Source organism: Streptomyces sp. SID8374, from assembly GCF_009865135.1.
Taxonomy (GTDB): Bacteria; Actinomycetota; Actinomycetes; order Streptomycetales; family Streptomycetaceae; genus Streptomyces.
In genome coordinates this window covers 5,240,504-5,285,582 of sequence record NZ_WWGH01000001.1, presented here as the reverse complement: position 1 = coordinate 5,285,582, position 45,079 = coordinate 5,240,504, and the positions used below count along the sequence as shown (strand labels likewise).

Genomic DNA, 45,079 nt, shown 5'->3' with positions numbered 1-45,079 from the left:
GGGCAGCCGTCCGGCGAGGACGAGGGCGGGGGCGGCGGCCTCCATGGCACAGGCGGCGGCGAGCGCGACGGTGCCCGGCTCGGGCAGTCCGTGCGCGGCGAGCAGCCGGGCCAGGAAGAACAGCACCCCGAGGGCGGCGGCCGCGATGGGCAGCCCCGTGGAACCGAGCCCCAGGCCCGCCAGGAACAGCAGGGGCAGCAGGGCGCAGACGAAGAGGGCGACGGCGAGCAGGAGCAGGGGGCGCACTCCCGCGCCGAACTCCTCCAGTGCGCGGCTGCCGGTGAGTTTGCGGTGGGCCCGCACGGTGAAGAGGTGCGCGCACCAGGCGGCCGGGGCGACGGCGGCGGTGAGCCCGAGCAGCGGGGCCGGGTCGGCCTCCCACGGCCCGTCCGGGCCACCGCTGACGACCTGGGCGATCAGCCCCTCGCCGTACACCGCGAAGCTCAGGAGCCAGCAGGCGTACATCCCGGCGCGGCCCGCTCCTTCGGGGGCGCGCAGGGGCCCCCGGCGCAGACAGAGCCGGAGCGCCAGGCACGCCAGGAGTGCGCCGGCGACGGTCACGGCGAACCGCGCTCCCCCGCCGAGCGCCCCTTCGGTGAGCCGGAGCAGCCCGGCGGTGGCGAGGCAGGCGGCCCCGGGGAGCAGCGCGAGCAGCGTCCACCCGGCACGGGCCTCGGTGTCGGGACCGGGCGGCCGGGGCGCGGACTCGGCGGGCGCGGCGGGCCGGGCCGGGGTGCGGGCGTACAGCTCCTCGGCGAGCGCGAACACGTCCCGGTGGCGGTAGCGGGCGGCGGTGCGGTCGGTGAGGCCGTGGGCTTCGAGCCCGGCGGCGATCTCCAGCGGGCTCACGGCCCGTTCGCACAGGTCACGGTGGTGGTGCATCAGGGACTTCACGGGGTCGGCGGGGCCCCGGCGCGCGGGGGCGTGGGGCCTGCGGTGCGCGGTGCGCGGCGGGATCTCGGCGGGGCGGTCGGGGGCGGTGGCTCGGGGGGTGGCGGCTCCGGGAGCGGCAGGCACGGTGGCTCCCGGAGCGGCGGCTCCAGGCTCGGCGGACACGGCAGATCCGGACCCGGCGGGCCCGGCCACCACGGCCCCGGCGACAAGCTCGCCGGGCGGCACCGCAGGGGCATCGGCAGGCTCGGGAGCTTCCGGGCGAGCGGTCACCGGCTCGGCGGTCTCGGCGGGCACAGCTGCCGCTTGCGGGCGGGGCATCGGGCGCTCGTCCCCGCGATCGGGCCGGATCGGCTGATCACGCATCGCCGTCCCCCCGTCCGCCGGTGGCCGCGCAGACGCAGGCGGGCTCGGGCGCCGGCCCGGGCTGCCGGGCGGCCGCCTCCTCCGGTCGCGCGGGGTGCTCCGGACCGGGCCGGGGCGAGCGGCCCGGCACCCCGGCCGCCACCGGCTCCCCGGCGCGCGCCTCCTCCGGCTGCGCCCCGTCGGCCCGGCCCGGCACCCGGGCTCCGGTCGCCGGGGGCTGCGGCTGGGTCCAGTGGCCGAGGAGCCGGGCCTCCGCCGGGGTGGCGAAGAGCAGCGGCTCGCCGTCGGCGTCCATGGCGTCGGCCTCCCGGCGCACCGGGGCGTGCGAGATCAGCTCCAGGTAAATGCCGCGAAATGCCGCGAGGTTCTGTTCGACGGTGAAGAGTTCGAGCGCGCGGGCGCGGGCCGCCGCTCCCAGTCGCGCCCGGCGCTCGGGGTCGCGCAGCAGCGCGATACAGGCGTCCGCGAGCGCCCGGGGGTTGCGCGGGGGCACCACCAGGCCGGTGCCGCCGATGACTTCGACGACCGCTCCGACATCCGTGGAGACGGTGGCCCGGCCGCAGAACATCGACTCGACGAGGCTGATCGGGAAGCCCTCGACCACGCTGGAGAGCACGACCACACCGCCCGCCGCGTACGCCTCGGCGAGGTCGGGGACCTCGGGGCCGCCGATCTCCTCGAAGGTGACCGGGCTGACGCCCTCGGCGTGGGCGCCGGTGGCCTCGTCCGGGAAGAGCTGGGCGGCCAGCGCCCGGCAGTGCGCGAGGTACGCGGTGGCCTCGTCGCCCTCGGCCGGGGCGCCGAAGATCCGCAGCCGGGCGTCCGGTTCGGCGCGGCGGACCTCGGCGAAGGCGTGGAGCAGGGCGATCAGGTCTTTGGCGGGCTCGATCCGGCCGACCCAGACCAGGGTGTCCGGGCCGCCCGCGTCGTCGTCCTCGCCGACCGGGGAGAAGCGTTCGGCCGCCATGCCCGGGTAGACCGTGCGCTGCTTGGCCGGGTCGGCGCCGCACCGCTGCTGCCAGCGGCGGACGTGGGTGTTGCCGGGGGTGATGAGGGCGGCCTGCCGGTAGACCTCGGCGGCCAGCAGGGCGTGGAAGTTGGCGAGGACGGCGCGCACGGGAGCGCCGAAGGGGGCGTCCGGCGCGGCGAGGTAGTGCGCGCGGAGCTGCACGCCGTGCTCGGTGACGAGGAGCGGCACCCCGAAGAAGCGTTTGGCCAGCAGCCCCGGAATGGCGGCCGCGCCGCCCGAGGCCGCGTGGCAGAGGTCGACCGCGCCGAGGCTCTCGGGGTCGTACCAGTCGAGGGAGAGCGGGCGCAGGACGCGCTCCAGCTCGGCGGCGGTGGCGAGGTGGTCCAGGACGGTGGCGCTCTGCACGGTCCGGCCGGTGCCACGGGCCCGGGAGGCGGCCTCCAGGATCCGTACGGTGGTCTCGGAGCGCAGGGCGAGGTGGAGTCCGCCGCGCTCGCGGGCCAGCTCGGCGAGCCCGTAGAAGCCCTCGGTGAAGAGCCCGCCGTCGGTGGCCGGTTCGGTGCCGGAGTCCTCGGTGGCGCAGATCGCGGTGGCCAGCGCGGTGAGGTGGGCGGCGAAGCGCTTGCGGTCGCGGCGGCCGTAGGAGACGCCGCCGCCGGTCACCAGCCGGGCCAGCAGGCCGCGTTCGCCGCTGCCGCGCAGGGTGCCGTCCTCGGGGGTCCAGAGCGGTGCGGTGCGCACCCGGCTGACGTGGTGCGGCAGCCTGACCCAGCCCTGGTCCTCCTGGTGGGCGGAGCGGCTCAGTGCGAAGAGGTCGAACTCGTGCTGCGGCAGTCCGCGCACCAGTCGGTCGCACCAGAGTCTGGACTCACCGGTCGCATACGGATAACCACCGTCGGTGAGCAGTCCGATCCGCACGAGTACACCCCCGATCTCCCTTGTGGGCGGCCGCCGTTGGAACGGCGACTCGCAGCGGGACGACCGTAAGCGGATACGCCGGTGGTGCGACGGACGGTTGTCCGTCGCACCACCGAAAGGGGTGAACCGTCGTAACTTTCCCGCCCCGATCGCGTTCCGTCGCGATACAGCGGTCGGTTGTCACGCACGGTCAGGCTGCGGCCAGCTCCTTGCGGGCCGCCCGGCGGGTGGCCGCGAGCCCCGGGTCGAGGGCCGGCACAGCCGCCAGGAGCTGCTTCGTGTACGGGTTCCGCGGGTCGCCGTACACCTCGTCGGCGCTGCCCTGTTCGACGATCAGGCCGCCGCGCATCACCGCGACCCGGTCGCTGACCTGCCGGACCACGGCGAGGTCGTGGGCGATGAAGACCAGGCCGATACCCAGCTCGCGCTGGAGTTCGGCGAGCAGCGCGACGACCTGGGCCTGGGTGGTGACGTCCAGCGCGGAGACCGGTTCGTCGCAGACGATGACCTTCGGGTCGGCGGCCAGGGCGCGGGCGATCCCGATGCGCTGGCGCTGTCCGCCGCTGAACTCGTGCGGGTAGCGCTCGAAGTGCGCCGGGTCGAGTCCGACGCGCTCCAGGAGTGCGCCCACCCGGTCCCGTACGCGCCCCTCGTCGCGCTCCCCGGCGGCCCGCAGCGGGTCGGCCACGGACTCCCCCACCGAGCGGCGGGGGTTGAGCGAGGCGACGGGGTCCTGGAACACCATCTGGAGCTCGCGCCGGAAGGGCCGCAGCTCCTTCTCGGAGAGCGAGCCGATCTCCGTACCCCCGTAACGGAGGCGGCCCGCCGTCGGGTCCAGCAGGCGCACCAGCATCCGGCCCAGCGTGGTCTTGCCGCTGCCGCTCTCGCCGACGATGCCGAGCGTCTGCCCGGCGTGCACGGTGAGCGAGACCCCGCCCACGGCGGCGACCTTCCCGCTCCCCCGGCCGAACTCGCGCCGCAGGTCGACGGCTTCGAGCAGTGGGGTCGCGTCCTCCGCGACACACTGCGCAGGCACCGGCACCACCCTCCGCGTCTCCACCCTCGGCACCGCCGCCAGCAGCTCCTTCGTGTACGCCTCGCGCGGCGACCCCAGCACCCGGGCCACCGGACCGCGTTCCACCTCGCGGCCCTCGCGCATCACGAGCACGTCGTCCACGCTCTCGGCGGCCACGCCCACATCGTGGGTGACCAGCAGCAGCCCCATGCCCGTCTCCTGGCGCAGGGTGTGCAGCAGGTCCAGGATCTGGGCCTGCACGGTGACGTCGAGTGCGGTGGTCGGCTCGTCCGCCACGATCAGCTGCGGCTCGCAGGCCAGGGCCATCGCGATGAGCGCCCGCTGCCGCATCCCGCCGGAGAACTCGTGCGGCCGCAGCCGGGAGCGGCGGGCCGCGTCCGGGATGCCCACCCGGTCAAGCACCTCGACGGCCCGAGCGCGGGCGGCCTTGCGGGAGGCGCGGTGGTGGACCCGGTAGACCTCGGCGATCTGGTCGCCCACCGGGTAGTACGGGTCGAGTGAGGAGAGCGGGTCCTGGAAGACCATGGCCGCCTTCGCGCCCCGCAGCGCCCTCAGACCCGCGTCGTCGGCCGCGTTCACGTCCGTACCGGCGACCTTGACCGTGCCGCCGACCCGGGCGCCCGTCCCCCGGTGCAGGCCGAGCAGGGCGTAGGCCGAGGCGCTCTTGCCGGAGCCGGACTCCCCCACCACGCCGAGGGCGCCGCCCGCCTCCAGGGTGAAGGAGAGCCCGTCGACGGCCCGGACGGAACCGAAGTCGACGGTGAGACCGGAAACGTCGACCAATAGGTCACGCGTCTTCTTCAGTGGCTCACGCGTTGTCATGAAAGGACCACCCGTCGGTCGGCCAGCGCGTACAGCAGGTCCGCGACGGCATTGGCGAGGACGACGAAGAACCCGGTCACCAGCACCATGCCGACCACCACGGGCAGGTCGACGACCTTGACCGCGTGGACCAGCTCGCGCCCGATGCCCGGGATGCCGAAGAGGGACTCGGTGAGCACCGCGCCGCCGAACATGGAGCCGAAGTCCAGCGCGCTGAGGGCGATGACGGGCGCCACCGCGCCCCGGAGCGCGTGCCGGCCGATGATGGCCCGCTCCCCGACCCCGTACGCCCGGAAGGTGCGCACATGGTCCTCGGCGAGCGTCTCCAGCATGGCGCTGCGGGTGAGCCGGGCGTATTTGGCGGATTCGATGAGCGCCAGCGACACCCAGGGCAGCAGCAGCCCCCACGCCCACTGTTCGGGGTCCTCCGCGAAGGGGACGTAACTCGGGGCGGGCAGCCACTGGAGGGTGGAGCAGAACACGATGATGAGCAGCAGCCCGATGACGAAGACCGGAGTGGCCGAGCCCGCGAGGGTCAGCCAGGTCAGGACGCGTTCGGTGAGCCGGCCGCGCCGCCAGGCGGAGAGCACGCCGGTGCCCACGCCGAGCAGCAGCCACCCCGCGAAGGCGCCGACGACCAGCGAGCCGGTGACCGGGAGCTTGGCCAGGATGAGCTGGGTGACCTGCTGGTCGGACTGGTAGGAGACGCCGAGGCAGGGCGCGGAGCAGTGCTCCACGCCGGTGCCGGTGGAGAAGTCGCGCCCGGCGACGATGCCCTGGAGGAAGTGCCCGTACTGCACGTACAGCGGGTCGTTCAGCCGCAGTTGCTCGGTGACCTGGGCGACCTGGGCGGGCGAGCAGCGCGGGCCGCAGGCGATCTGGGCGACATCGCCGGGGGCGACGTAGAAGATGCCGTACAGGATGGCGGTCAGGGCGAACAGGACGAGGACGGCCCCGCCCAGCCGCCGGATCAGGAAGCCGGTCACGCCGCGTCCTCCTCGGTCTGCTTCGTGCCCACGCGCAGCCGGGAGGCGGCGCGCGGGTCGAGTGCGGTGCGCACGCCCTCGCCGAGGACGGTGAGCGCGAGGACGGTGACGAAGAGCAGCCCGGCGGGGAGCAGCAGATACGTGGGGGCCGCCTGGTACCAGGTGTCGGCCTCGGTGAGCATCTGGCCCCAGGACGGGGTGGGCGGTTTGATGCCGACGCCGAGGAAGGAGAGGGCCGCCTCCACGATGATGTTGGTGGGGAAGGCCAGGGCGGCGTACGTGATCACGGGGGCGGCGAGCGAGGGCAGCAGCTCGCGGCGGGCGATGGACCACTTTCCGCGTCCGCTGAGCCGGGCCGCCGAGACGAAGTCGAGGGACTTCAGGGTGAGCGCCTGGGCCCGCACGATCTTCGACGTACCGGCCCAGTTGATGCCTCCGATGACCAGGGCGATCAGGACGGGCCGGGGGAAGGTGTCGGGGACGATCGCCAGCAGCGCCAGGGCGATGACCATGATCGGCAGGGCCACGTTGATGTCGGTGATCCGGCTGAGGAACTGGTCGACCCAGCGGCTGCCGAGCGCGGCGGCCAGGCCGATGACCAGGCCGAGGGTGATCTGGAGGACGGTGGCGACGAGGGCGACGCCGAGCGAGACCCGGGCGCCGTAGACGATCCGGGCGAACAGGTCGCGCCCGGTCTGCGGTTCGACGCCGAGCCAGTGGTCGGCGCTGATGCCGCCGAAGGGGCCGATGGGGACGCCGCCGGCCGCCGAGTCGACGAGGTCGGGGTGGTAGGTGTTGGGGTCCTGGCCCGCCAGTGCGGTGAGCAGCGGCGCGGCGAGCGCGACCAGGACGAGCAGGAGGACGACGAGGGCCGCGGCGGAGGCCGCGCGCTGGGCGCGCAGCCTCCGCCGGAACAGCCGGGCCCCGGAGGCGGGGGCGACGACCGGCGCCGCTCCCGCCTCCTTGACCAGCAGGGCTTCGGACATGGTTACGTGACCGCGGCCGGTTACTTGACCGCGACCGGGGAGACGTCCAGGACGCCCGTCCAGTCGCTGATGACGATGTTCTTGGCGTCCTGGCCGTAGAGCCGCTTGTAGACGGGGTGGAACAGCGGCACGGTCAGCGCCTTCTCGCCGATCTTCTTGTCGAGGGCGCCCCAGCGGGCGGCGGCGGCCTTCAGGTCGGTGAGCTTGTTGATCTCGTCGATCTCCTTGTTGACCTCGGGGTCGTTCAGGAAACCGGTGTTGAAGTTGGCGCCGTCCTTGACGATCTGGCGGCCGTCGAAGATCGGGGCGAGGAAGGGGCCGCCGGAGGGCCAGTCGGCACCCCAGTGGGCGAGGAAGAAGCCGGGCTCCTTCTTGGCGTCGTGGATGGTGTCGGAGTAGTCGTTGTCCTCCAGGCCCTGGAGCTTGACGGTGATGCCGGCCTTCTTGAGCGCGGCCTGGAGCGCGGTGGCGATCTCCGGGCTGGTCTCGAAGTCCTTGGCGTTGGAGTGGGTGAGGGTGACGGTCAGGCCCTTGTCGTACCCGGCCTCCTTCAGCAGCTCCTTCGCCTTCGCCGCGTCCCCGGTCTTCCCGGCCGGGAAGTGGTCGTAGGGGGTGTGGCCGAAGGAGTCGCGCTCGGGGAGGAAGGTGGTGGCGGGCTCGGCGAGCGAGGAGCCGCCCGCGGCGTTGATGACCGAGGTGCGGTCGACGGCGTACGAGATCGCCTGGCGCACCTTCGGGTCGTCGAAGGGCTTCACCTTCGGGTTGAAGGCGATGTAGTTGGTGTAGCCGAAGTGGCCGGTGCCGACGCGGGCGGCGAGCTTCTTGTCGCTGCTGACCTTGGCGAGTTCGGCCGGGCCGAGGTTGGTGTCGGTGGTGACGGCGGCGGCGTCGGGGCCCTGGGAGGCGGAGAGGCGCTGGTTGATGACGGCGGCGTCGAGGCCGGAGCGGACGTCGATCCGGTCGGGGTAGGCCTTGCGCTCCTCGTCGGTCCTGGCCGACCAGTGCGGGTTGCGCTCCAGGACGAGCCGCTCGCCGTCGTTCTCGTTGGTGACGACCTTGTACGGGCCCGAGGAGACGGGGTGCTCCTCGTACTTGGTGCCGGTGTCCTTGGCCTTGGGCACCGGGGTGGTCTGGGTCTGCGTCGCCAGGTAGGGGAACTCGCCCTCGGGCTTGTTCAGCCGGAACACGATCGTCCGGTCGTCGGGCACCTCGATGGAGTCGAGGCCCTTCTTGTCCTTGTACGGGCCCTGGTAGTCGGCGCCGCCGATCAGCCAGTCCCGCAGGTAGGGGGCGCCGCCGGAGAGTTCGGGGGCGAAGGAGCGCTCGATGCCGTACTTGATGTCGGCCGAGGTGATCGCGGTGCCGTCCTCGTACTTCAGCCCCTCCTTGAGGGTGTACGTCCACACCGTGGCGTCCTCGTTGGGCTTGCCCAGGTCGGTGGCGAGGTCGGGGACGACCTGCGCGCCCTCGGCGCCGTCCTCGCGGTTGCGGGTGGTGAGGGTGCGGAAGACGAGGGAGGGGATGTTGCCGCCGCCGGAGGTGTAGAGCCGGGCGGGGTCGAAGTCCTGCTGGGCGTTGCGGTTCAGGACGGTGAGGGTGCCGCCCTTCTGCGGCTTGCCCTCGGCTCCGGAGCCGCTGTCGCCGCCCTTGCTGTCCTCGGGACCGCAGGCCGCGGCACCCGCGGCGAGGACGAGGGTGACGGTGGCCGCGGCCACACGGCGCGATATGACGGACGGTTGACGCATCGGAAGAAGACCTCTCGGATGTACTGCGTAATCAACGCGGAAGGGGAACGGGAGATCCGCGCAGGCGACAGCACAAGAAAGGTCCTGGCCGGGAAACCGGGCCGAAGAGAAAAGAAATGCCGCGCCTGCGGACGGAGTGAAGTCCAGGCGCGGCGGTCGCGGGGGCCACCGGAGCCGTCACGGGCTCACGGATGGGTCACGCGAAAGGGAAAATGCCGGCTGCGCGCTCGGACAGGCGTCAGCGACAGAGAATGTCGGCTACGCAGTGCCCGGTCACGCCGAGAAGCGCCAGCTCAAGGGCGGCGATCTCGGAAGGTGCGGGGCTGCGTGACATGCCGAGAAATATGAACGACCGCCTCGACCGCTGTCAAAGCGGAACAAGACGGCCGTCTCGGTATGCGGACACACTTCGTCAACTACCGGGGTGCACCCAAGGGTTGGGTTTGCACTTGATCCCGTCGATGTCCAGGGATTTGGTCTGCTGCTGCATCACCGGAGCCAGCGCGCCGGGCGTGCGGCAGCTCACATGGTTGTAACCGAGCCGGTGGCCGACCTCGTGATTGATGAGCATCTGGCGGTAGGGCAGCAGCAGCTTCGGGCCGAATGTGGCGGAACCCTGCGCCCAGCGATAGGCATTGATCATCACGCGGTCGGTCGCGGCGGAATCGCACGAGACATTGTCGATCGTCGTGTCCAGACCGGATTTCGCACACCATTCACCGGTCGTCCCGGGACTGGCGAGCGTGATCACGAAGTCCGGGCTCCCGGAGGAGATCCGCTCGAAGGTCATGGCACCGTTGTGCGCCCAACTCCGGTCGTCGTTCAGCGTCTTCTGGACGGCTTCGGCGAAAAGGCCCGCGTCGAGGGAGAGGCCCTTCTCGACATCGATCCGGTAGCGGTACTTCTGCCCCTTGCCGGGCGCCTTCGCCAGTCCGGGAACGGCCTCGAATGTCCCGGCCGCCTTCAGGTCGGCGGCGAGCGGATAGGGCTGCGCCATCTTCTCGCCATACGACAGGGGCTTGACCTCGGGGGCCCGCGTCGCCGCGTGCTCGGGGGTCGGGCGGGCGTCCGAGCGGGAGGCGCCCTCGCCGCCGTCCCGGTCCACACCGGCCGCCCGCGCCGCCGCCGCGCCCCGGTCGGCGGAGTCCTCGGCGACCTGCCCGGCCACCACCACCGCGAGCACGGTCGTCACGGCGGCCGCGGCGATCCCGGTGAAAGTGCGCCCCTTGCCGCCCTTGGGTTCACGGCGTTCGGCGGGCTCCCCGTCCGGGGCCTCCTCCGGCTCCACGGGCGTCCCGGCGGCCCCGGCACCCGAGCGGGCGTCAGAAGTGTCGGCCGGGGCGGGCACATCGGCGTCGAAGGCGTCGACGAACTCCCGGCGCGGGCCGGGCATCGCCGCGGGGTCCGCGGCCGGCTGACGGGCCGTCCGCCCGTCGGCGGCGCGCTGGGCGGCCCGCTGGGCGGCCCGCTGGGCGGACACCTGGCGGGCCACGGCCTGCTCACGGGCGGCGTCCTGGTCCGGGCGGGCCGGTGCGCCGTAGGGCTGTGCGTGGGGCGGGGTGCCGGGGGCCGATCCGTGGTACGGCTGCCCGGCGGCGTACGGCTGCTGCCGCCCGCCCGGGGCCTCGTGGCGCGGCTGGGGTCCGGTGCCCCAGCCGCCGCCCGGCTCGCGCTGCTCGGGGTGGCCGCCGCGCACCTGGGGGGCGTCCTCGAAGGGTGTGTGCCCGTCGGGCACGGGGCCCTGGCGCCTGCGCCGGCCGCCGGAGGGCCGGGGTAGGGCGGGCCGGCCGGCCGGATCCGCCGCTGCGGCGTCCGGGCGGATGGCCTCGGCGCCCTTTCGGCTGTGTCGTCCCACGCCCCGGATCAGCTCCCGCCGCAATCGTCCAGCAGCTCCCGGAACGCCTGGGCGACCGTCTCCGGGTACTCCATCATCGCCACGTGCCCCGCGTCGGGCAGGGTCAGCAGCCGGGCGTCGCGGAAGGCCGCGGACGCCCTGCGTGCCATCCGGTACGAGACGAGCTGGTCCCGTCCGCCGTACACGAGCTGGGTCGGTGCGAGCACCCGCTCGGCCTGGCGCCACAGTCCGTGCTGGCCGCCCAGGGTGTACGCGTCCACGATGCCCCGGGCCGAACGCGTCATCGCGTCCCAGAAGTACGGCAGTTCCAGCCGGCGCTCCATCTCGGCCACCGCGTTGCGGAAGGCTTCGTCGGAGACCCGTTCCGGATCGCCGTAACAGAGTGCCATGACTCCGCGCGTCCGCTGCTCCGCCGTCCAGTCCTTCGTGAGCCGGGCGAACAGTGGAGCGACTCCCGGAACCGCCAGGAGGCCGGTCGGTACGGCCGGGCGCTGTACCCGCCACTCGGGGAGTGCGGGCGAGATCAGGGTGAGGGTGCGCACGAGGTCGGGGCGGACGGCGGCCACCCGAACGGCGACCGCGCCGCCCAGGGAGTTGCCGAACAGATGAACAGGACCGCGTCCACCCGCGTCCAGCAGCCGGATCACCGCCCGCGCGTGCCCGGTGATCGAGTAGTTGCCGTCGTCCGGCGGCGGCGAGTCACCGAATCCGGGCAGGTCCACGGCGTCGGGGTCGACCACGTCCGCGAGCAGCGGCATCAGGGCCGACCAGTTCTGCGAGGACCCGCCGAGCCCGTGCACGAAGAGCGCGGGCGGCAGTCCCGTCCGGTCGGCGGGCCGCGAACGGACGGTCAGCGTGAGCCCCGGAAGGGCCACGGAGCGCAACCGCTCACCCTCGGCGACCCGGACGGCGCTGACCGTGGGAGCCACCGCGGCGGCGACGGCTTGGGTACCCGGCAGCTCGGTCGAAGACATGCGGCAATGTTACGAGACGATCACGCACCAGTTCATGTGTTCGCGGTCACAGGCCGCATCGCGGGGTAGGTGTGTTGCTCCTACGCTTCAGAGGAAGCGGCTACAGGGGAAGAAAGGGAGTCACCATGACGGTCGACCCGAGCGACCCGGACACCTTCGAGAGCACCGAGCCGGACGCACCCGGCCCGGAGGCCCCGGAGGCGGACGCCGCCGAGCAGCGGACGGACATCCGGCCGGAGGAGGACGAACCGGTGGAGAGCGTCGACCCGGCCACCGCCAACGAGGCCGATGTGGCGGAACAGCGCAGGGTGATCCCGCTGGACGAGGACGATTACCGGTAGAACGCCCCGCTTTGCCCCCGACCTCGCAGAACTGTGGCTTCCGCAGCCGTCCGGTCCGTGAAATTCTGCGTCCGCGCCGCGCGCACAGGGGTTACCCAAAAGTACGATGGCTGTACGGCGCAGCGTGTACGGATCGGCTGTGCTGGAACACACATTTGGGAGGCGGCGTGAGCGCCATCGAGCAGACAGAGGCAGCGCGCCCGCGGGGCACGCGCCTTCCCCGCCGCGCCCGACGCAATCAGCTGCTGGGCGCCGCGCAGGAGGTCTTTGTCGCACAGGGCTACCACTCCGCCGCGATGGACGACATCGCCGAGCGGGCCGGTGTGAGCAAGCCGGTGCTCTATCAGCACTTCCCCGGCAAGCTGGAGCTCTACCTGGCCCTCCTGGACCAGCACTGCGAGTCGCTGCTCCAGGCCGTGGTGACGGCGCTGGCGTCGACGACGGACAACAAGCTGCGCGTCGAGGCGACGATGGACGCCTACTTCGCGTACGTCGAGGACGAGGGCGGGGCCTTCCGGCTGGTCTTCGAGTCCGACCTGACCAACGAGCCGGCCGTGCGTGAGCGGGTCGACCGGGTCTCCCTCCAGTGCGCCGAGGCGATCTCCGACGTGATCGCCGGGGACACGGGCCTGTCCAAGGACGAGTCCATGCTCCTCGCGGTCGGCCTCGGCGGCGTGTCGCAGGTGGTGGCGCGCTACTGGCTCTCCAGCGGCTCCAGCATCCCGCGCGACACGGCGGTGCAGCTGCTCACCTCGCTGGCCTGGCGGGGCATCGCGGGCTTCCCGCTGCACGGCGCCGAGCAGCACTGACGCCCTGTTCCGGCCGGGATGCCGAGCAGCACTGACCCCTGTTCCGGCCGGGGCGGAGCGGCCCCTGACACGCCGTTCCGCCCGGGCGCCGGGCGGTGTGGACGCCCTGTCGTGGCCGGGTGCCGCACCGTGTTCGCTGCGGGCGTTGCCGGTCGGGCCGTGAGGCGTGGTCCCACCGGGCTAATGTGGCTGCGTACGGCGCGGTTCGCCGCGCAGGGACTGACCGTCGGAGGGACATAGCCGTGGAGGTCAAGATCGGGGTGCAGCACACGCCCCGCGAGATCGTTCTGGAGAGCGGGCTTTCCGCCGAGGACGTCGAGAGCGCGGTCGCCGCTGCACTGGGCGGCAAGGCGGAGCTGCTGAGCCTCACGGACGACAAGGGCCGCAAGGTCCTGGTGCCGGCCGACCGGATCGCGTACGTGGAGATCGGTGAGCCGACCGCACGGCGTGTGGGGTTCGGCGCGCTGTAGTCCTCGGGACGCGGTGAGCACAGGAGCGGCCCGGCGGGATCTTCCCGCCGGGCCGCTCCTGTATGCCAGGGGAGGCGGAGCCGTACCCGTAAGGGTTTCCCCAGCTCGGCGGAGGGTTGTGGGGCATGGGCCGGGGGTAGTACCGCCTACGACCGATTTGCCCGCCCCGCACACCCCCGCGAGGTGACTTAGTGATCTGGGAATCCTTCGGCGCCGCCGTGCTCGGACTCGCCCTGTCCTGGGCGGCGGTCCGCTCACTGGCCGACCGGCTCCCCTCCGCCCGTGCTGTTTATCTCACCGGTGCGCTGGGGGCTCTGTTCGGAGCGTTCCTCACCCATTCCGCGCTGGGCCCCGGCCACGGTGTGGCCACCCTGATCGGCGCCGTCTCCGTCGGGGCGGTGACGCTGTCCCTGCTGATCCGCCCGCGCGGCCGCCGCCTCACGAGGTCGGCGGCGGCCCAGTAGCCCGGAGCCGGCGGTTACGCGGCCAGCCCCAGCGCGGCCATGCGCTTGGTGTGGGCCTCGGTGATCCGGGAGAACATCCGGCCCACCTCCGCCAGGTCGAAGCCGTCCGCGACACCGCCCACCAGCATCGTCGAGAGCGCGTCGCGGTCGGCGACCACCCGCTGGGCCTGCGACAGCGCCTCGCCCATCAGCCGGCGGGCCCAGAGCGCGAGCCGCCCGCCGAGCCGGGGGTCGGCCTCGATCGCGGCGCGCACCTTCTCCACGGCGAAGTTCCCGTGGCCCGTGTCGTCGAGGACGGCGAGGACCAGGGAGCGGGTGTCGGTGTCCAGGCGGGCCGCGACCTCCCGGTAGAAGTCACTGGCGATCGAGTCGCCGACGTACGCCTTGACCAGGCCTTCCAGCCAGTCGGACGGTGCCGTCTGGCGGTGGAAGTCGTCCAGCGCCTTGGCGAACGGCTCCATCGCGGCGGTCGGGTCCTCGTCGATGGCGGCGAGCCGGTGGGACAGCTGCTCGAAGTGGTGGAACTCGGCGGCGGCCATCTTCGCCAGCGCCGCCTTGTCCCCGAGTGTCGGCGCGAGTTTCGCGTCCTCGGCGAGGCGCTCGAAGGCCGCCAGCTCGCCGTAGGCGAGGGCGCCCAGCAGGTCCACGACCGCGGCGCGGTACTGCGGCTCGGCGGAGGCGGTGGCCCAGTCCTGGGCGGCGATTCCGGTCGCTGCGGGCGCTTCTTCGGGGTGATCAGTGGCGTTGTCAGGCGTCTCCATGAACCGCACAATAGCCCGCCCGACGAGGGGCGGAAGGGCCCGGTGAGGAGCGGACATCACACCGTTCCGATGAATTCGTCCAACACACATGCGCGAATCCGGGGTACAGTGGTATTGCGCTTACTGAGCATTTTCCTGTGCCAGGGGCGCGTCCTTTGAATGAGGATGCCCGGTCGGTGGCCCGATCGGCTCCGACCCGACAGCCCTCCACGCGGTGCGTACGACACGTACGACTGCAGATGAGGGGCCCCCTCAGCGGCACGAGCGCTCGAGCGACGGCAGTGGTCCCGCGCCACCCGGCCCATCCACGGCCGGATGACCAACCCCGGCACGGTACGACCCCCAGCGTTCGCCTCGGGCCGCGTCTCACAGAAGAGGCAGCACCCTGACTACGTTCCGTGACCTCGGCATTCTTTCCGAGACGGCCGAAGCCCTTGAGGCAGTCGGCATCATGTCCCCCTTCCCCATCCAGGAGCTGACGCTCCCCGTAGCGCTCTCCGGCTCCGACGTCATCGGCCAGGCCAAGACCGGCACGGGCAAGACGCTCGGCTTCGGACTCCCCCTCCTGGAGCGCGTGACCGTCCCCGCCGATGTCGAGGCGGGGCGTGCCACGCCCGAGCAGCTGACCGACGCGCCGCAGGCGCTCGTCGTCGTCCCCACCCGTGAGCTGTGCCAGCAGGTCACCAACGACCTGCTGACCGCCGGCAAGGTCCGTAACGTCCGCGTTCTCGCGATCTACGGCGGCCGGGCCTACGAGCCCCAGGTCGAGGCCCTCAAGAAGGGCGTCGATGTGATCGTCGGCACCCCGGGCCGTCTGCTGGACCTGGCGGGCCAGCGCAAGCTGGACCTCTCCCACATCCGCGGGCTCGTCCTCGACGAGGCCGACGAGATGCTGGACCTGGGCTTCCTGCCCGACGTGGAGCGCATCATCACGATGCTGCCGCCCAAGCGCCAGACGATGCTGTTCTCGGCCACCATGCCCGGTGCCGTCATCAGCCTCGCCCGCCGCTACATGTCGCAGCCGACCCACATCAACGCCACCTCGCCCGACGACGAGGGCACGACCGTGAAGAACACGGTCCAGCACGTCTACCGCGCGCACAACATGGACAAGCCGGAGATGCTCTCCCGCATCCTCCAGGCCGAGGGCCGCGGGCTCGCGATGATCTTCTGCCGTACGAAGCGGACGGCCGCCGACATCGCCGAGCAGCTGGAGAAGCGCGGCTTCGCCTCCGGCGCGGTCCACGGCGACCTCGGCCAGGGCGCCCGCGAGCAGGCGCTGCGCGCCTTCCGCAACGGCAAGGTCGACGTCCTCGTCTGCACCGATGTCGCCGCGCGCGGCATCGACGTCGAGGGTGTGACCCACGTCATCAACTACCAGTCGCCCGAGGACGAGAAGACCTACCTCCACCGCATCGGCCGCACCGGCCGCGCGGGGGCGAAGGGCATCGCGATCACGCTGGTCGACTGGGACGACATCCCGCGCTGGCAGCTGATCAACAAGGCGCTGGACCTGAAGTTCCCGGACCCCCCGGAGACGTACTCCACCTCGCCGCACCTCTTCGAGGAGCTCGGCATCCCGGCGGGCACCAAGGGTGTGCTGCCGCGTGGCGAGCGGACCCGTGCGGGTCTGCGCGCGGAGGAGGTCGAGGACCTCGGCGAGACCGGTGGCCGCGGCCGCAAGTCCGCCGCCCCGGCTCCGGCCCGTGAGGAGCGCGAGCCCCGGACGCGTACGCCGCGTCAGCGCCGCCGCACCCGTGGCGGGTCCGCGGCGGAGGAGGGCGCCGCGACGGTGCCCGCCCCCGCCAAGGAGGCCACGCCGGGCGCCCCGGCCGGTGACGAGGCCCCCGAGGCTCCCCGTACGCCGCGCCGCCGTCGCCGTACGCGGGTCAGCGCGGCCGACACCGTGACCGAGGCGGCCGTGGCGGTCGCCGAGGCCCCGGCTCCGGTGGCTCCCGCTCCGGTGGCTCCCGCGCAGGTGGCTCACGCCGCCGAGACCGTGGCCGCCGTCGAGGCCGAGCCGGTCGTTGAGACCGTCGCGGAGACCAAGCCGCGCCGCCGCCGCAGCCGCGCCGCCGCCAAGCCGGTGGCCGAGGCCGTGGCGCAGGTTCCCGCCGCCGCTGCCCCGGTGGAGGCCGGGTTCCAGACCGTGGCCGTCGCCGCGGGCGTCGCGGAGCCGGTCGCCGAGCCGGCCCCGACCAAGCCGCGCCGCCGCACCCGGATCGTGAAGCCCGCCGACGAGGTGGACTTCCAGATCGCCCCGGCCTCCGAGCCGGAGCCCGAGTCGAAGACCCGCCGCCGCCCGGCCCGCACCACGAGCCGGCCGAAGACGGAGTCGGCCCCCAAGGCGTCCAAGGCCTCCAGGACGGCCAAGCCGCTCACGGCCGACGCCGGTACGGAGACCGAGTCGAAGCCGAAGCGGGCATCGCGGGCGAAGGCCGCGGCCCCCGCCGAAGCCGCCGCCCCGGAGGCTCCGGCCGCCGTCGAGGCCGAGGCCAAGCCGCGCCGCCGCCGGGCGACCCGCAGCGTCACCTCGACCGCGACCCAGGAGGCCGCCGTGGTCTCCGAGGCCGAGGCCGTGGTGAGCGAGGCCGCCGCCGAGGCGAAGCCCCGCCGCCGCCGCGCCACCCGCGCCGCGGGCAAGGCCACGGCGACGACCGAGAGCTGACGGTCCGGCGAGACCGCTTGAGGCCCCGGCCTCCGCAGATGCGGGGGCCGGGGCCTTTTCGCGCTGCCGGGGGCGCCGGGCAGGGGCGCCTGTGTGCCCTGCACGAGGCCCCCGGTCCGCCCCGCTACGCGCTCGGCGCTCCCCGTGCGCCCCGCACAAGGCCCGGCACGGCCAGGCGCCCGGCAACACGGCCCCGCCTGGCCCCGGGGTGCCGGGTCCCCGGCAACGCGGCCCCGCCCCGGCCCCGGGCTGCCGGGCCCCCGCCCGCCCCGCCCGGTGATGCCCCCACCCCGCCCCGGCGATAGCCTCGCCCCATGAGCCGCCCGTCCACTTTCACTCCGCCCGCCTGCGCCACCCCCCGTGTCCTGCGTACCGAGCGCGGCGACTTCGCCGTCCTGGACGCCGTACCGGCGGACGCACCCGTACGCGCCACCGCCCTCCTGCTGCCCGGGTACACCGGCAGCAAGGAGGACTTCATCGCGCTCCTCGAACCGCTGTGCGCGGCCGGGTACCGGGTCGTCGCCGTCGACGGCCGCGGGCAGTACGAGTCGGAGGGGACGGACCAGCAGGAGTCGTACGCGCAAGGGGAGTTGGCCCGCGATGTGCTCGCCCAGGCGGCGGCCCTGACCGGGGGCGAGGGGACGCTGCACCTGCTCGGGCACTCGCTCGGCGGTCAGATCTCCCGTGCCGCCGTCCTGCTGGACCCCACCCCGTTCCGCTCGCTGACGCTGATGTCCTCCGGCCCCGCCGAGGTCGTCGCCGCCCAGCAGGAGAAGGTGAAGATGCTGAGCGACGCGCTCTCCGTGCTCACCATGGACGAGGTGTGGGAGGCGATGCGGGCCATGGACCCGCCGCAGGAGGCGGACACCGGGGACGGCGAGGACCTGCGGCGGCGCTGGCTGCGCCACAACCCGGCGCAGCTGATCGCCACCGGCGCCCAGCTCTCCGCCGAACCGGACCGGGTGGACGAGCTGGCCGCCCTCGGGCTGCCCGTCCACGTCCTGTCCGGCGAGCGCGACGACGTATGGCCGGTGGAGCAGTTCGACGCGATGGCCCGGCGGCTCGGCGCCCACCGCACCACGATCGCCGGGGCCGAGCACTCCCCCAACACCGCCCGTCCGCACGAGACGGCCGAGGCGCTGGCCGCGTTCTGGGACACCGTCACCCCATAGGGATCAGTACTGCGACTGAAGGTGCTGCCAGAACCCGTCCCGCAGCGCCCGGCGCAGGTGCGCGTGGCCCCGCAGCGAGTGCTGGAGCAGGCGTTCGGCCTCCACCAGCAGGTCCTGGTCGACCGAGCCCGGCAGGTAGGGGTGGCCGGGCAGCAGGTCGGCGAGGGATTCGCGGCCGCGGGCGGCGAGCCAGGCGGCGGCGATCTGGGCGCCGACGAAGCGGACGTCATCCCGTGAGGGGGCCGGGGTGTCGTCCTCGTACGTCGTGACCGGGCGCCGGGTGACGTAGGGGCGGCAGAAGTCGAGGTCGAAGGTGCGCTGGCTGTCGACCTCCCAGAGCAGCGGTTCGGCCTGGTTGCGGCCCTCGCCGGCCTCGATGCCCCAGAGGTGGACGCGGGCGCCGTAGCCCTGGGCCGCCTCGACCGCCGAGACCAGGTCCTCGTCGCCGCCGATGAGGGCCGCGTCGCTGATGGCGCGGTGCCGGGCGAGCGATTCGAGGTCGGTGCGGATGAGGGAGTCGACGCCCTTCTGCTGGTTGTTGGCGTTGAGGTTGCCCAGCCGCACCTTGACGTCGGGGAGTTCGGCGATGGCCTGCTGCTCGGTGGTGTGGATGCGGCGCCTGGCCCCGTCGTACCAGTACACGCGCAGCAGCCGGCTGTCCGCGAAGATCGTGCGCGCCTTGTCGATGAAGGCCTCGATCAGCCCTTCGGCGTCGAGGTCGAAGGAGCGGCGGTCCTCGGTGCCGGTGACGAGCAGCCCGGCCGCCGCGTACACATAGCCCGCGTCCACGAAGATCGCGTGCGTCGAGGGGGTCTTGGAGACCTCGACGAGCATGCGCTGGAGCAGCTCGTTGGTGCGGTCCAGGCGCTCGGTGATGTCGGACGGGCGGGGAGGCTGCGGGTCCGCCGTACTCATGCGGACCTCATGGTCCGGGTAGGGGTCCGTGGGCAGGTTTGTGGAGAGGTCTGCGGACAGGTCCGTGGGCAGGTCCGTGTGCGGGCGATTACCGGCGGGTACTTAGACATCCAAAAAATTTCCTTAGCGTAGGGAATGTTTGTGCCGGGCAAGCCGTTGTAACACTCATGGAACGCGAGGGAAGCCTCGCGTTCCTATCCTCGCGGGTAGGCGACATCGCCCGCGCCAGTAGTTCTCCAGCAGGAGGATCAGACGAAGGGAAGCCATATGCGCTTCGAGATCATGCGACTCGACGACGTCGACGGTACCGCCGTGGACTCCACCGTCGTGGACGCCGCCTCCGTCAACCGGATCGTGCAGCAGGCCGCAGCCATAGGCCAGCGCATCTACATCCGGCCGGCCGACAGCTCGGCTTCGTAACGCTTCATGGGTCATGGGCTTCTGATATCTGACGCCTGATCACGCATTGCGCCGCTAAAGACGAAGCGCCCCCGCACGGAAGGACCGTGCGGGGGCGCTGTGGCGTCCAGGAGAGGTCTCAGGAGTCGAGAGGTCTCAGGAGTTCTGGATGACCTGGGTGACGCCGTTGATGATCTGCTGTACGGCGATGGCGGAAAGCATCATTCCGGCGAGCCGGGTCACCAGGACCACGCCGCCGTCCTTGATGATCCGGATGATCACCAGCGAGTAGCGCATCGTCAGCCAGAGCACCACGTGCATGGCCGCGATCGCCGACCAGACGGAGAGCTGGCCGCCGATCCCGTCGGCGTGCTGCACGGCCAGGATGACCGAGACGATCGCACCGGGACCCGCCAGCAGCGGCATGCCCAGCGGTACGAGCGCCACGTTGACGTCCTTGGTCTGGGTCGGCTCGTCCGTCTTTCCGGTGAGCAGGTCCAGCGCGATGAGCAGCAGCAGAAGCCCGCCCGCGATCATCAGGGCGGGCACGGAGACATGCAGATAGTCGAGGATCTGCTGGCCGAGCAGACCGAAGACGGCGATCACGCTGAAGGCGACCGCGACGGCCTGGAGCGCCATCCTGCGCTGCACCTTGGCAGGGCGGCCCGCGGTGAGGGCCAGGAAGATCGGGGTGATTCCGGGCGGATCCATAATCACAAAAAGGGTGAGAAAAAGGGATCCGAAGACAGCGACGTCGAACACAGTGAGCCTTGCGAGAGATGAGCGGGCGGTACGGGGGCGCGCGGGCCCGGTCGGCGGCCGTCGGCGTACGACGGCAGGGGTGAGGGGCGCACGAGGAGTGGGACGGTGAGGCGGTGGGAGGCGAGGGGCCCTACAGGCGGCCGGTTCCGCCCGCGCCCGGCACCGGGAAGGCTCCCGTGGCGCGCCGGGTGATCTCGCCGTAGATCTCGGGGTCGGTGGTGTACTCGCCGAGCGCGACGGTTTTTCGGCTGCCGTGGTAGTCGCTGGAGCCGGTGGGCAGGAGCCCCAGCTCCCGGGCGAGGCCGCGCAGCCGGGCCCGGGTGGGCTCGTCGTGGTCCATGTGGTCGACCTCGATGCCGTCCAGGCCGGCGGCGGCGAGTGCGGCGATCGTGGTCTCGGGGACCGTCGCACCGCGCTTCGAGGCGCCCGGGTGGGCGAAGACGGTGACACCGCCCGCCGCCTTGACGAGCCGGACCGCCTCGAAGGGGTCGAACTCGTGCTTCTCGGCGTAGGCGCGGCCCCCGTTGCCCAGCCAGTCGGGCGTGAAGGCGTCGGAGACGGTGTCCACGACGCCCAGTTCGACCAGGGCGGCGGCGACGTGCGGGCGGCCGACCGAGCCGTCCCCGGCGATGCGGGCGACCTGCTCCCAGGTGATGGGCACGTCGAGAGCCCGGAGCTTGCGGACCATCTCCTGGGCGCGGGGCACCCGGTCGTCGCGGACCAGCTCCCGGGCGCGCTCGAACGCGGCGTCGGCGGGGTCGAAGAGGTACGCCAGCATGTGCATGCTCACGCCGTCGACCCGGCAGGAGAGCTCGGCGCCGGTGACGAGGGTGAGCCCCTCGGGCAGCGCGTCGATGGCCTGCTTGTGGCCGCCGACGGTGTCGTGGTCGGTGAGCGCGACGACGTCCAGCCCTGCGGCGGCGGCGTTGGCGACCAGCTCGGCGGGGGTGTCCGTACCGTCCGAAGCGGTGGAGTGGGTGTGCAGGTCGATGCGCACGACGTGTGACTCCAGGGCTCGCGGGCGGACGGGGGACCGCTCAAGGATAACCGCCGCACATCAGGCCCCCGGCCGCGATCGCGCCCGGTCCGGCGTGATCTAGCGCTCGCCGTTCCCCTGCCGGGGCGGCCCCTCCGGGACGGTGAGCAGGCGCGGGGTCAGGGCCCCGCACGGGACGAGGTCCACCTCTCCCCCGGCGTCGCGCAGGTCGGTCAGCACCAGCTCGTCGTACATCAGCAGCCCCGACTGCTCCGGCCACAGGATCGCCCAGAGCCACAGCCCGCGCGCCTCGCCCGCGAAGACCGCCCGGTCCTCCGGGGCGTTGCGGACGTGCCAGAGCGGGGTGGGGCGGCCGGCGGCGTGCACCTTGGCGTCGGGGGCGGAGTCCACGTTCAGGTGGTGGCCGGGGTCGGGGCCGTCGATCCCGGCGTACCGGGCGCCGAGCCCGACGCCCAGCTCCTCGGCGACGAGCAGCAGCTCGCCCATGCCGCCGAGCGGTCCGGGGCCCGAGCAGGCGACGACGGTCGCGCGGCCGCCGCTGCGGTCGTCACCCGCGCTGGCCACCCCGGTGAACAGCCAGCCCACCGGGAGCGGCCACGGCATCCAGACGGGCACCTGCGAGCGGTGCACCACCACGCCGAGCGCCTCGACGCTCGGCGGGACGACCGGCTGCATCGGGTGCACCTGGCCGTGCGCGGAGCACTGCCAGGCGTCGGCGAAGAGACCGGGCGCCCTGACCCGGCCACCGCACTTCGGGCAACTGGGTTCGCCCCTCATAGAGCCCAACGGTCCTCCCCGCCGGTCGCCGCGTCAAGGACGATCACCCGTCCGCAGCGTGGCCGCCACCGGGGAGAAGCGGGAGGGGATTAGATGTAGCTTGCATTTATTAGTTCGTCTAACTTATTCTGTGTATGACGCATCGACCTGGAGGAGAGAAGGAGTCAGCCCATGCCAGGACCCACGCCAGGAGAGGACCCGTTCGACGAAGGGGCCACGGCCATCAGCATCCTGCGCCAGCCGAAGGCCGTCTGGGCAACGGCGGGCGCCTCGGTGGTCGCCTTCATGGGGATCGGCCTGGTGGACCCGATCCTGCCGTCCATCGCCCAGGGGCTGAACGCCACACCCAGTCAGGTGTCGCTGCTGTTCACCTCGTACTTCCTGATCACCGCCGTCGCCATGCTCGTCACCGGCTTCGTCTCCAGCCGCATCGGCGGCCGTAAGACCCTGCTCGCCGGCCTCGCGCTCGTCGTCGTCTTCGCCGCGCTCTCCGGCACCTCGTCCTCCGTCGCCGAACTCGTCGGCTTCCGGGCGGGCTGGGGCCTGGGCAACGCCCTCTTCGTCTCCACCGCGCTCGCGGTGATCGTCGGAGCGGCGGCGGGCGGCAGCTCCGCCGCGATCCTGCTGTACGAGTCGGCGCTCGGCCTCGGCATGGCGTGCGGGCCGCTGCTCGGCGCCCTGCTCGGCAACGCCAGCTGGCGCTACCCGTTCTTCGGTACGGCGGCGCTGATGGCGATCGGCTTCCTCTGCATCGCCGCGTTCCTCAAGGAGCAGCCCAAGCCCGCCCGTAAGACCTCGCTGCTGGACCCGGTGAAGGCGCTGGGCCACGGCGGACTGGCCTCGGTGGCGGCCTCGGCCTTCTTCTACAACTACGCGTTCTTCACGATCCTGGCGTTCACGCCGTTCGTGCTGGACATGACCCCGTACAAGTCCGGCGCGGTCTTCTTCGCCTGGGGCCTGCTGCTCGCGGTCTTCTCCGTGCTGGTCGCCCCGCGCCTCCAGCGCCGCTTCGGCTCGCTCAAGGTGCTCGGCGCCTCGCTGGTGCTGCTCGCCGTCGACCTGCTGGTCCTCGGGTACGGGAACCACACGACGGCCATCGTCGCCACGGTCGTCTCCGGTGCCTTCATCGGCATGAACAACACCGTCTACACCGAGCTGGCCCTCGGCGTCTCCGACGCGCCGCGCCCGGTGGCGAGCGCCGGGTACAACTTCGTCCGCTGGTTCGCCGCGGCGGCCGCCCCCTTCCTCGCCCCGAAGATCGAGGAGTGGACCGACATCCACATCCCCTTCGTGGTGGCCGCGCTCGCCGCCCTCGTCGGAGCGGCCGTCGTGGGCGTACGGCGTACGGCGCTGACCCACGAGGCCGAGGAGCTGGAGCCGGTCCACGCCCTGGAGGACAGCGTGAGCGTCTTCGCCGACCGTTGAGCGGTCAGGGGCTTCAGTCCAGCGGTACGGACGTGCGCAGCGGGTCGCGCAGGTCCGTACCGTGCGTGAGCCACCGCTCCTGGAGCTCCTGCGCCCCGCGCACCCGCTTCCAGGCGGCCTCGTTGGGGGTCATCGGCAGCAGCGGCAGGAAGCGGACCGGGTCCATCGGCTCGTCCAGCTCCAGGTCCTCCACCAGCCCCCCGGACTCCGCCACCAGCACCGAGGTGAACGGCGCGCCGGGCCAGAGCGGATCGCCCAGGTCCAGCGAGGCGCCCGGGGCCACGATGAGCCCCTCGACCTGCGGGGAGGCGGCGAGCACGGCGAGGGGGCGCAGCACCTGGTCGGTGTCGGCGAGCCCGACCCGTACCGACAGGACCAGCTCGGCGCGGGGGCCCTTCACCGGGTCGGCGAGCGGTGAGGTGGGGTCGGCCATCGGCCGGCCCGACATGCCGAGCGTGGCGTAGCGCACCACGTCGCCGTCGAGGAAGCGGAGCACCTCGATACGGTCCGTGCCGAGGAACGTCACATCGGCGCGGGCGTCCGGTTCCCCGAGGGCCGAGCGGAGCCGGGCTTCGACCAGAGCGAGAATTTCTGCCATCCGGCGAGCATAGAGTGCGCATGGAGTGGGCAAAGTAAGGGATTCGGTCCGGGACGGCTGATAGCCTGGCCGCCGGTCGGGACAGCGCGCAGAAGCGTCGCTCTCTTTGTCCCGACGACACGTCGTCCCCCACGGGGGACCGGCCGGAGGAGGTGGGGACTGCTATGGATCCAAGTCGACCGTGCAGTACCGATCACTCTTCCGCGTACCGCTGTTCCCGTTGAACCTCCCGCTGAACTGACGCCTCGTCGGCCGTCCTCGATGGCCCTCCGACGGTCGTTCGCACCGCGGAAGAGCACCAGGAATCCGTGGAAGAGTCTCTCGTTCTTTTGCCTGTCTGTTGCGAACGCCGTCATCGCGCCCGCGCGGTGGAGCCCGCTTTGCGGACGTGAGCGCACGTCCCCATTCCGGGCTGTTCCACGCCCTCGCCGACGGCCCTCCGTGAAGGAGCCAGCCATGTCGATGATCCGTGACCTGCGCGCCGCCGTGCGCCCGTCCCTGCGTCCCTCCCTCCGTAAGAACAGCACTCCCCACAACGCGTACGACACCACCCGCGACCCGTCCGCCTCCAGCGCCGTCGTCGACTGCGCGGTCTACCGCGACGGCAGCCGCGTGGAGGGGCCCGCCACCCCGACCCCGCACGAGGCGATGCTCCAGGTGCGGGAGGAGGGCGGCTTCGCCTGGATCGGGCTGCACGAGCCGACGGAGGAGGAATTCGCGGGTATCGCCCGGGAGTTCGGGCTGCACCCGCTCGCCGTCGAGGACGCCGTCCACGCCCACCAGCGGCCCAAGCTGGAGCGGTACGACGACACGCTGTTCACCGTCTTCAAGACGATCCACTACGTGGAGCACGCCGAGCTGACCGCGACCAGCGAGGTCGTGGAGACCGGCGAGGTGATGTGCTTCACCGGCCGGGACTTCGTCATCACCGTCCGGCACGGCGGGCAGGGCTCGCTGCGCGCCCTGCGCCACCGCCTCCAGGACGACCCGGAGCTGCTCGCCAAGGGCCCGTCCGCCGTCCTGCACGCCATCGCCGACCATGTCGTCGACGGGTACATCGCGGTGGCGGAGGCCGTGCAGGACGACATCGACGAGGTGGAGATCGATGTGTTCTCGACCCCGGCCAAAGGAGGCCGTCGCGGTTCGGACGCGGGCCGGATCTACCAGCTCAAGCGTGAGGTGCTGGAGTTCAAGCGGGCCGTCTCGCCGCTGCTGCGCCCGATGCAGCTGCTCAGCGAGCGGCCGATGCGGCTGATCGACCCCGACATCCAGAAGTACTTCCGGGACGTCGCCGACCACCTCGCCCGGGTCCAGGAGGAGGTCATCGGCTTCGACGAGCTGCTGAACTCGATCCTCCAGGCCAATCTGGCGCAGGCGACCGTCACCCAGAACGAGGACATGCGCAAGATCACCTCCTGGGCGGCGATCATCGCCGTACCCACGATGATCTGCGGGGTCTACGGCATGAACTTCGACTACATGCCGGAGCTGGAGTGGAAGTACGGCTATCCGCTGGTGCTCGGACTCATCGGGGCGGTCTGTTTCTCCATCCACCGCATCCTGAAGCGCAACGGCTGGCTGTGAACGCGGCAGGACCTATGCTCCCGCCCATGAGTGATGCTGCCGAAGCCCTGCTGGAGAAGGCCCTCGTCGAGGAGGCCACGAAGAAGTCCGGCCTCGTCTGGGTCCGGGCCGCCGGGCCCGCCCGGGCCGTGTGGCACGTCTGGCACGAGGGCGCGGCCCACCTCGTCGGGGACGGCCCGGGCGAGCAGCCGCTGCCCGAGGGCCTCACCGACGGCGGCCGCGCCGAGGTCACCGTACGCAGCAAGGACAAGGGCGGCCGGCTGGTCGCCTGGACCGCGTCGGTACGGGTCCTGGCGCCGCACTCCGAGGAGTGGGAGGCGGCCGTCGCCGAGCTGAAGGGCAAGCGGCTGAACGCACCGGACGCCGAGGTGATGACGGAGCGCTGGGCGCGGGAGTGCACGGTGGTGCGGCTGACGCCCGAGGCGGTCAGCACGCAACTGCCGGACACCTCGCTGGCGGCCGCCCCGCTGCCGACCGGGGCGACCACCCGGCAGCCCGTACCGGCCGCGCTCCCCCGGCTGCTGCTGAAGCGGCGCCGGAAGAGCTGACACCTCCGCAGGTGTGTGTCAGCCGGAGGACTTGGGGAGCTTGCCGCCGTAGTCGACGGTGTCGTCGTCCTCCGGGGCCTCCAGCGGAACGGCGCGCCCCCAGTCGGCCAGGGTGACGGTGCCCCCGCCGCCGCCGCGCGCCACCCGGACCGGGTACGGCTTGCCCTCCAGGGAGACGTCCAGCGCCCCGCCCTCGCCCTTGCCGCCCAGGAGCTGGATGGTGCGGTGCCCGGTGACGGTGTCCCTGGCCCCCTTGTTCAGGGTGCCGTGCAGCGTCAGCAGGCCGTCGAGGAGGACCTTCTTGTCGGTGAAGCCGCGCAGCTGGCGGTAGCTGGGGTCGTCCTCGGGGACCTTCACGTACTTGCCGCCCAGCTTCTCGGCGGCCTCCTGGTCGGAGCGGCCCGACCTGCCGTCCTCCTCGTGCAGCCAGAAGTCGGCGTCGGCCTTGATGAACAGCTCGTCCTCGATCCGCAACAGCACGAAGCTGCGCTTCTTGGAGGAGACCGACCCCATGCCGCCCTTGTCGCTGAGCTTCATGTTCAGCATGTAGGTGCCGCCCTTGCTGACGAGGGTGCCCGCCAGCCGCACACCGTCCGCGCTGTCGGCCGCCGCCCTGGCCTTCGTGTCGATCTGCTCGGCCGAGAGTTTCCCGATCCCGTTGGTCCCCTTGTCCGGGTCCTCGCCCGCGCAGGCGGTGAGGGCCGCGATGAGCCCCCCACAGAGCACGACTGCGAGCGCGGTCCGGCGATGATTCCGGACGGCCGGGGCAAAAGAGGTCACGGGCGGACTGCCTCTCAACTGCGATCGGGGGGCAGAGCGCAGCGTACCCGGGGTCCACGGCCCGTCCGGCAGCCAGCCGTACGGACGGGTCCGCCGGGGCGGGCCACGACGGCAGGGGCTAGCCTGATCACGGCGTACGGCTGTTTGGGAGAAGGAGGCGGAGCATGGCGGCAGGAGCCCCCAGGGTCTTCGTCTCGCACCTCGCCGGGGTGCCCGTGTTCGATCCGAACGGGGACCAGGTCGGCCGGGTCCGCGATCTGGTGGCGATGTTGCGGGTCGGCGGACGGCCGCCGCGCATCCTGGGTCTGGTCGTCGAGGTGGTCAGCCGGCGGCGGATCTTCCTGCCGATGACCCGGGTGACGGGCGTGGAGTCGGGCCAGGTCATCACGACCGGCGTGGTCAACATGCGGCGCTTCGAACAGCGGCCCACCGAACGGCTGGTCCTCGGCGAGTTCCTCGACCGCCGGGTGCGGCTGGTGGAGACCGAGGAGGAGGTCACCGTCCTGGACGTGGCGATCCAGCAGCTGCCCGCCCGCCGGGACTGGGAGATCGACAAGTACTTCGTCCGTAAGGGGCGGGGCGGTGCGCTGCGCCGCAAGGGCGAGACGTTGACGGTGGAGTGGTCGGCGGTGAGCGGCTTCTCGCTGGAGGAGCACGGGCAGGGCGCCGAGAACCTGGTCGCCACCTTCGAACGGCTGCGCCCCGCCGACGTCGCCAACGCCCTGCACCACCTCTCCCCCAAGCGCCGCGTCGAGGTGGCCGCCGCTCTCGACGACGACCGGCTCGCCGACGTCCTGGAGGAGCTGCCCGAGGACGACCAGGTGGAGATCCTCGGCAAGCTCAAGGAGGAGCGGGCCGCCGACGTCCTGGAGGCGATGGACCCGGACGACGCGGCCGACCTGCTCTCGGAGCTGCCCGAGGAGGACAAGGAGCGGCTGCTGACCCTGATGCGGCCGGACGACGCCGCCGACGTACGGCGGCTGATGGCGTACGAGGAGCGGACGGCGGGCGGTCTGATGACGACCGAGCCGATCGTGCTGCGCCCGGACGCCACGGTGGCCGACGCGCTGGCCCGGGTCCGTCAGTCGGACCTGTCCCCGGCGCTCGCCGCACAGGTGTACGTGTGCCGCTCACCCGACGAGACGCCGACCGGCAAGTACCTGGGCACCGTGCACTTCCAGCGGCTGCTGCGCGACCCGCCGTTCACCCTGGTCAGCTCCATCGTCGACAGCGACCTGGTGCCGCTGCCGCCGGACACCCCGCTGCCGACCGTGACCAGCTATCTGGCCGCGTACAACCTGGTCTCGGCGCCCGTGGTGGACGAGAGCGGGTCCCTGCTGGGCGCGGTGACGGTGGACGACGTACTCGACCACCTGCTCCCCGAGGACTGGCGCGAGACCGACTTCCACGGCGAGGGGGGCATCCGCCATGGCCGAACGTGAGGAACGGGCGAAGGCCGCCTCGACGGGCGCCTCGGGTCTGATGCGTCCGCCGCGCACCCGGCTCGACCAGCCGAAGTCGCCCCGGCGCAGGCTGCTGCCGGAGTACGACCCCGAGGCGTTCGGCCGGTTCTCCGAGCGGATCGCGCGGTTCCTCGGCACGGGCCGGTTCATCGTCTGGATGACGCTGATCATCATCGTCTGGGTGGCGTGGAACGTCTGGGCGCCCAAGGACATGCGGTGGGACGAGTACCCGTTCATCTTCCTGACCCTGATGCTCTCGCTCCAGGCGTCGTACGCGGCCCCGCTGATCCTGCTGGCGCAGAACCGGCAGGACGACCGGGACCGGGTCACCCACGAGCAGGACCGCAAGCAGAACGAGCGCTCCATCGCCGACACCGAGTACCTCAGCCGGGAGATCGCGGCGCTGCGGATGGGCCTCGGCGAGGTCGCCACCCGGGACTGGATCCGCTCGGAGCTCCAGGACATGGTGAGGGACATGGAGGACCGCCGGATCCTCCTCGGATCCGAGAGTGACGAAGGCGACCGCTGACGGGCTACCCGCCCGTAGGGCCGGGCGCCGTAACATCGTCGGTATGGCTACGGAAGACGCGGTGCGTGAAGCACTGGCGACAGTGAACGACCCGGAGATCCACCGCCCGATCACCGAGCTGGGCATGGTGAAATCGGTCGAGATCGATCCTGACGGTGTAGTCGCTGTCACGGTGTATCTCACGGTCTCCGGCTGCCCGATGCGCGACACGATCACGAGGAACGTGACGGAGGCGGTCTCGCGCGTGGAGGGCGTCTCCCGTGTGGAGGTCACCCTCGACGTCATGAGCGACGAGCAGCGCAAGGAGCTGGCGAGCTCGCTGCGCGGCGGCACCGCCGAACGCGAGGTGCCCTTCGCCAAGCCCGGCTCGCTGACCCGGGTGTACGCGGTCGCCTCGGGCAAGGGCGGCGTCGGCAAGTCCTCGGTGACGGTGAACCTCGCGGCGGCGATGGCGGCCGACGGGCTGAAGGTGGGCGTCGTGGACGCGGACATCTACGGGCACAGCGTGCCCCGGATGCTCGGCGCGGACGGCAAGCCCACCCAGGTCGAGAACATGATCATGCCGCCGTCCGCGCACGGCGTGAAGGTCATCTCCATCGGCATGTTCACCCCGGGCAACGCGCCCGTGGTGTGGCGCGGCCCGATGCTGCACCGGGCGCTCCAGCAGTTCCTCGCCGATGTGTACTGGGGCGACCTGGACGTCCTGCTGCTGGACCTGCCGCCGGGCACCGGTGACATCGCGATCTCCGTGGCGCAGCTCGTGCCGAACGCGGAGATCCTGGTCGTCACGACCCCGCAGCAGGCGGCGGCCGAGGTGGCGGAGCGGGCCGGTTCCATCGCCGTACAGACCCACCAGAAGATCGTCGGCGTCGTCGAGAACATGTCGGGCATGCCGTGTCCGCACTGCGACGAGATGGTCGACGTCTTCGGCTCGGGCGGCGGCGCCCGGGTCGCGGAGGGGCTGACCCGCACGGTCGGCGCGGAGGTGCCGGTGCTGGGCTCCATCCCGATCGACGTACGGCTGCGCGAGGGCGGCGACGAGGGCAAGCCGGTGGTCCTCTCGGACCCGGACTCCCCGGCCGGCAAGGCGCTGCGGTCGATCGCGGAGAAGCTGGGCGGCCGCCAGCGCGGCCTGTCGGGCATGTCGCTGGGTATCACCCCGCGCAACAAGTTCTGACCTCACCCAGCCGATCCGGACACCCACCCAGCCCGTCCGGCGCCTGAGGACATCTTCTCCGTCCCGGCGCCGGACGAAGCCGGTCACATCCGGCCCGACCGGACGCCCACCCAGCCCGTCCGGCGCTTGAGGACATCTTTCGGCGTGCCGCGCCGGACCGGGCCGGGCACATCCAGCCCGTCCGGCGCCTGAGGACGAAGGCGGCCCACCGGACGCCCCCGGCCCTACTCGTACGTCGTGATGTCCTTGATCACCGAGAACCCCAGCCCGTACGCGCTCATCCCCCGCCCGTACGCCCCGATGTGCACGCCCTCGTGCGCCGACCCGGCGAGCACCCAGCCGAACTCGGACTCCCGGTAGTGGAACTCCACCGGGACCCCGTCCACCGGCAGGGACAGCTTCGACCAGGGCGCGGAGCCGAGGTCGTCGGCGAGGGTGAACGCCGTCTCGGTCTGCTGGTCCAGCCAGTCGTCGCGCAGGGTGTGGTCCATCTGCGGCGGCCACGTGTACGCCAGCAGCCCCGAGCCGGCCAGCCAGGCGGCCGAGGAGACCGTGGTGGCGTCCAGGACCCCCGTACCGTCACCGCTGCGTCTCACGGGGCTGGCGGCGACCGTGATGACGGCCGCGAACCGCTCCTTCTCGGCGGTGGAGCCGTCCGTCTTCACCGAGGGCTCGTCGCCGTGCCCGGTGGAGCCGTGCTGCACGGTGCCGTCCGCGGCCGTGCCGACCTGCATCAGCCAGCGCGGTCCTGTGAAGGCCTCGTCCAGCCCGTACCAGGGGAAATCGGCTTCCAGATAGCCGTCGACGGTACGCCGCCGGGCCGCCGGCACCTCCTCCGCCGTGACCGTGCCAGGGGCACCGTCCGTATCCACCCGACTCGTCGTCTCCATCTGAGCGGCCGCCTCCTCGATCAGTCCTGATCCGGAGCGGCCCGCCCCCCGCGGGCGTGGGCGTCCTCGCAACCGGACAGATGGAGAATAGCCATACCGTCCGGACGAGTCGGGATTGACCTGGTGTCAGGTGGCGTCCGCGTCGAACGGAGGCCGCTCGGGCTGCGCCTGCTGCGGGGTCTTCTTCAGCAGGTCAGGGGCGGTGTCATCGGTCTTGGTCAGGCTGGGCGACGTGGTGGTGCCCGACGCGCCCGCCGAGCCGTTCGCCGCACTGTTGGCGGAATCGGGCGCCGGCGTGCGCCCGTTGACCGCGTCGGTGACGTCGGACAGCTCCTTGCGGAGGTCGAAGCTCTCACGGATCTCCTTCAGCCCCAGGTCGTCGTTGCCGTCCATCAGCTGCTTGCGGACGAACGTCTTGGGGTTGAGGTCCTCGAACTCGAAGTCCTTGAACTGCGGGCCCAGCTCCGAGCGGATGTCGTCCTTGGCACTGTCCGAGAACTCGCGGATCTTGCGGATGGTCCGCGTGAGGTCCTGGATGAGCTTGGGGAGCTTGTCGGGGCCGAAGACCAGTACGGCCAGGACTCCGATGGTCAGCAGCTCCAGTGCGCCTATGTCATTGAACACCTAGCTGCTCCTCGTGTTCTCCGCCTGATCCCGGCTTCTCCGTATGGTCCCGGCCAGGTGGGACGAGTGCCCGGACCCGTCAACGGTACCTGGCCGACCTGTCCGGGCGGTACCTTGCCATGTCGTTCACGTGCCGCTCGCCGAGCCGAGTGTCAACGTGACGGACAGCTCCTTGCCGCCTCGGGTGAGCCGCAGCTCCAGCCGGTCGCCCGGGCGGTGGGCGCGGATCTTCACGATCAGCTCCTCGCCGCTGTGCACCCGCTGGCCCTGGACCGCGGTGATCACGTCACCGGACCGGATGCCCGCCTTGGCGGCCGGGCCGTCCTTGGTGACCGCGGGCCCGTCCTCGGGGCCCTTCTCACCGACCTTGGCGCCGTCGCCGGTGAACTTCATGTCCAGCGTGACGCCGATCACCGGGTGGGTCGCCCGGCCGGTGTTGATCAGCTCCTCGGCGACGCGCTTGCCCTGGTTGATCGGTATCGCGAAGCCGAGGCCGATGGAGCCGGACTGGCCGCCTCGCTCGGTCCCCTTGCCGCTGTCGGCGGCGCGGATGGCGCTGTTGATGCCGATGACATGGGCCTGGGTGTCGACGAGCGGGCCGCCGGAGTTGCCCGGGTTGATCGGGGCGTCGGTCTGGAGGGCGTCGACGTAGCTGATGTCGCTGCCGTCGCCCTTCTCGCCGCCCGCCGTGATGGGCCGCTGCTTGGCGCTGATGATGCCCGAGGTGACCGTGTTGGACAGGTCGAAGGGGGCGCCGATGGCCACCACCGGGTCGCCGACCTGGACGTTGTCGGAGTTGCCCAGCGGCAGGGGCTTGAGGCCGGAGACCCCGCGGACCCGGACGACGGCGAGGTCATAGCCGCTGTCCTTGCCGACGAGCTCGGCGGCGGCCGTCTCGCCGCTGCTGAACGTCACGGTGATGTCGCCGCTGGATCCGGCCGGGGCGACGACGTGGTTGTTGGTGAGGATGTGGCCCCGGCTGTCGAGGACGAAGCCGGTGCCGGTGCCGGACTCGGCGGTGCCGCTGACGTGCAGGGTGACCACGCTGGGCAGGGCGCTGGCGGCGATGCCCGCGACGCTCTCGGGCGCCCGGTCGGTGGTGGTGCGGCTCGCCTGGGGCAGTTCGACGGTGGTCAGGCCGCCGTTGCGCTCGATGTAGGCGCCGACGCCGCCGCCGATCCCGCTGGCGACCAAAGCCAGCAGCAGCGCGCCGGCGAAGGCCCCGCCGCGCCGGTTCTTCCGCCGCCCCGGCTCGGTGCCGGCCGCCGGTCCGACCTGGGTCAGCGGCTGCCCCGGCGCGCCCCACGGGTCGTACTGGAGCCACTGCGAGGACCGCTGCTCCCCAGGTCCGGGGCCGGGTCCGGCCAAGGGCACACCGGCCCCGTCGGTGCTCCCGTACGGCGCCTGCTCCGGGGAGCTCTGCGGCGGTACGGAGGCGGGGGGCGGGGACTGCGGTGGTACGGGGGTGGCCTGCGGCGGCGCCAGGGATGCGGCCTGCGGGGGCACGGGGGTGCCGTGGGCCGGGGTCGGGCGCTGGACCGGCGGCGCGGGCGCCCACGGTCCGGGGCCGCCGTACGGCGGGGTGCTGTAGGCGTCGGGCTCGTGCAGCGGCGGCCCGGACGGGCGGGCCGGCTGCGGCTCCTGGGCGGCGGTGGGCGCGACGCTCTCCGGCTCGTCGCGGCCGGGCCGCCCCGTCGTGGGGCGGCTCCACCACTTCGCCTGCGGCCCGGTGGGCTTCCCGTCGTCCATGCTCTCCCCGCAACTGGCCTCTGCACGCCCCACAGAGGCGTCCCTCCCCGGAATTCAACCAGGTTTGCGAATCCCCGCGCAGGGTCCCGTCCGCGTCGGGCCGGGAGGCCGGTCAGCGTCGGGGGGTGAGCGGGCTCGCCAGGTCGTTGGTCGGTGCGGGCCGCCCCGGCCCCGAGGGCGCCGGTGGCGTGGTGAGCGCCTTCGCCGTCGAACCGCTGCCCAGCACCGCCGCGAGCAGCGGGGTGGAGCCACCGGTGGGACGTATCAGCGGCGGCACGGACACGTTCAGCACGGGGAACGTGAAGGGGTGACCGCCCAGGGCCGAGCTGGAGAACAGCGGCGGGGCCGTCGTCTGCGCCCTCGGCGACAGGGGCGGCTTCACCCCCGGGGCGGGGGAGGCCGGTGGCGTGGTGAGCGTGGGCGCGGGCCGCTGCGAGCCGGTCGAGGACACATCGGCCGCGGACCGGTTGACCGCCAGGCGGTCGCCGCCCACCGACTGGGCGCCGCCACGGCGGCTGACCGCCTCGTTCGAGCCGCCGGCGCGGGTCTCCGCGTCGAGGGGGGTCACGCTGTTGCCGCTGCCCTCGGCGCGCAGGAGGGGGTCCGGGCCGGAGTCCAGCGGCAGGGTGCCGCCGAGCGCGATGGCCGCCAGGGAGACCGCACCGGCCGCGGCGAAGGCGAAGCGCCGGCCGCGCCAGGGCGAGCGCTCGGCGTCCCGGGCCACCTCGTGGATGCGGAAGGCGGAGCGGGAGCCGCCGGGCAGGACGGCGGTGGAGCCGTGGGCGGTGGGGAGGTACCCGAAGTCGTCCAGCGGGGAGGGCCGCACCGCGTCGCGGTGGGTGGAGCCGGAGGACCGCAGCGGCGGGAAGAACTCGTCAGCGAAGGGCCCGCCGGAGCCGAACGGTCCACCGGAGCCGGTGCCGTCGCCGCCAGGACCCCCGGGAAGACCCTGTAGGCGGGCCAGGAAGCCCTCGGAGGGCGAGGGCGCGGCGGACGTCGCGAAGGCGCTCTTGAGGCGGCGCTGGGCGTCGGCCTCGACCTTGCACCGGGAGCAGGTCGCCAGGTGGGCGAGGACCCGCTCGCGGGCGTCGTGGTTGAGCTCGCCGTCGACCAGCGCGGCGAGCCGGTCCCCCAGATGCGCTTCGGCGGGGGTGGGACCGGTCGGACCTGTGCCGCTCACGCCGTTCCGCCCTCCCCTGCCAGGACCGCGTCCGCCAGGGAGCGCTGCTCGGCGCGGGCTTCGGGGGAACGGTGCTTGAGCGCCTTGCGCAGGTGCGAGCGGCCGCGGTGGATGCGGCTGCGCACGGTGCCGAGCTTCACGCCCAGGGTCGCGGCGATCTCCTCGTAGCTGAGGCCCTCGATGTCGCAGAGGACGACGGCGGCGCGGAACTCGGGCGCGAGGGTGTCCAGCGCCTGCTGCACGTCGGCGTCGAAGTGGGTGTCGTTGAAGACCTGCTGCGGGGACGGCTCCCGGCTGGGCAGCCGCTCGGCCGCGTCGTCACCGAGGGAGTCGAAGCGGATCCGCTGCTTGCGGCGGACCATGTCCAGGAAGAGATTGGTCGTGATGCGGTGCAGCCAGCCCTCGAAGGTGCCGGGCGTGTACGTCGACAGCGAGCGGAAGACTCTGACGAAGACTTCCTGCGTCAGGTCCTCGGCGTCGTGCTGGTTGCCCGTCAGCCGGTAGGCAAGGCGGTACACGCGACCGCTGTGCGTGCTGACGATCTCTTCCCATGAGGGCGGGGTCCACGCCTGGTCCGCATCGGAGGCGAAGGTCGCGGTCGGTGCGGAGATTTCGGAAGAACGGTCAGCAATGTTGGTCACGGATTTCGGCTCACCGGCCGACCTGAGAAGGCGCCGCAGCACCCCGCCCCGATCCACAGGCGCAGCCGCACCTCCCCTATCGGCTCTGGTGGTGTCCAGTGGAGCCCCTACCATAGCCACCTCGCCCGTTAGCTCCGGATAAGCCTTTTTCCCTGCTGGGGCCGGGCTTCACCCGGGTCTTCGCACAGGCTCACCGGTCCGATCCGCGGGCCGGGGCGCTGCGCTTTCCCCACTCCTTGCACAACGCCCGGTCCCATCTGCGGGTTCCCGGGTCCAGCGGATACAGTCACCGTTGCGCCAACTACGGGGACAGGAGAGGGTCATTACCGCCAACCGGCAGACGAGCTGGGCGTTCGCCGACGCCTTTGTCGCCGAGGACGAAGCCCTGCACCGGGCCCGGGAACGGGCCCGTGAGCTGGGGCTCCGCTCGGTGTCACCGGGCACCGGCGCCGCGCTGCGCCTGCTGGCCGGCGCCGCGGATGCCAAAGCGGTGGCGGAAATCGGCACGGGCACGGGCGTGTCCGGCATCTATCTGCTGCACGGGATGCGTCCCGACGGTGTGCTGACCACGGTGGACCCGGAGCCCGAGCGCCAGCAGTTCGCCCGGGAGGCGTTCCGCGAGGCGGGCTTCGCCTCCAACCGGTCCCGTTTCATCCCCGGCCGCGCGCTGGACGTCCTGCCCCGGCTCGCGGACGGCGGCTACGACCTCGTCTTCTGCGACGGCGACCGGCTGGAGAGCCTCGACTGCCTCGCTGAATCGTTGCGCCTGCTGCGCCCCGGCGGGCTGGTCTGCTTCGAGGGCGTCTTCGCCGACGGCCGCACCGTCGACTCCGCAGCCCAGCCCGCCGAGGTGCTGCGGCTGCGGGAGCTGCTGCGCGCGGTGCGCGAGAGCCAGGAGCTGATGCCGACGCTGCTGCCGGTCGGCGACGGGCTGCTCTGCGCGGTCCGGCGCGGCTGACCCCCGTACCGTAGCGCCGCCTCTCAACGTCCGGACGCACCACTGCCCGGTACGGAGATCCGTACCGGGCAGTGGTGAAGGTGATGGGCGTTCCGCGTCAGCCGACGACCTTCTTCAGCGCGTCGCCGAGGGCATCGGCCTCGTCCGGAGTCAGCTCGACAACAAGCCGACCGCCGCCTTCGAGCGGAACGCGCATGACGATGCCCCGCCCCTCCTTTGTCACCTCGAGCGGGCCGTCGCCCGTCCGCGGCTTCATGGCCGCCATGCTCGTTCCCCTTCCTGAAACCAGCTCATCGCAACCGGCGGCCCCATGACAGGCGCTGCCTCACCGGCATCGAACACATTGCTTCTTCGCCATTATCCCGCATCAACGACCCCGATGACCAACATCGCTCTGCATCGCTTGCGCAACGCGCTCTCTCAAAACCACTCAATTCGGCGATCCGGCTGCGATACTGCGCCGCCCCGGGCCCCCAGGTGAGAGCCAATTGTTAGACGCAGGTCACATCTACGCACCGGCCCGCGTCGGCCATGCTTGCCTCCAGTGGCAACGATGCCCGAGCAGTGAGGGGATGGACCGCAAATGGCCGACGAGCCGGCGAACACCGTGCTGTACGACGTGAGCGAGGGTCTCGCGACGATCACGATCAACCGACCCGACGCGATGAACGCCATGAACACCGAGGCGAAGGCCGCGCTCCGGGACTCCCTGCGGGCGGCGGCCGAGGACCCTGCCGTACGGGCGGTTCTGCTCACGGCCACCGGGCGCGCCTTCTGTGTCGGCCAGGACCTCAAGGAGCATGTCGCCACGCTGGCGGCGACCCGCGAGTCGGGCAGCGGGAACGCGCTGAGCACGGTCCAGGAGCACTACAACCCGATCGTGCGGGCCATCACCGGGATGGCCAAGCCGGTGGTCGCCGGGGTGAACGGTGTCGCGGCCGGGGCCGGGTTCGGTTTCGCCCTGGCGGCGGACTACCGGGTGGTCGCCGACACATCCTCGTTCAACACCTCGTTCGCGGGTGTCGCCCTGACCGCCGACTCGGGCGTGTCCTGGACGCTGCCTCGGCTGATCGGGGCGAGCCGCGCCGCCGATCTGCTGTTCTTCCCGCGTTCGATCTCGGCGCAGGACGCCCTGGAGCTGGGCCTGGTCAACCGGGTGGTCCCGGCGGACGAGCTGGCCGAGGAGGCCGCGGCGGTGGCCCGGGCGCTGGCGGACGGTCCGACGGTGGCGTACGCGGCGCTGAAGGAGTCGATGGCGTACGGCGCCGGGCACACGCTCTCCGAGACGCTGGAGAAGGAGGACGAACTCCAGACCCGGGCGGGCGCGTCGCAGGACCACACCATCGCGGTGGAGGCGTTCCTGAAGAAGGAGAAGCCGGTCTACCTGGGGAAGTAGCGGTTCACCTGGTGGAGGCGCCGCCGCCCCGGGCCACACAGTCCGCGAGGTGGTCGTCGACCAGGCCGCAGGCCTGCATCAGGGCGTAGGCGGTGGTCGGGCCGACGAAGCGGATGGAGCGCTTCTTCAGCTCCTTGGCGAGCGCGGTGGACTCCGGGGTGACGGCGGGGACGTCACCGAGCCCGCGCGGGGCGGGGCGGCCGGCCGGGTCGGGGGCGTACGACCAGATCAGCTCGTCCAGCTCTCCGGCCGGCCAGTCGACGAGCACCTTCGCGTTGGCGAGGGTGGCGTCGACCTTGGCCCGGTTGCGGATGATGCCCGGGTCGGCGAGGAGCCGCTCCCGGTCGGCGTCGGTGAACTGCGCGACCTCGGCGATACGGAAGCCCGCGAAGGCCGTACGGAAGGTCTCGCGGCGGCGCAGGATCGTCAGCCAGGAGAGCCCGGACTGGAAGGCCTCCAGGCAGAGCCGCTCGAAGAGGGCGTCGTCCCCGTGGACCGGGCGGCCCCACTCGGTGTCGTGGTAGGCGAGGTAGTCCTCGGTGGACAGGCCCCACGGGCAGCGCAGCCCGCCGTCGGGGGCGGCCACGGCTCCGCCGCTCATCGTCCGTCCTCCTCGCCGCGGGCCGGGCCGCCGCTCTGCGGGCCGCCGGGCTCCGCGGGCCGGTCCCCCGGATGCTTGAAGAGATCGGCGCCCGCACTCACCGCGGAGGCCTGCGCCCCGGCGAGGGCGGCCTCCAGCTCCGCGATCCGGGCGTCCCGCTCGGCCAGCTCGGCGCCGAGCCGGGAGAGCGCCTCGTCGACGTCCGCCATCCGGTAGCCCCGGGCGGCCATCGGCAGGCGCAGCGCCTCGACGTCCGCCCGGCCGACCGGGCGGGTCGCGGGCAGCGGGTCGGTGAACCGCTGGGGCTCCACGTCCTGGAGCACGGCGCTCCCGCCACCGCCGACCACCGCGAGGGTGACCGCCGTGACGACCACGACCATCGTGAGCAGCAAGAACCAGAACACGCGCATCTCCCCGGGGGCGGAAACCTCGACCGGCTCCGATCGTGCCATGCGCCACTGACAAGTCGGGGCCGACCACGAAAGGCCTTAGGGTCGCAGACGAGCTGCCCGCGGGTCGTCCGTGGGCTGTCCGAGGAGGAAATACGGGATGCGGAGCGGTGCACTCAGGCTGGGGCGGCGGGAATTCGGGCCGCACGAGCCGGTGATCATGGCGATCGTGAACCGGACCCCGGACTCCTTCTACGACCAGGGCGCCACGTTCCAGGACGAGCCGGCGCTCGCGCGGGTGGAGCGGGCGGTGGCCGAGGGCGCCGCGATCATCGACATCGGCGGGGTGAAGGCCGGTCCCGGCGAGGAGGTGAGCGCCGAGGAGGAGGCGCGCCGCACGGTCGGGTTCGTCGCCGAGGTCCGCCGCCGCCATCCGGACGTGGTGATCAGTGTGGACACCTGGCGCCACGACGTGGGCGAGGCGGTCTGCGAGGCCGGGGCGGACGTGCTGAACGACGCGTGGGGCGGGGTCGACCCGAAGCTCGCGGAGGTCGCCGCGCGGTACGGGGCGGGGCTCGTGTGCACGCACGCGGGGGGCGCGGAGCCGCGGACCCGGCCGCACCGGATCGCGTACGACGACGTCATGGCGGACATCCTGCGCGTGACGGCGGGCCTTGCGGAGCGGGCGGTTCAGCTCGGGGTGCGGGCGGACGGGATCATGATCGACCCGGGTCATGACTTCGGTAAGAACACGCGGCACTCTCTTGAGGCGACGCGTCGTCTTGAGGAGATGGCGGAGACGGGGTGGCCGGTGCTGGTGTCGCTGTCCAACAAGGACTTCGTGGGCGAGACGCTGGACCGGCCGGTGAAGGAGCGGGTCATCGGGACGCTGGCGACGACGGCGGTGTCGGCGTGGCTGGGGGCGCGGGTGTACCGGGTGCATGAGGTGGCGGAGACGCGGCAGGTGCTGGACATGGTGGCGTCGATCGCGGGCCACCGGCCTCCGGCGGTGGCGCGGAGGGGGCTGGCGTAGTTCTGCCGCCTGCCCGGCGGGCGGGGCCGGGGCGCTGCCCCTGGGCCCCACTCCTCAAGCGCCGGAGGGGCCGGTCCGGCCGGACCGGCCGGAAAAGGTGTCCTCAATCGCCGGACGGGCTTGATGTGGCCGGACCGGCTGGGTTGTGCCGGGCGGGCTCGAAGGGATGTCCTCAAACGCCGGGCGGGCCCGAAGGGCTACCGTCCGACCTCCTTCGTCACCAGGGTCACCGCTTCGTCCACGTCGTCCGTCACGTGGAAGAGCAGCAGGTCCTTCTCCGAGGCCTTGCCGCCCGCGACCACCGTTTCGCGGAGCCAGTCGACCAGGCCGCCCCAGTAGGCCGTGCCGAAGAGGACGATCGGGAAGCGGGTGACCTTGCCGGTCTGGACGAGGGTGAGGGCCTCGAAGAGCTCGTCCAGGGTGCCGAGGCCGCCGGGCAGGACCACGAAGCCCTGCGCGTACTTCACGAACATCGTCTTGCGGACGAAGAAGTAGCGGAAGTTGACGCCGATGTCGACGTGCGGGTTCAGCCCCGACTCGAAGGGCAGCTCGATGCCGAGGCCGACCGAGACGCCCTTCGCCTCCCTGGCCCCCTTGTTGGCGGCCTCCATCGCGCCGGGGCCGCCCCCGGTGATCACCGCGAAGCCCGCGTCGACCAGCGCCTTGCCGATCGCCACGCCGGCCTCGTACTCCGCCGACCCGGCAGGCGTGCGGGCCGAGCCGAAGACGCTGATCGCGCTCGGCAGTTCGGCCAGCGCGCCGAAGCCCTCGACGAACTCCGACTGGATGCGCATGACCCGCCACGGGTCGGTGTGCACCCACTCTGAGTCGCCCTCGGAGTCCAGCAGCCGCTGATCGGTCGTGCCGGACTGGACCTGCTCCCTGCGGCGGACCACCGGACCCAGCCACTGTTCCTCGGGGGCCACCGCGCCCTCGGGGACCTCCGCACCTTCAGGGATTCGTGCGTCCTCGGCGTTGCCCATGTTCCGCTCCCTCCACCGACCTGCGTCGTCCTGGGCCGGGCTGTGTCGTGCTGCGTCCGGCCAGCGTAGATCGGCGGAGGTTACGTACGGGGGAATGCCGTGCGTCAAGCGGTCGGGCGGTCAGCTGCTCAGCCAGGAGCGCAGGCGGTCCTCGCAGTGGGTGATCTTCTCGACGACCACGTGCTCGTCGCGCTTGTGGGCGTAGACCGGGTCGCCAGGGCCGTAGTTCACCGCGGGGACGCCGAGGCCGCCGAAGCGGGAGACGTCCGTCCAGCCGAACTTGGGCCGGGCGGTGCCGCCGACCGCCGCCATGAAGGCCTTCGCGGCGGGGTGGGAGAGGCCGGGCATGGCCGCGCCGGAGTGGTCGTCGATGACGAACTCGGCGACCCCGCAGTCGGCGAAGACCTCGCGGACGTGGGCGATGGCCTCCTCCTCGGTGCGGTCGGGGGCGTACCGGTAGTTGACGACGACGGTGCAGGCGTCCGGGATGACGTTGGTGGCGACGCCGCCCTCGATGCCGACCGCGTTGAGTCCCTCGTGGTATTCGAGGCCGTCGATGACCGGGCGGCGCGGCTCGTACGCCGCCAGCTCGGCCAGGATCGGGGCGGCCGCGTGGACGGCGTTGGACCCCATCCAGCTGCGCGCCGAGTGCGCCCGCTCCCCCGTCGTACGCAGGTGGACCCGGAGCGTGCCCTGGCAGCCGCCCTCGACCTCGCCGTCGGAGGGTTCGAGGAGGACGGCGAAGTCTCCGGCGAGCCAGTCGGGGTGGGCGTCGGCGATGTGGCCGAGGCCGTTGAGGTCGGCGGCGACCTCTTCGTTGTCGTAGAAGATGAAGGTCAGGTCGCGGTTGGGCTCGGGGACCGTCGCGGCGATCCGGAGCTGGACGGCGACGCCGGCCTTCATGTCGGTGGTCCCGCAGCCCCAGAGGATGCCGTCCGCGTCGAGGCGGGAGGGGACGTTGTCGGCGATCGGCACGGTGTCGATGTGCCCGGCGAGGACGACGCGCTCGGCGCGGCCGAGGTTCGTGCGGGCGACGACGTTGTTGCCGTGGCGGTCGACGGTCAGATGGGGCAGGCCGCGCAGCGCTGTCTCGATCGCGTCGGCGAGTGCCTTCTCCTCCCCGCTGACCGAGGGGATGTCGACGAGCCGGGCGGTGAGCGCCGGGCCGTCCAGGGTCAGGTCAAGCGTGCTGTCGGACATGGCCACGACCCTAGAGGACAGGGGTGGGGGCGTGGTCGCGGCCCTGGAGGACCGGGGTATCGGCCCCCGGCCGTACCCTCCAGTACGGTGGGGCCCGTGTCCCGGACAGCCAGCCCCGCCCGCCGTCGCCGCAGCCGTCTTCTCCGCTACGCGGCCGCCTTCGCCGTGCTCGCCGCGCTGGGCGGTTATCTGGCCGTGCAGTACGACTCCTCCACCACCGAGTCCGCACCGCGCTGCGTGGTCCGGGCCCCCGAGGGGGACCACACCTACGAGATGAGCCTGCACCAGGCGGCCAACGCGGCGACGATCTCCGCCGTGGGGACCACCCGCGGCATGCCGGAGCGGGCGGTGACGATCGCGATCGCGACGGCGATCCAGGAGTCCACGCTCCGCAACATCGACTACGGGGACCGCGACTCGGTGGGCCTGTTCCAGCAGCGGCCCTCGCAGGGCTGGGGCACCGTGGCGCAGATCATGGACCCGGTGTACTCGGCCGGGGAGTTCTACGACCACCTCGCCGAGGTCCCGGGCTACTCTCGGCTCCCGCTGACCGTCGCCGCGCAGCGCGTGCAGCGCAGCGGTTTCCCGCAGGCGTACGCGAAGCACGAGCCGGACGCCGCGCTGCTGGCCGCCGCGCTGACCGGGCGCGAGCCCGCCGCGCTGAACTGCACGCCGTCGAAGAAGACCGCCCAGGGCCCGGGGGACGCGGCGCAGGTGCGGGCCGAGCTGGTCCGCGTCTTCGGCAAGGACGTCCTGCCTGCCCCGAAGGCGGCGGGCGCGGCGGCGGCCGCCACGGTCTCGGTGCCCGTACCGGCGACGGCCCGGGCGAAGGCGGAGGGCGCGCCCCGGCGCGGCTGGGAGCTGGCGCACTGGGCGGTGGCGCACTCCGACGAGCTGCGGATCGACCGGGTGAGCTATGCCGACCGGGTCTGGGAGGCCGGTTCCGGCTGGCGGACGGAACGTACGAAGGACGAGGAACCGGACACGACGGCCGTCGGCATCCGGGTCGCTCAGTAGTACGGTCCGTCACTCGTACGGACCCTTGAGGCGGTCGTCCGAGGCCTCCTGGGGCGCCTCTTCGGCAGTCCGTTCACCCCGTACCGATTCCCTTGCCGCTCAAGGGAAGTGACGGTTCATCGAACGGCTTCGGAATGGATCGTTTGCCCGGGTTCCTCCGCTGCGGATTATCGGACGCATTGCTCACTCTTTACCTTTGCCCGCCGCAACTTTCCCTCCCCTCGGCCCTGTTGTCAGTGCGTCCGGCTCACCGGATCCGAATCACTGACCATCCTGTCGAAGGAGCACCATGTCCCTCCCCCTGACCCGTCGGATCGCTCGTACCGCGCTGCTGATCGCCGCGGGTGCGGCCCCCGTGGTCGGTGCGGCCGGCGCCGCGAGCGCCGCAGAGCTCCCGCAGACCCCGGACCTCGGCGGTCTGACCGCGCTGGACGGTGCCGGTCTCGGCAACACCGTGGACAGCGCCGCCCAGCAGGGCACCCAGGCCGCCGGCGACACCGGCGGCCGCCTCGTCGGCACCGCCCTGCCCGCCGCGGGCAAGACCGTGGGCCAGACCGCCAAGGTGGCCGCCCCGGCCGTCCAGGACACCGCCGGGCAGACCGCGGGCAGCGCGGGCGAGGCCGTCGGCGGCGTCGCCGGTGCCGCCGGTGGCGGCCTGCCGACCGACGCGCTCGCGGGCGGCCTGCCCACCGGTGCCCTGCCGCTGGGCGGCCTGCCGATCGGCTGACCCACCGCCGTACGCCATACAGGCGAGAGGGCCCGGGGAGTGCGCACTCCCCGGGCCCTCTCGTACGTTCACATCAGGACAGCCGCTTGACCGCCGCCGCCACCCGCTCGTCGGTCGCGGTGAACGCCACCCGGACGAAGCGCTCGCCCGCCGGGCCGTAGAAGTCGCCGGGCGCCACCAGGATGCCCAGCCGCGCGAGGTACGCCACGGTCTCCCAGCACGGCTCGTCACGGGTCGCCCAGAGGTAGAGGCTCGCCTCGCTGTGCTCGATCCGGAAGCCGTGCGCCTCCAGGGCGGCGCGCAGGGCCAGGCGGCGGTCCGCGTACCGGGCGCGCTGCTCGGCCACGTGCACGTCGTCGCCGAGGGCGGCGACGGCGGCGGCCTGGACGGGGGCGGGCGTCATCATCCCGCCGTGCTTGCGGATCAGCAGCAGCTCGCCGAGGACGGCCGCGTCGCCCGCGATGAAGGCGGCCCGGTAGCCCGCAAGGTTGGAGCGCTTGGAGAGCGAGTGGACGGCGACGATCCCCTCGTAGTGGCCGCCGCAGACGTCCGGGTGGAGGACGGAGACCGGCTCGGCGTCCCAGCCCAGCTCCAGGTAGCACTCGTCGCTGAAGACCAGCACGCCGTGCTCGCGCGCCCAGGCGACGATCCGGACCAGCTCGTCCTTGGCCAGCACCTTCCCGGTCGGGTTGGAGGGCGAGTTGAGCCAGAGCAGCTTCAGCCCGGCCGGGTCCAGCTCGGTCGGGTCGTCGTAGACGACGGGCTCCGCGCCGCAGAGCCGGGCGCCGACCTCGTACGTCGGGTAGGCGAGCCGCGGGTAGGCGACCTTGTCGCCCGCGCCGAGCCCGAGCTGCGTCGGCAGCCAGGCCACCAGCTCCTTGGAGCCGACGACCGGCAGCACGTTGGCGTGGGTCACGCCGGTCGCGCCCAGGCGCCGCTCCACCCAGCCGGTGAGCGCGTCGCGCAGGGCCTCGGTCCCCCACACCGTCGGATAGCCGGGGCTGTCGGCGGCGGCGGTGAGCGCCTGCCGGATCACCTCGGGCACCGGGTCGACCGGCGTACCGACGGAGAGGTCCACGATGCCGTCCGGGTGGGCCTGGGCCGTCGTCTTGTACGGCGTGAGCCTGTCCCAGGGGAAGACCGGGAGGCGGGAGGAGACTGCGGACACGGGACTCTGCTTTCTCGGGGTGCTCGGGCCGTCGGCGGCTTTCTCGGGGTGCTCGGGCCGTCGGCGGCCGTACGGGGAAACGCCTCGGTCCCGCACGGTGACAAGCCGTACGGGACCGGGCTGCGCACGTGGTGCCGCTGGTTACTGGTTCTGCGGCGGCAGTCCGGCGACGAACGCGTGGTCGCGCTCGATGAGACCGAGCTTGGACGCACCACCCGGGGAGCCGAGGTCGTCGAAGAACTCGACGTTCGCCTTGTAGTAGTCCTTCCACTCCTCCGGAGTGTCGTCCTCGTAGAAGATCGCCTCGACCGGGCAGACCGGCTCACAGGCTCCGC

General features: G+C 72.4%; 46 protein-coding genes (1 of these 46 only partly in view). 18 read left to right on the top strand and 28 right to left on the bottom strand.

What is annotated here, in order from left to right:
• The 9 genes from GTY67_RS23665 to GTY67_RS23630 form a co-directional block, all read right to left on the bottom strand.
• Positions 1 to 882 (bottom strand): hypothetical protein (locus GTY67_RS23665; RefSeq protein ID WP_161280236.1); only part of this gene is annotated, 882 nt, incomplete at its 3' end.
• 367 nt (positions 883 to 1,249) lie between these two features.
• Positions 1,250 to 3,145, bottom strand: a complete 1,896-nt coding sequence (locus GTY67_RS23660; RefSeq protein ID WP_161279901.1) for a DUF3492 domain-containing protein — start codon at positions 3,143 to 3,145, stop codon at positions 1,250 to 1,252.
• 190 nt (positions 3,146 to 3,335) lie between these two features.
• Positions 3,336 to 5,003, bottom strand: coding sequence for an ABC transporter ATP-binding protein (locus GTY67_RS23655; protein WP_161279900.1), 1,668 nt, complete (start codon positions 5,001 to 5,003; stop codon positions 3,336 to 3,338).
• A complete protein-coding gene (locus tag GTY67_RS23650) occupies positions 5,000 to 5,989 on the bottom strand; it encodes an ABC transporter permease (RefSeq protein WP_161279899.1) in 990 nt (329 codons plus the stop codon). Before GTY67_RS23650 ends, GTY67_RS23655 begins: the two co-directional genes overlap by 4 nt.
• Positions 5,986 to 6,975 carry an ABC transporter permease gene (locus GTY67_RS23645; protein ID WP_093693236.1) on the bottom strand — a complete coding sequence of 330 codons (990 nt, stop codon included), beginning with the start codon at positions 6,973 to 6,975 and terminating at the stop codon, positions 5,986 to 5,988. Before GTY67_RS23645 ends, GTY67_RS23650 begins: the two co-directional genes overlap by 4 nt.
• 20 nt (positions 6,976 to 6,995) lie before the next feature.
• Positions 6,996 to 8,720: an ABC transporter substrate-binding protein gene (locus tag GTY67_RS23640; protein WP_161279898.1), complete on the bottom strand. Its 1,725-nt coding sequence runs from the start codon at positions 8,718 to 8,720 to the stop codon at positions 6,996 to 6,998.
• A gap of 238 nt (positions 8,721 to 8,958) precedes the next feature.
• Complete coding sequence (locus GTY67_RS35575; RefSeq protein WP_309544399.1) at positions 8,959 to 9,054, bottom strand: Ms4533A family Cys-rich leader peptide; 96 nt, start codon at positions 9,052 to 9,054, stop codon at positions 8,959 to 8,961.
• A 78-nt stretch (positions 9,055 to 9,132) separates the two neighbouring features.
• Positions 9,133 to 10,575, bottom strand: coding sequence for a DUF3152 domain-containing protein (locus GTY67_RS23635; RefSeq protein WP_343238734.1), 1,443 nt, complete (start codon positions 10,573 to 10,575; stop codon positions 9,133 to 9,135).
• 8 nt (positions 10,576 to 10,583) lie between these two features.
• Positions 10,584 to 11,549: an alpha/beta hydrolase gene (locus tag GTY67_RS23630; protein WP_093693228.1), complete on the bottom strand. Its 966-nt coding sequence runs from the start codon at positions 11,547 to 11,549 to the stop codon at positions 10,584 to 10,586.
• Between the two features lie 125 nt (positions 11,550 to 11,674).
• On the opposite strand from GTY67_RS23630, the gene GTY67_RS23625 reads away from it, so the two are divergent.
• From GTY67_RS23625 to GTY67_RS23610, 4 genes are all read left to right on the top strand, one after another.
• A complete protein-coding gene (locus tag GTY67_RS23625; protein WP_093693229.1) occupies positions 11,675 to 11,890 on the top strand; it encodes a hypothetical protein in 216 nt (71 codons plus the stop codon).
• 167 nt (positions 11,891 to 12,057) lie between these two features.
• Positions 12,058 to 12,699 (top strand): TetR/AcrR family transcriptional regulator, encoded by a 642-nt coding sequence (locus GTY67_RS23620; RefSeq protein ID WP_093693230.1) that lies wholly within the window; start codon positions 12,058 to 12,060, stop codon positions 12,697 to 12,699.
• Positions 12,700 to 12,941: 242 nt separating this feature from the next.
• Positions 12,942 to 13,169, top strand: coding sequence for a DUF3107 domain-containing protein (locus tag GTY67_RS23615; protein WP_093693231.1), 228 nt, complete (start codon positions 12,942 to 12,944; stop codon positions 13,167 to 13,169).
• A gap of 191 nt (positions 13,170 to 13,360) precedes the next feature.
• Positions 13,361 to 13,633, top strand: coding sequence for a hypothetical protein (locus tag GTY67_RS23610; protein WP_073878600.1), 273 nt, complete (start codon positions 13,361 to 13,363; stop codon positions 13,631 to 13,633).
• Positions 13,634 to 13,647: 14 nt separating this feature from the next.
• On the opposite strand, the gene GTY67_RS23605 is transcribed toward GTY67_RS23610, so the two are convergent.
• The gene (locus GTY67_RS23605) at positions 13,648 to 14,394 is read right to left on the bottom strand and encodes a ferritin-like fold-containing protein (RefSeq protein ID WP_093693232.1); all 747 of its coding nucleotides are present in this window, start codon (positions 14,392 to 14,394) and stop codon (positions 13,648 to 13,650) included.
• 451 nt (positions 14,395 to 14,845) lie between these two features.
• On the opposite strand from GTY67_RS23605, the gene GTY67_RS23600 reads away from it, so the two are divergent.
• Positions 14,846 to 17,062 carry a DEAD/DEAH box helicase gene (locus GTY67_RS23600; RefSeq protein ID WP_161279896.1) on the top strand — a complete coding sequence of 739 codons (2,217 nt, stop codon included), beginning with the start codon at positions 14,846 to 14,848 and terminating at the stop codon, positions 17,060 to 17,062.
• A gap of 314 nt (positions 17,063 to 17,376) precedes the next feature.
• Positions 17,377 to 18,234 carry an alpha/beta hydrolase gene (locus GTY67_RS23595; protein WP_161279895.1) on the top strand — a complete coding sequence of 286 codons (858 nt, stop codon included), beginning with the start codon at positions 17,377 to 17,379 and terminating at the stop codon, positions 18,232 to 18,234.
• Between the two features lie 3 nt (positions 18,235 to 18,237).
• Here GTY67_RS23595 and GTY67_RS23590 read toward each other — a convergent pair whose 3' ends face one another.
• The gene (locus tag GTY67_RS23590; protein ID WP_093692476.1) at positions 18,238 to 19,149 is read right to left on the bottom strand and encodes an NYN domain-containing protein; all 912 of its coding nucleotides are present in this window, start codon (positions 19,147 to 19,149) and stop codon (positions 18,238 to 18,240) included.
• Between the two features lie 267 nt (positions 19,150 to 19,416).
• On the opposite strand from GTY67_RS23590, the gene GTY67_RS34665 reads away from it, so the two are divergent.
• A complete protein-coding gene (locus tag GTY67_RS34665; RefSeq protein ID WP_093692475.1) occupies positions 19,417 to 19,569 on the top strand; it encodes a hypothetical protein in 153 nt (50 codons plus the stop codon).
• A 135-nt stretch (positions 19,570 to 19,704) separates the two neighbouring features.
• On the opposite strand, the gene GTY67_RS23585 is transcribed toward GTY67_RS34665, so the two are convergent.
• The 3 genes from GTY67_RS23585 to GTY67_RS23575 all read right to left on the bottom strand — a co-directional run bounded on the left by GTY67_RS23585 (position 19,705) and on the right by GTY67_RS23575 (position 22,084).
• The gene (locus GTY67_RS23585; RefSeq protein WP_161279894.1) at positions 19,705 to 20,310 is read right to left on the bottom strand and encodes a MarC family protein; all 606 of its coding nucleotides are present in this window, start codon (positions 20,308 to 20,310) and stop codon (positions 19,705 to 19,707) included.
• Positions 20,311 to 20,440: 130 nt separating this feature from the next.
• Positions 20,441 to 21,307, bottom strand: coding sequence for a PHP domain-containing protein (locus tag GTY67_RS23580; protein ID WP_161279893.1), 867 nt, complete (start codon positions 21,305 to 21,307; stop codon positions 20,441 to 20,443).
• Positions 21,308 to 21,406: 99 nt separating this feature from the next.
• Positions 21,407 to 22,084, bottom strand: coding sequence for a DUF6758 family protein (locus tag GTY67_RS23575; RefSeq protein ID WP_093692472.1), 678 nt, complete (start codon positions 22,082 to 22,084; stop codon positions 21,407 to 21,409).
• 171 nt (positions 22,085 to 22,255) lie between these two features.
• On the opposite strand from GTY67_RS23575, the gene GTY67_RS23570 reads away from it, so the two are divergent.
• The gene (locus GTY67_RS23570) at positions 22,256 to 23,509 is read left to right on the top strand and encodes an MFS transporter (protein WP_161279892.1); all 1,254 of its coding nucleotides are present in this window, start codon (positions 22,256 to 22,258) and stop codon (positions 23,507 to 23,509) included.
• Between the two features lie 13 nt (positions 23,510 to 23,522).
• Here GTY67_RS23570 and GTY67_RS23565 read toward each other — a convergent pair whose 3' ends face one another.
• Positions 23,523 to 24,107: a suppressor of fused domain protein gene (locus GTY67_RS23565; protein ID WP_093692470.1), complete on the bottom strand. Its 585-nt coding sequence runs from the start codon at positions 24,105 to 24,107 to the stop codon at positions 23,523 to 23,525.
• Between the two features lie 456 nt (positions 24,108 to 24,563).
• On the opposite strand from GTY67_RS23565, the gene GTY67_RS23560 reads away from it, so the two are divergent.
• Complete coding sequence (locus GTY67_RS23560) at positions 24,564 to 25,691, top strand: magnesium and cobalt transport protein CorA (RefSeq protein ID WP_093692469.1); 1,128 nt, start codon at positions 24,564 to 24,566, stop codon at positions 25,689 to 25,691.
• Positions 25,692 to 25,717: 26 nt separating this feature from the next.
• Positions 25,718 to 26,239, top strand: coding sequence for a hypothetical protein (locus tag GTY67_RS23555; RefSeq protein ID WP_161279891.1), 522 nt, complete (start codon positions 25,718 to 25,720; stop codon positions 26,237 to 26,239).
• 18 nt (positions 26,240 to 26,257) lie between these two features.
• Here GTY67_RS23555 and GTY67_RS23550 read toward each other — a convergent pair whose 3' ends face one another.
• Positions 26,258 to 27,019, bottom strand: coding sequence for a hypothetical protein (locus GTY67_RS23550; RefSeq protein ID WP_161279890.1), 762 nt, complete (start codon positions 27,017 to 27,019; stop codon positions 26,258 to 26,260).
• A gap of 164 nt (positions 27,020 to 27,183) precedes the next feature.
• Between GTY67_RS23550 and GTY67_RS23545 the strand changes: the two genes are divergently transcribed.
• From GTY67_RS23545 to GTY67_RS23535, 3 genes are read left to right on the top strand one after another with little or no spacing between them, the layout of a single operon-like run.
• On the top strand, positions 27,184 to 28,461 hold the full coding sequence (locus GTY67_RS23545; RefSeq protein ID WP_093692466.1) for a CBS domain-containing protein: 1,278 nt from the start codon (positions 27,184 to 27,186) through the stop codon (positions 28,459 to 28,461).
• The gene (locus GTY67_RS23540) at positions 28,448 to 29,011 is read left to right on the top strand and encodes a DUF1003 domain-containing protein (protein WP_093692465.1); all 564 of its coding nucleotides are present in this window, start codon (positions 28,448 to 28,450) and stop codon (positions 29,009 to 29,011) included. Before GTY67_RS23545 ends, GTY67_RS23540 begins: the two co-directional genes overlap by 14 nt.
• A 43-nt stretch (positions 29,012 to 29,054) precedes the next feature.
• Entirely contained in the window at positions 29,055 to 30,188 is a 1,134-nt protein-coding gene (locus GTY67_RS23535; RefSeq protein WP_093692464.1) for an Mrp/NBP35 family ATP-binding protein, read from the top strand.
• Positions 30,189 to 30,412: 224 nt separating this feature from the next.
• Here the strand turns inward: GTY67_RS23535 and GTY67_RS23530 are convergent, their stop codons facing one another.
• The 5 genes from GTY67_RS23530 to sigE form a co-directional block, all read right to left on the bottom strand.
• Complete coding sequence (locus GTY67_RS23530; protein WP_093692463.1) at positions 30,413 to 31,078, bottom strand: hypothetical protein; 666 nt, start codon at positions 31,076 to 31,078, stop codon at positions 30,413 to 30,415.
• A gap of 126 nt (positions 31,079 to 31,204) precedes the next feature.
• A complete protein-coding gene (locus GTY67_RS23525) occupies positions 31,205 to 31,702 on the bottom strand; it encodes a sec-independent translocase (protein ID WP_161279889.1) in 498 nt (165 codons plus the stop codon).
• 126 nt (positions 31,703 to 31,828) lie between these two features.
• Positions 31,829 to 33,451, bottom strand: coding sequence for a trypsin-like peptidase domain-containing protein (locus tag GTY67_RS23520; protein ID WP_161279888.1), 1,623 nt, complete (start codon positions 33,449 to 33,451; stop codon positions 31,829 to 31,831).
• 112 nt (positions 33,452 to 33,563) lie between these two features.
• Complete coding sequence (locus GTY67_RS23515; protein WP_161279887.1) at positions 33,564 to 34,631, bottom strand: zf-HC2 domain-containing protein; 1,068 nt, start codon at positions 34,629 to 34,631, stop codon at positions 33,564 to 33,566.
• Positions 34,628 to 35,386: an RNA polymerase sigma factor SigE gene (gene sigE, locus GTY67_RS23510; protein ID WP_176727531.1), complete on the bottom strand. Its 759-nt coding sequence runs from the start codon at positions 35,384 to 35,386 to the stop codon at positions 34,628 to 34,630. Before sigE ends, GTY67_RS23515 begins: the two co-directional genes overlap by 4 nt.
• 178 nt (positions 35,387 to 35,564) lie before the next feature.
• On the opposite strand from sigE, the gene GTY67_RS23505 reads away from it, so the two are divergent.
• Complete coding sequence (locus GTY67_RS23505) at positions 35,565 to 36,230, top strand: O-methyltransferase (RefSeq protein ID WP_093692458.1); 666 nt, start codon at positions 35,565 to 35,567, stop codon at positions 36,228 to 36,230.
• A gap of 97 nt (positions 36,231 to 36,327) precedes the next feature.
• Here the strand turns inward: GTY67_RS23505 and GTY67_RS23500 are convergent, their stop codons facing one another.
• Positions 36,328 to 36,495, bottom strand: coding sequence for a DUF3117 domain-containing protein (locus GTY67_RS23500; RefSeq protein WP_003966491.1), 168 nt, complete (start codon positions 36,493 to 36,495; stop codon positions 36,328 to 36,330).
• A gap of 318 nt (positions 36,496 to 36,813) precedes the next feature.
• Between GTY67_RS23500 and GTY67_RS23495 the strand changes: the two genes are divergently transcribed.
• Entirely contained in the window at positions 36,814 to 37,626 is an 813-nt protein-coding gene (locus GTY67_RS23495; RefSeq protein WP_093692457.1) for an enoyl-CoA hydratase-related protein, read from the top strand.
• 4 nt (positions 37,627 to 37,630) lie between these two features.
• Here GTY67_RS23495 and GTY67_RS23490 read toward each other — a convergent pair whose 3' ends face one another.
• Complete coding sequence (locus GTY67_RS23490) at positions 37,631 to 38,227, bottom strand: DNA-3-methyladenine glycosylase I (protein ID WP_161279886.1); 597 nt, start codon at positions 38,225 to 38,227, stop codon at positions 37,631 to 37,633.
• Positions 38,224 to 38,679 carry a cell division protein DivIVA gene (locus tag GTY67_RS23485; RefSeq protein WP_161279885.1) on the bottom strand — a complete coding sequence of 152 codons (456 nt, stop codon included), beginning with the start codon at positions 38,677 to 38,679 and terminating at the stop codon, positions 38,224 to 38,226. The genes GTY67_RS23490 and GTY67_RS23485 overlap by 4 nt, the downstream gene beginning before the upstream one ends.
• 97 nt (positions 38,680 to 38,776) lie before the next feature.
• On the opposite strand from GTY67_RS23485, the gene folP reads away from it, so the two are divergent.
• On the top strand, positions 38,777 to 39,649 hold the full coding sequence (gene folP / locus GTY67_RS23480) for a dihydropteroate synthase (RefSeq protein ID WP_161279884.1): 873 nt from the start codon (positions 38,777 to 38,779) through the stop codon (positions 39,647 to 39,649).
• Positions 39,650 to 39,846: 197 nt separating this feature from the next.
• Here the strand turns inward: folP and GTY67_RS23475 are convergent, their stop codons facing one another.
• On the bottom strand, positions 39,847 to 40,632 hold the full coding sequence (locus tag GTY67_RS23475) for a TIGR00730 family Rossman fold protein (protein ID WP_093692453.1): 786 nt from the start codon (positions 40,630 to 40,632) through the stop codon (positions 39,847 to 39,849).
• A gap of 120 nt (positions 40,633 to 40,752) precedes the next feature.
• On the bottom strand, positions 40,753 to 41,832 hold the full coding sequence (gene dapE / locus GTY67_RS23470) for a succinyl-diaminopimelate desuccinylase (RefSeq protein ID WP_093692452.1): 1,080 nt from the start codon (positions 41,830 to 41,832) through the stop codon (positions 40,753 to 40,755).
• 96 nt (positions 41,833 to 41,928) lie between these two features.
• Between dapE and GTY67_RS23465 the strand changes: the two genes are divergently transcribed.
• Positions 41,929 to 42,849 (top strand): hypothetical protein, encoded by a 921-nt coding sequence (locus tag GTY67_RS23465; protein WP_343238733.1) that lies wholly within the window; start codon positions 41,929 to 41,931, stop codon positions 42,847 to 42,849.
• A 289-nt stretch (positions 42,850 to 43,138) separates the two neighbouring features.
• Positions 43,139 to 43,576, top strand: a complete 438-nt coding sequence (locus GTY67_RS23460; protein ID WP_161279882.1) for an ATP-binding protein — start codon at positions 43,139 to 43,141, stop codon at positions 43,574 to 43,576.
• A 73-nt stretch (positions 43,577 to 43,649) separates the two neighbouring features.
• On the opposite strand, the gene dapC is transcribed toward GTY67_RS23460, so the two are convergent.
• Both dapC and fdxA read right to left on the bottom strand, forming a co-directional pair.
• Positions 43,650 to 44,744: a succinyldiaminopimelate transaminase gene (gene dapC / locus GTY67_RS23455; protein ID WP_093692449.1), complete on the bottom strand. Its 1,095-nt coding sequence runs from the start codon at positions 44,742 to 44,744 to the stop codon at positions 43,650 to 43,652.
• A 141-nt stretch (positions 44,745 to 44,885) separates the two neighbouring features.
• Positions 44,886 to 45,079: the 3' portion of a ferredoxin gene (fdxA, locus tag GTY67_RS23450; RefSeq protein ID WP_003966501.1), read on the bottom strand. It continues 127 nt past the right edge of the window; 194 of the gene's 321 nt are visible here — the last part of the coding sequence; the start codon falls outside the window, past its right edge; the stop codon is at positions 44,886 to 44,888.

Bases quoted from the DNA above. Each gene is read 5' to 3' on its own strand.
- sigE (WP_176727531.1), bottom strand. From the start codon at position 35,386: ATGGTAGGGGCTCCACTGGACACCACCAGAGCCGATAGGGGAGGTGCG.
- GTY67_RS23625 (WP_093693229.1), top strand. From the start codon at position 11,675: ATGACGGTCGACCCGAGCGACCCGGACACCTTCGAGAGCACCGAGCCG.
- GTY67_RS23520 (WP_161279888.1), bottom strand. From the start codon at position 33,451: ATGGACGACGGGAAGCCCACCGGGCCGCAGGCGAAGTGGTGGAGCCGC.
- GTY67_RS23575 (WP_093692472.1), bottom strand. From the start codon at position 22,084: ATGAGGGGCGAACCCAGTTGCCCGAAGTGCGGTGGCCGGGTCAGGGCG.
- GTY67_RS23590 (WP_093692476.1), bottom strand. From the start codon at position 19,149: ATGAGTACGGCGGACCCGCAGCCTCCCCGCCCGTCCGACATCACCGAG.
- GTY67_RS23475 (WP_093692453.1), bottom strand. From the start codon at position 40,632: ATGGGCAACGCCGAGGACGCACGAATCCCTGAAGGTGCGGAGGTCCCC.
- GTY67_RS23495 (WP_093692457.1), top strand. From the start codon at position 36,814: ATGGCCGACGAGCCGGCGAACACCGTGCTGTACGACGTGAGCGAGGGT.
- GTY67_RS23655 (WP_161279900.1), bottom strand. From the start codon at position 5,003: ATGACAACGCGTGAGCCACTGAAGAAGACGCGTGACCTATTGGTCGAC.
- GTY67_RS23630 (WP_093693228.1), bottom strand. From the start codon at position 11,549: ATGTCTTCGACCGAGCTGCCGGGTACCCAAGCCGTCGCCGCCGCGGTG.
- GTY67_RS23530 (WP_093692463.1), bottom strand. From the start codon at position 31,078: ATGGAGACGACGAGTCGGGTGGATACGGACGGTGCCCCTGGCACGGTC.
- GTY67_RS23565 (WP_093692470.1), bottom strand. From the start codon at position 24,107: ATGGCAGAAATTCTCGCTCTGGTCGAAGCCCGGCTCCGCTCGGCCCTC.
- GTY67_RS23460 (WP_161279882.1), top strand. From the start codon at position 43,139: ATGTCCCTCCCCCTGACCCGTCGGATCGCTCGTACCGCGCTGCTGATC.
- GTY67_RS23600 (WP_161279896.1), top strand. From the start codon at position 14,846: ATGTCCCCCTTCCCCATCCAGGAGCTGACGCTCCCCGTAGCGCTCTCC.
- folP (WP_161279884.1), top strand. From the start codon at position 38,777: ATGCGGAGCGGTGCACTCAGGCTGGGGCGGCGGGAATTCGGGCCGCAC.
- GTY67_RS23605 (WP_093693232.1), bottom strand. From the start codon at position 14,394: ATGGAGACGCCTGACAACGCCACTGATCACCCCGAAGAAGCGCCCGCA.
- GTY67_RS23500 (WP_003966491.1), bottom strand. From the start codon at position 36,495: ATGGCGGCCATGAAGCCGCGGACGGGCGACGGCCCGCTCGAGGTGACA.
- GTY67_RS23490 (WP_161279886.1), bottom strand. From the start codon at position 38,227: ATGAGCGGCGGAGCCGTGGCCGCCCCCGACGGCGGGCTGCGCTGCCCG.
- GTY67_RS23540 (WP_093692465.1), top strand. From the start codon at position 28,448: ATGGCCGAACGTGAGGAACGGGCGAAGGCCGCCTCGACGGGCGCCTCG.
- GTY67_RS23645 (WP_093693236.1), bottom strand. From the start codon at position 6,975: ATGTCCGAAGCCCTGCTGGTCAAGGAGGCGGGAGCGGCGCCGGTCGTC.
- GTY67_RS35575 (WP_309544399.1), bottom strand. From the start codon at position 9,054: ATGTCACGCAGCCCCGCACCTTCCGAGATCGCCGCCCTTGAGCTGGCG.
- GTY67_RS23560 (WP_093692469.1), top strand. From the start codon at position 24,564: ATGTCGATGATCCGTGACCTGCGCGCCGCCGTGCGCCCGTCCCTGCGT.
- GTY67_RS34665 (WP_093692475.1), top strand. From the start codon at position 19,417: ATGCGCTTCGAGATCATGCGACTCGACGACGTCGACGGTACCGCCGTG.
- dapE (WP_093692452.1), bottom strand. From the start codon at position 41,832: ATGTCCGACAGCACGCTTGACCTGACCCTGGACGGCCCGGCGCTCACC.
- GTY67_RS23555 (WP_161279891.1), top strand. From the start codon at position 25,718: ATGAGTGATGCTGCCGAAGCCCTGCTGGAGAAGGCCCTCGTCGAGGAG.
- GTY67_RS23535 (WP_093692464.1), top strand. From the start codon at position 29,055: ATGGCTACGGAAGACGCGGTGCGTGAAGCACTGGCGACAGTGAACGAC.
- GTY67_RS23640 (WP_161279898.1), bottom strand. From the start codon at position 8,720: ATGCGTCAACCGTCCGTCATATCGCGCCGTGTGGCCGCGGCCACCGTC.
- GTY67_RS23485 (WP_161279885.1), bottom strand. From the start codon at position 38,679: ATGGCACGATCGGAGCCGGTCGAGGTTTCCGCCCCCGGGGAGATGCGC.
- GTY67_RS23570 (WP_161279892.1), top strand. From the start codon at position 22,256: ATGCCAGGACCCACGCCAGGAGAGGACCCGTTCGACGAAGGGGCCACG.
- GTY67_RS23545 (WP_093692466.1), top strand. From the start codon at position 27,184: ATGGCGGCAGGAGCCCCCAGGGTCTTCGTCTCGCACCTCGCCGGGGTG.
- GTY67_RS23595 (WP_161279895.1), top strand. From the start codon at position 17,377: ATGAGCCGCCCGTCCACTTTCACTCCGCCCGCCTGCGCCACCCCCCGT.